This is a genomic window from Haloactinomyces albus (genome assembly GCF_031458135.1).
GTDB lineage: Bacteria > Actinomycetota > Actinomycetes > Mycobacteriales > Pseudonocardiaceae > Haloactinomyces > Haloactinomyces albus.
Window position 1 is genome coordinate 4405045 of sequence record NZ_JAVDXW010000001.1, and the last position, 57223, is coordinate 4462267.

At 66.0% G+C, this 57223-nt stretch carries 51 protein-coding genes and 2 pseudogenes (1 of these 53 cut by a window edge); 28 read left to right on the plus strand and 25 right to left on the minus strand.

Annotation, left to right across the window (positions count from 1 at the left end; genetic code table 11):
- A protein-coding gene (locus tag JOF55_RS20780; RefSeq protein ID WP_310277033.1) for an MFS transporter crosses the window boundary here: on the minus strand, positions 1-1133 show its 5' portion. The gene continues 214 nt to the left of window position 1, outside the view; 1133 of the gene's 1347 nt are visible here — the first part of the coding sequence; the start codon lies at positions 1131-1133; its stop codon lies beyond the left edge, outside the window.
- Between the two features lie 161 nt (positions 1134-1294).
- On the opposite strand from JOF55_RS20780, the gene JOF55_RS20785 reads away from it, so the two are divergent.
- Both JOF55_RS20785 and JOF55_RS20790 read left to right on the plus strand, forming a co-directional pair.
- The gene (locus JOF55_RS20785) at positions 1295-2167 is read left to right on the plus strand and encodes a PaaX family transcriptional regulator (RefSeq protein WP_374727570.1); all 873 of its coding nucleotides are present in this window, start codon (positions 1295-1297) and stop codon (positions 2165-2167) included.
- Between the two features lie 44 nt (positions 2168-2211).
- Positions 2212-3573, plus strand: a complete 1362-nt coding sequence (locus tag JOF55_RS20790) for an alpha/beta fold hydrolase (RefSeq protein ID WP_310277038.1) — start codon at positions 2212-2214, stop codon at positions 3571-3573.
- Positions 3574-3649: 76 nt separating this feature from the next.
- Here JOF55_RS20790 and JOF55_RS20795 read toward each other — a convergent pair whose 3' ends face one another.
- Positions 3650-3811 carry a hypothetical protein gene (locus tag JOF55_RS20795; RefSeq protein WP_310277041.1) on the minus strand — a complete coding sequence of 54 codons (162 nt, stop codon included), beginning with the start codon at positions 3809-3811 and terminating at the stop codon, positions 3650-3652.
- Between the two features lie 1045 nt (positions 3812-4856).
- Here JOF55_RS20795 and JOF55_RS24580 point away from each other — a divergent pair.
- Both JOF55_RS24580 and JOF55_RS20800 read left to right on the plus strand, forming a co-directional pair.
- Positions 4857-5033, plus strand: a pseudogene (locus JOF55_RS24580) (oxygenase MpaB family protein); the annotation flags it as partial.
- Between the two features lie 418 nt (positions 5034-5451).
- Positions 5452-6123, plus strand: coding sequence for a DUF1990 family protein (locus tag JOF55_RS20800; protein ID WP_310277043.1), 672 nt, complete (start codon positions 5452-5454; stop codon positions 6121-6123).
- A 201-nt stretch (positions 6124-6324) separates the two neighbouring features.
- Here the strand turns inward: JOF55_RS20800 and JOF55_RS20805 are convergent, their stop codons facing one another.
- From JOF55_RS20805 to JOF55_RS20815, 3 genes are all read right to left on the minus strand, one after another.
- Positions 6325-7107 (minus strand): DeoR/GlpR family DNA-binding transcription regulator, encoded by a 783-nt coding sequence (locus JOF55_RS20805; protein ID WP_310277045.1) that lies wholly within the window; start codon positions 7105-7107, stop codon positions 6325-6327.
- 181 nt (positions 7108-7288) lie between these two features.
- Positions 7289-8287, minus strand: a complete 999-nt coding sequence (gene pdxA, locus JOF55_RS20810) for a 4-hydroxythreonine-4-phosphate dehydrogenase PdxA (RefSeq protein ID WP_310277047.1) — start codon at positions 8285-8287, stop codon at positions 7289-7291.
- Positions 8284-9486: a four-carbon acid sugar kinase family protein gene (locus tag JOF55_RS20815; RefSeq protein ID WP_374727571.1), complete on the minus strand. Its 1203-nt coding sequence runs from the start codon at positions 9484-9486 to the stop codon at positions 8284-8286. Before JOF55_RS20815 ends, pdxA begins: the two co-directional genes overlap by 4 nt.
- A gap of 198 nt (positions 9487-9684) precedes the next feature.
- Between JOF55_RS20815 and JOF55_RS20820 the strand changes: the two genes are divergently transcribed.
- From JOF55_RS20820 to JOF55_RS20845, 6 genes are all read left to right on the plus strand, one after another.
- On the plus strand, positions 9685-10683 hold the full coding sequence (locus JOF55_RS20820; protein WP_310277051.1) for an aldo/keto reductase: 999 nt from the start codon (positions 9685-9687) through the stop codon (positions 10681-10683).
- Positions 10684-10708: 25 nt separating this feature from the next.
- Positions 10709-11488, plus strand: a complete 780-nt coding sequence (locus JOF55_RS20825; RefSeq protein ID WP_310277054.1) for an HpcH/HpaI aldolase family protein — start codon at positions 10709-10711, stop codon at positions 11486-11488.
- Positions 11485-12432 carry a phosphoglycerate dehydrogenase gene (locus JOF55_RS20830; RefSeq protein WP_310277057.1) on the plus strand — a complete coding sequence of 316 codons (948 nt, stop codon included), beginning with the start codon at positions 11485-11487 and terminating at the stop codon, positions 12430-12432. The genes JOF55_RS20825 and JOF55_RS20830 overlap by 4 nt, the downstream gene beginning before the upstream one ends.
- A 61-nt stretch (positions 12433-12493) precedes the next feature.
- A complete protein-coding gene (locus tag JOF55_RS20835; RefSeq protein ID WP_310277060.1) occupies positions 12494-13915 on the plus strand; it encodes an Nramp family divalent metal transporter in 1422 nt (473 codons plus the stop codon).
- Positions 13908-15098 carry a sialidase family protein gene (locus JOF55_RS20840; RefSeq protein ID WP_374727572.1) on the plus strand — a complete coding sequence of 397 codons (1191 nt, stop codon included), beginning with the start codon at positions 13908-13910 and terminating at the stop codon, positions 15096-15098. Before JOF55_RS20835 ends, JOF55_RS20840 begins: the two co-directional genes overlap by 8 nt.
- On the plus strand, positions 15080-16504 hold the full coding sequence (locus JOF55_RS20845; RefSeq protein ID WP_310277065.1) for an Nramp family divalent metal transporter: 1425 nt from the start codon (positions 15080-15082) through the stop codon (positions 16502-16504). Before JOF55_RS20840 ends, JOF55_RS20845 begins: the two co-directional genes overlap by 19 nt.
- 39 nt (positions 16505-16543) lie before the next feature.
- On the opposite strand, the pseudogene JOF55_RS24585 reads toward JOF55_RS20845, so the two are convergent.
- Positions 16544-17269, minus strand: a pseudogene (locus JOF55_RS24585) (SDR family NAD(P)-dependent oxidoreductase); the annotation flags it as partial.
- A gap of 336 nt (positions 17270-17605) precedes the next feature.
- Here JOF55_RS24585 and JOF55_RS20860 point away from each other — a divergent pair.
- Positions 17606-18826 carry an erythromycin esterase family protein gene (locus tag JOF55_RS20860; RefSeq protein ID WP_310277075.1) on the plus strand — a complete coding sequence of 407 codons (1221 nt, stop codon included), beginning with the start codon at positions 17606-17608 and terminating at the stop codon, positions 18824-18826.
- A gap of 56 nt (positions 18827-18882) precedes the next feature.
- Here the strand turns inward: JOF55_RS20860 and JOF55_RS20865 are convergent, their stop codons facing one another.
- The 6 genes from JOF55_RS20865 to JOF55_RS20890 form a co-directional block, all read right to left on the minus strand.
- Positions 18883-19284: an ACT domain-containing protein gene (locus tag JOF55_RS20865; protein WP_310277079.1), complete on the minus strand. Its 402-nt coding sequence runs from the start codon at positions 19282-19284 to the stop codon at positions 18883-18885.
- 293 nt (positions 19285-19577) lie between these two features.
- The gene (locus JOF55_RS20870) at positions 19578-19874 is read right to left on the minus strand and encodes a hypothetical protein (protein ID WP_310277082.1); all 297 of its coding nucleotides are present in this window, start codon (positions 19872-19874) and stop codon (positions 19578-19580) included.
- Entirely contained in the window at positions 19871-20110 is a 240-nt protein-coding gene (locus tag JOF55_RS20875; RefSeq protein ID WP_310277085.1) for a hypothetical protein, read from the minus strand. The genes JOF55_RS20870 and JOF55_RS20875 overlap by 4 nt, the downstream gene beginning before the upstream one ends.
- A 124-nt stretch (positions 20111-20234) precedes the next feature.
- Positions 20235-21050 carry an ABC transporter permease gene (locus JOF55_RS20880; RefSeq protein WP_310277087.1) on the minus strand — a complete coding sequence of 272 codons (816 nt, stop codon included), beginning with the start codon at positions 21048-21050 and terminating at the stop codon, positions 20235-20237.
- A complete protein-coding gene (locus JOF55_RS20885; protein WP_310277090.1) occupies positions 21047-22015 on the minus strand; it encodes an ATP-binding cassette domain-containing protein in 969 nt (322 codons plus the stop codon). The genes JOF55_RS20880 and JOF55_RS20885 overlap by 4 nt, the downstream gene beginning before the upstream one ends.
- Positions 22016-22261: 246 nt before the next feature.
- Positions 22262-22711 (minus strand): ArsI/CadI family heavy metal resistance metalloenzyme, encoded by a 450-nt coding sequence (locus tag JOF55_RS20890; protein ID WP_310277094.1) that lies wholly within the window; start codon positions 22709-22711, stop codon positions 22262-22264.
- Between the two features lie 84 nt (positions 22712-22795).
- Here JOF55_RS20890 and JOF55_RS20895 point away from each other — a divergent pair, with 84 nt between their 5' ends.
- The 4 genes from JOF55_RS20895 to JOF55_RS20910 all read left to right on the plus strand — a co-directional run bounded on the left by JOF55_RS20895 (position 22796) and on the right by JOF55_RS20910 (position 25943).
- Complete coding sequence (locus JOF55_RS20895; protein ID WP_310277096.1) at positions 22796-23164, plus strand: ArsR/SmtB family transcription factor; 369 nt, start codon at positions 22796-22798, stop codon at positions 23162-23164.
- Positions 23161-24273: an ACR3 family arsenite efflux transporter gene (arsB, locus tag JOF55_RS20900; protein ID WP_310277099.1), complete on the plus strand. Its 1113-nt coding sequence runs from the start codon at positions 23161-23163 to the stop codon at positions 24271-24273. The genes JOF55_RS20895 and arsB overlap by 4 nt, the downstream gene beginning before the upstream one ends.
- Positions 24274-24351: 78 nt before the next feature.
- A complete protein-coding gene (locus JOF55_RS20905; RefSeq protein WP_310277102.1) occupies positions 24352-24768 on the plus strand; it encodes an arsenate reductase ArsC in 417 nt (138 codons plus the stop codon).
- Positions 24769-24866: 98 nt separating this feature from the next.
- The gene (locus JOF55_RS20910; protein WP_310277105.1) at positions 24867-25943 is read left to right on the plus strand and encodes an ArsO family NAD(P)H-dependent flavin-containing monooxygenase; all 1077 of its coding nucleotides are present in this window, start codon (positions 24867-24869) and stop codon (positions 25941-25943) included.
- A 35-nt stretch (positions 25944-25978) separates the two neighbouring features.
- Here JOF55_RS20910 and JOF55_RS20915 read toward each other — a convergent pair whose 3' ends face one another.
- The 3 genes from JOF55_RS20915 to JOF55_RS20925 form a co-directional block, all read right to left on the minus strand.
- The gene (locus tag JOF55_RS20915) at positions 25979-27379 is read right to left on the minus strand and encodes an FAD-dependent oxidoreductase (protein ID WP_310277108.1); all 1401 of its coding nucleotides are present in this window, start codon (positions 27377-27379) and stop codon (positions 25979-25981) included.
- Between the two features lie 245 nt (positions 27380-27624).
- The gene (locus tag JOF55_RS20920) at positions 27625-29325 is read right to left on the minus strand and encodes an AMP-binding protein (RefSeq protein ID WP_310277111.1); all 1701 of its coding nucleotides are present in this window, start codon (positions 29323-29325) and stop codon (positions 27625-27627) included.
- Positions 29326-29369: 44 nt separating this feature from the next.
- Positions 29370-32657 carry a carboxyl transferase domain-containing protein gene (locus tag JOF55_RS20925; RefSeq protein ID WP_310277114.1) on the minus strand — a complete coding sequence of 1096 codons (3288 nt, stop codon included), beginning with the start codon at positions 32655-32657 and terminating at the stop codon, positions 29370-29372.
- Positions 32658-32684: 27 nt separating this feature from the next.
- Between JOF55_RS20925 and JOF55_RS20930 the strand changes: the two genes are divergently transcribed.
- The 4 genes from JOF55_RS20930 (at position 32685) to recD2 (ending at position 37397) form a co-directional block, all read left to right on the plus strand.
- Positions 32685-33317 (plus strand): TetR/AcrR family transcriptional regulator, encoded by a 633-nt coding sequence (locus JOF55_RS20930; protein ID WP_310277118.1) that lies wholly within the window; start codon positions 32685-32687, stop codon positions 33315-33317.
- 2 nt (positions 33318-33319) lie between these two features.
- Positions 33320-33517, plus strand: a complete 198-nt coding sequence (locus JOF55_RS20935; protein WP_310277121.1) for a hypothetical protein — start codon at positions 33320-33322, stop codon at positions 33515-33517.
- A 7-nt stretch (positions 33518-33524) separates the two neighbouring features.
- Positions 33525-34967 carry a sodium:solute symporter family protein gene (locus tag JOF55_RS20940; RefSeq protein WP_310277124.1) on the plus strand — a complete coding sequence of 481 codons (1443 nt, stop codon included), beginning with the start codon at positions 33525-33527 and terminating at the stop codon, positions 34965-34967.
- A 201-nt stretch (positions 34968-35168) separates the two neighbouring features.
- Positions 35169-37397 carry an SF1B family DNA helicase RecD2 gene (gene recD2, locus JOF55_RS20945; RefSeq protein ID WP_310277128.1) on the plus strand — a complete coding sequence of 743 codons (2229 nt, stop codon included), beginning with the start codon at positions 35169-35171 and terminating at the stop codon, positions 37395-37397.
- A gap of 45 nt (positions 37398-37442) precedes the next feature.
- On the opposite strand, the gene JOF55_RS20950 is transcribed toward recD2, so the two are convergent.
- Positions 37443-38948, minus strand: a complete 1506-nt coding sequence (locus tag JOF55_RS20950; RefSeq protein WP_310277131.1) for an MBL fold metallo-hydrolase — start codon at positions 38946-38948, stop codon at positions 37443-37445.
- 105 nt (positions 38949-39053) lie between these two features.
- On the opposite strand from JOF55_RS20950, the gene JOF55_RS20955 reads away from it, so the two are divergent.
- Complete coding sequence (locus JOF55_RS20955) at positions 39054-40037, plus strand: LLM class flavin-dependent oxidoreductase (RefSeq protein ID WP_310277134.1); 984 nt, start codon at positions 39054-39056, stop codon at positions 40035-40037.
- A 171-nt stretch (positions 40038-40208) separates the two neighbouring features.
- On the opposite strand, the gene JOF55_RS20960 is transcribed toward JOF55_RS20955, so the two are convergent.
- The 4 genes from JOF55_RS20960 to JOF55_RS20975 are packed head-to-tail and all read right to left on the minus strand — an operon-like array spanning position 40209 to position 45238.
- On the minus strand, positions 40209-41192 hold the full coding sequence (locus JOF55_RS20960) for an electron transfer flavoprotein subunit alpha/FixB family protein (RefSeq protein ID WP_310277136.1): 984 nt from the start codon (positions 41190-41192) through the stop codon (positions 40209-40211).
- Between the two features lie 3 nt (positions 41193-41195).
- On the minus strand, positions 41196-41960 hold the full coding sequence (locus JOF55_RS20965; protein ID WP_310277139.1) for an electron transfer flavoprotein subunit beta/FixA family protein: 765 nt from the start codon (positions 41958-41960) through the stop codon (positions 41196-41198).
- Between the two features lie 13 nt (positions 41961-41973).
- Positions 41974-44490 (minus strand): GcvT family protein, encoded by a 2517-nt coding sequence (locus JOF55_RS20970; RefSeq protein ID WP_310277143.1) that lies wholly within the window; start codon positions 44488-44490, stop codon positions 41974-41976.
- A gap of 37 nt (positions 44491-44527) precedes the next feature.
- Positions 44528-45238: a GntR family transcriptional regulator gene (locus JOF55_RS20975; protein ID WP_310278483.1), complete on the minus strand. Its 711-nt coding sequence runs from the start codon at positions 45236-45238 to the stop codon at positions 44528-44530.
- 194 nt (positions 45239-45432) lie between these two features.
- On the opposite strand from JOF55_RS20975, the gene JOF55_RS20980 reads away from it, so the two are divergent.
- The 8 genes from JOF55_RS20980 (at position 45433) to JOF55_RS21015 (ending at position 53496) form a co-directional block, all read left to right on the plus strand.
- On the plus strand, positions 45433-45849 hold the full coding sequence (locus tag JOF55_RS20980; protein WP_310277146.1) for a PPOX class F420-dependent oxidoreductase: 417 nt from the start codon (positions 45433-45435) through the stop codon (positions 45847-45849).
- A gap of 208 nt (positions 45850-46057) precedes the next feature.
- On the plus strand, positions 46058-46837 hold the full coding sequence (locus JOF55_RS20985) for an IclR family transcriptional regulator (RefSeq protein ID WP_310277149.1): 780 nt from the start codon (positions 46058-46060) through the stop codon (positions 46835-46837).
- A gap of 72 nt (positions 46838-46909) precedes the next feature.
- Positions 46910-47878 (plus strand): PDR/VanB family oxidoreductase, encoded by a 969-nt coding sequence (locus tag JOF55_RS20990; RefSeq protein ID WP_310277152.1) that lies wholly within the window; start codon positions 46910-46912, stop codon positions 47876-47878.
- A gap of 28 nt (positions 47879-47906) precedes the next feature.
- The gene (locus JOF55_RS20995; protein ID WP_310277155.1) at positions 47907-49112 is read left to right on the plus strand and encodes a cytochrome P450; all 1206 of its coding nucleotides are present in this window, start codon (positions 47907-47909) and stop codon (positions 49110-49112) included.
- 243 nt (positions 49113-49355) lie between these two features.
- Positions 49356-49793: a peptidase inhibitor family I36 protein gene (locus JOF55_RS21000; RefSeq protein ID WP_310277158.1), complete on the plus strand. Its 438-nt coding sequence runs from the start codon at positions 49356-49358 to the stop codon at positions 49791-49793.
- A 248-nt stretch (positions 49794-50041) separates the two neighbouring features.
- The gene (locus tag JOF55_RS21005; RefSeq protein ID WP_310277161.1) at positions 50042-50746 is read left to right on the plus strand and encodes a TetR/AcrR family transcriptional regulator; all 705 of its coding nucleotides are present in this window, start codon (positions 50042-50044) and stop codon (positions 50744-50746) included.
- A gap of 30 nt (positions 50747-50776) precedes the next feature.
- Positions 50777-51973 carry a cytochrome P450 gene (locus tag JOF55_RS21010; RefSeq protein ID WP_310277165.1) on the plus strand — a complete coding sequence of 399 codons (1197 nt, stop codon included), beginning with the start codon at positions 50777-50779 and terminating at the stop codon, positions 51971-51973.
- 320 nt (positions 51974-52293) lie between these two features.
- Positions 52294-53496 (plus strand): acyl-CoA dehydrogenase family protein, encoded by a 1203-nt coding sequence (locus JOF55_RS21015; RefSeq protein ID WP_310277168.1) that lies wholly within the window; start codon positions 52294-52296, stop codon positions 53494-53496.
- 206 nt (positions 53497-53702) lie between these two features.
- Here the strand turns inward: JOF55_RS21015 and JOF55_RS21020 are convergent, their stop codons facing one another.
- From JOF55_RS21020 to JOF55_RS21040, 5 genes are read right to left on the minus strand one after another with little or no spacing between them, the layout of a single operon-like run.
- Positions 53703-54284: a GAF domain-containing protein gene (locus JOF55_RS21020; protein WP_310277171.1), complete on the minus strand. Its 582-nt coding sequence runs from the start codon at positions 54282-54284 to the stop codon at positions 53703-53705.
- 34 nt (positions 54285-54318) lie between these two features.
- Positions 54319-54903, minus strand: coding sequence for a GTP-binding protein (locus JOF55_RS21025; protein ID WP_310277174.1), 585 nt, complete (start codon positions 54901-54903; stop codon positions 54319-54321).
- Positions 54881-55231 (minus strand): DUF742 domain-containing protein, encoded by a 351-nt coding sequence (locus tag JOF55_RS21030; RefSeq protein ID WP_310277176.1) that lies wholly within the window; start codon positions 55229-55231, stop codon positions 54881-54883. Before JOF55_RS21030 ends, JOF55_RS21025 begins: the two co-directional genes overlap by 23 nt.
- The gene (locus JOF55_RS21035) at positions 55228-55665 is read right to left on the minus strand and encodes a roadblock/LC7 domain-containing protein (RefSeq protein WP_310277179.1); all 438 of its coding nucleotides are present in this window, start codon (positions 55663-55665) and stop codon (positions 55228-55230) included. Before JOF55_RS21035 ends, JOF55_RS21030 begins: the two co-directional genes overlap by 4 nt.
- Before the next feature lie 59 nt (positions 55666-55724).
- Complete coding sequence (locus JOF55_RS21040; RefSeq protein WP_310277182.1) at positions 55725-57173, minus strand: sensor histidine kinase; 1449 nt, start codon at positions 57171-57173, stop codon at positions 55725-55727.
- Positions 57174-57223: the final 50 nt, after the last annotated feature.

Below are 57223 nucleotides of genomic sequence, written 5' to 3' on the forward strand. Positions count from 1 at the left end.
CCGGCGATCTGGTATCCTAGCGAGGCACCGGTGTAGCGGGTTCGGGTGCCGAACATCTCGGTGTAGAGCGCGGCGATCGGGCCGTACATCGCCGGGTGCACCACCGACTGGCCCAGCACGATGGCCAGGGTGAGCATGATGACCGAGCCGGTGTCGATCATCGGGAAGAGCAGGAAGCTCAGTACCGCCATCGCGACGGCGCCGCCGAGCACGACCGGGCGTCGCCCGACTCGGTCGGACAGTGCGGAGAACCCGATGATGCCGATGACCGCACCGACCGAGGACACGGTCAGCACATTGAGCACCGTCTGCCGCAGGAAGCCCGCTTCGGTTGCGTAGGCGATGACGAACGTGGTGAGGGTCGCCTGCGCGACGAACGCGCCGAACCCCACGCCGACGGCGAGCAGCAGGTTTTTCGGGTGGCGGCGGAAGACCTCGATCAGGGGCAGCGACTCGGACCGGTCCCGCTTGGTGTGTTCGAACACCGGTGTCTCCTCGACCTTCATCCGCACGAACAGGCCGAGCGCGAGCAGTACGGCGCTGAACAGGAACGGTATGCGCCATCCCCAGTCGAGGAATTGCTGCTCGCCGGTGATCGCGGCTGCGAGCGTGAGCATGACCGTGGAGACCACCATGCCGCTGGGCGCGCCGGCATTGGTGAAACTGGCCCACAGTCCCCGGCGGGAATTGGCGTGCTCTGCCGACATCAGCACCGCGCCGCCCCACTCGCCACCGACGGCAACACCCTGCAGGACACGCAGGAGGACCAGCAGGACCGGCGCCCACCCGCCGATGTGCGCGTAGGTGGGCAGCAGGCCGATGAGCATGCTCGCCGCGCCCATCGTGGTCATGGTGATGACCAGCATCTGCTTGCGTCCCAGCCGGTCGCCGAAGTGGCCGAAAACGACACCGCCGAGAGGTCGGGCCAGGTAGCCCGCGGCGAAAGTGCCGAGACTGGCGATGGTGCCGATGAGCGGATCGAGGTTGGAGAAGAACACTTTGCTGAACACGACCGCCGATGCGGTGGCGTAGAGCAGGAAGTCGTAGTACTCGATGACGCTGCCGAGATAGCTGGACAGCACGGCGCGGCGTAGCTGGGTGGTGGAGTGGCCGGGGGAGGCGGTGTTGGTCATCGCGGTGCCCTGTCTGTTCGGTGGCCGCAGTGGAGAGGGGAAGTGGTGTGCACCACATGTAGTGGTGAAAAAGTAAGCAAAAAAATGACTGTCGTCAATACGATGACCAATATCGGGTTTACTAAGCTTGTCGCGTGACCGAGGACCTCTTCGAGTTCGAGATGCCCCAGGGCAGTGACGACAGTGCGGCGGCATCCACCGGCGCGGCTCGTCCGCAGACATTGCTGCTGACCTTTTTCGGCGGCTACGTGCTCGGCCGTGGGGTGCACGTGGCCACGGCCAGCGTGCTGGACGTGCTGCACCGGGTGGGAGTCTCCGAACACGCGACCCGGTCGACGCTGAGCCGAATGGCCAGGCGCGGCCTGCTACATCGCATCCGGCGCGGCCGGAAGGTCTATGTGGGGCTCACCTGGCGTTCCCGGGAAATTCTGCATGACGGGGAAATCCGAATTTGGCGGCTCGGGGCGGTGAATACCCACTGGGACGGCACCTGGACGCTGCTCGGCTTCTCGCTTCCGGAATCGTGGCAGCGGCAGCGGCATGTGCTGCGCTCTCGGTTGCTGTGGGCGGGTTTCGGCAGCCTCCAAGGTGGTCTGTGGATCGCGCCGTCGACGGTGGAGGTCGGGCCGTTGCTCGAAAGCCTCGAGGCGGCGGAACGCGTGAAGGTGTTTCAAGCGCGAGCGCTGTCGCCCACGGACGTGGATGATCTCGTGCACGATGCCTGGGACCTGGAGGCCTTGGCCGATCGGTACCGACGCTTCCTCGCCAGGTGGGACACACACGTTCCACCTACCGGGCTGCCGGACAGCCTGGCGCGGCAGTTGATGCTGCAAACCGAGTGGCTACAGATCATCCGGCAGGATCCGCGTCTGCCCCAGCAGCACCTGCCCGAGGACTGGCCCGCCGAACGTGCCCAGCAGGTGTTCCGCGCCCTGAACGCCGAGCTCGAGCCTGCCGCACGGGCCATCGCGGCGGACGTGCTCGACACCATCCCCGATGAAGCAGTCGAGGCGGAAAACTCGCCGCCTTGTTAGTCAGGTAGTTGACGCCGATTTAATCAACTGCCTAACTTTTATTCATGATCCCCACCACGCGTCGGCTGCGTGTCGCTCTTGTTCTCGCCCTGGCCGCGATCACGCTGACCGGTTTCACACCCGCCGCCCTTGCCGACCCTCCGGTGCGCCGGTTATCCGGAACGCTGCCCAGTGGCGCGAGCTGGATCGCCGAGGCGCCCCAGGACTGGAACGGCGTGCTCGTGCTGTTCAGCCACGGATACAACCCGCCCGACACACCGAACCCGCCCGAGAACGCTCCCGGTCCGGAAAGCGCCGCAGCGCTGCTCGACCGCGGCTACGCGCTCGCCGGCTCCTCCTATGCGGAGCCGGGCTGGACCCTCGACACCGCCGTCGAGGATCAACTGGCCACACTCGCTGCGGTGAGCGACGAGCTCGGCACACCACGGCGGACGATCGCGCTCGGCCGGTCGATGGGCGGGTTGGTCACCGCGCAGCTCGCCGAGCGAGCGGATGAGCGCATCGACGGCGCGCTGGCCATGTGCGGGATCCTCGCAGGTGGTCTCGGCCTGCTCGATTCCCAGCTCGACGGCGCACATGCGCTCACCCAACTGCTTGGGGTCGAGCAGCTCCCGCTCGTCGACTTCACCGGTCGCGCGCAGGTACGGCAGGTTGCCGGGAAGCTGCGTGAGGCACTGAGCGCCGCGCAGAGTACGCCGGAAGGACGGGCACGGATCGCGCTGGCCGCGGCCCTGTTCCACGCGCCCACCTGGTACGGCGACGAGCCTCGGCCCACCCGACACGACTGGGCAGCCCGGCAGGCCGCGCAGTATCGCTGGCTGTACGACACGCTGCCGTTCGTCCTGGCCGCGCGCTACGACATCGAACAACGTGCGGGCGGTAATCCCTCCACCAGCACGGGGGTCGACTACCGCGCACTCCTGAAGCAGTCCGCGACCAGGCGACTCGTGGCCGAACTCCACCGAGACGCCGGCCTCGATCCACGCGCCGAGCTCTCCGAGTTGACGGCCACCGCCCGGGTGACCGCTGACCCGAGCGCCCGTGACTGGGTTCAGCGCACTTCGACGGTCACCGGCGAACTCGCCATGCCCATGCTCACCGTGCACACCACCGCCGATGGCGTGGTACCCGGCCAGTTCGAGGACGCCTACGCAGACCAGGTGCGCACAGCGGGAAACAAGCCGCTGCTGCGCGGCGCCTACGTGGCACGCACCGGCCACTGCACCTTCACCCCGGCCGAGACCGTCGCCGCGGTCGACGCCATCAACACGCGGGTGGCAACCGGACACTGGGCCGCCGTGGCCACGCCCGAATCACTCGACGCCGCCGCCGAAGCCGCCCAAGCGGGGGACAGCGATTACGTGCGCTACCGGCCAGGCGAATTCCTCGGTGACGAACAGCGCTGATGGTCTCGCGGCCCGGTGGTCGCCCAGGGGTTGGTCAATTTCTCGAGAAATTGACCAGCCTCACGGGGCAGAACACCTAGCGCTGGAGCCGTTGCCTGCGTGTGGTGTCGAGGTAATTCATGAGGGGAGTGGCGGTGATGCCGTACAACAGCACCGGCACGAGCACCACGAAGGCGATGACCGCCCACAGTCGTTCGGCGGGCACGCCGACGTCGGTGTTTCCCAGTGGCGTAAGCAAGGTCGAAGAACGAGCCGACACCGCGAATACCGAGGAAGGCGACTGCGCCTCGCTCCCGTGGACCGGATGTGGTGCCGACTTGGGCGAGCATGGCCGCGCCCGGTCGGATGAGCGGCAGCGTGATGAGGCCGACGGTGACGCCGGACCATGTCAGGGGTTCCAGGAAACCGGTGGCCACGGCGCCGCCGAGCAACAACAGCAGCCAGGCGACGAGCAGACGTTCGACCTGTTCGATGAACCCGTGCAGTACCTGGTGGTAGCCATGGCTTCGTTACGTGGCGCGAATCGTGACTGCGGTGACGAACACGGCCCTGCACATCGGAGGCCAGCACCGGATTCGATCCACGTGCCTTCGACGTTCTGGTCGGCACGTCGGTCGGCTCGATGCTCACGATGCTGCTGGCCGCGGGAGTGAGCACGCAAGACCTGGTCGACGACCAGTACGGCCTTCCCACGGACGGTCCGCTGGCCGAGTCCGGTTTCGAGCACGATACCGCACTACGGATGGATCTCCCACGGTTGTGGCCACCCATCGGATCTCCTCGCCTGGTGGCGCGCACGCTCCTACGTCCGCTGCACTATTCGCCTCTGAGCTGCTTGGCCGCACTGTGTCCGGCCGGACAGGGTTCGCCGGGCACCATCAGGAGCTTGATCGCACATGTGCTGTCCGGGCACCGCTGGTCACCGCAAGCACATGCCGTGGCAACCAACTACGACACGGGCAGCCGCACGGCAACCGTCATCACTCGACGTGTCGCGAATCGGACGCTTCCCGTACTGACACACCACCGAGCGGAGCCGAGACCGCACTCGGCGGTCTACTCGTTTCCCGCGTACGTGCAGGCGTCACCGGATGCGGCGCAGCAGGCGGTGCCCTACCGTGGAAGTCGGCGGAAGGCCGTCCGCTGGAAACCACACCCGCCCATCCCGGCGGGCACCGGACACCGCCGGTCCGAAATCCCGCCCGGCTCACACCGAGTGGGCCGAAGCTGCGCCGCAAGGCGACAGCTCGGTAGGCACTGTTACACAGTTCCCGGACAGTACGGTGATCACAACGGCACAGCGATCCCAACAGCAGTCGACCAGCGCGGATGTGGGCTTGTTCGGTCCCGGCTCGGTGACCTGGCACATTCACGGCGATGCCACGGTGATGTGGGTCGGCGGTCTGCGTGCCCTGCTCCTGCAGGCCCTGCACCCACTCGCCATGGCCGGTGTGGACCAGGCCTACTTTGGCAGTGTCCGCGACCAGCTGTGTTGCACCCGTGTCGCAGGTCTCGCGGCCGCGGCCCTGCCTGCCTGGGCACGCCGACTCCACGGCTTGTCCGGGGTACCGGCCACCGACCTCACCGCCACCGCAGCGACTCGAGCGGCGCGCCCGCTCACCCGGATGCTTCCCACCGAGTGGCGGAACACCCTTACCACCGCCAGGCACTCGCCCGATGTGCCGCACTCACGGCCTCCGAACAGACCAAGCGCTCACGCCACATCTGTCCGGACAGGCTGGGTGGGGCTCTGTGCATGCCGATCCTGCGGAGAAAACACGTTTCGAACGCGGAGGATCGGCAGCTTTGGCGGGACTCGCGAATCGATGATGGCCCGGTGAAGGTTTCCGGAGGGTCCGAGAGGGGGTGTGCATGACGGTGAGTTCCCGTGTACAGTGGAACTGGCTGTTTCGCTGGCCGCCCGGAATCGCACTGACCACCCTGCGCTACTTTCTGCGTCCGCTGCCGACCCACCGCGTCGACGAACATGAAATCGTTGTCGTACCCGAGCTGCCCGAGGGGTGCGGTTCCGGAATCCAGACGCCCGAGCGGGGATCAGGGCGGCTTTTCCACCGGCGCTACAGTGTGCGTATCGGATCGAGTCTGCTGGAGCCCGAACAGCTCATGTGCCGATTGATGGCGGATCCGAACGCGGCGGTTCCGTCCGAGGCGGCCTTGTTCGAGACAGACGTCGATCACGACAGCCTGCGGTTCGGTGAGGAGCTGGTCGTGCGGATGCCAGGGCCGTGGGATGGGCCGGTACGTGTCGTCCACACCAGTCCCACGTCGTTTCGGCTGGCCACGCTGTACGGTCACCTCGAAGCCGGCCAGATCGAGTTCCGTGCCGCTCGCCACCACGAGGAGCTCCTTTTCGCGATCGAGTCGTGGGCCCGCAGCAGCGACGGGACGGTCGACCTGTTCTATGACGGCATCAACTTGTTCAAGGAGCTGCAGACATACCTGTGGGCGCGCTACTGCGAGCGGGTCTGCGAGCTCTGTGGCGGGCAGCTGGTCCGGAATGTGGAGATATATACCGGATGTGAGCGGTAATGGCGAGGAGGAGTTCGTGCTCTCGTCGGCCGATCCGTTACGCACGGAGCCAAGGTCCTCGGCGAATGCTTCGACACCGATTTGTCGCGTGCAACTGCCTGCTCTGCCGGGTAGTCCCTGCCTACAAGCCGACCGCCGAGCAGGCGGGGAGGCAGTGCACAGGTCCGGAGCTCTGACCTTACCTGCACCGGTGGAAGTCTGTTACCGCGCGTGGCCTTCCGCGTCCACGGTGATGACGTCGACGTCCCGCTCCTGGAACGGAACGATGGCGGAACCGGCTTCGACATCCGTTACCAGGGTCCAGCTGTTGGGGAGTTGGGCCCAAGCGTGAAACGGACAGTGGCCGAGTTTGGCGGCGTGCACCAGGAGATAGACATGCTCGGCACGCTGGGCCATCAGCTCCTTGAGCCGGGTCTGGTGCAGATCTGCTTCGCAGATGCCGCGTTCGGCGGTGACGCCGTCGGCACCGAGGAATGCGCGGTCGAACGTCATCCGGTTCAGCGCCACTTCGGTCAGCGGTCCGACGAAACCCTGGCTGATATGGCGCAGGGTTCCGCCGAGGCATTCGACCTGCACGGTGTCGACATTCGCCAATTCCTGGAGCACGGTGAGCCCCGTCGTGACGACCGTCAGATTCTGCACGTGGGTGAGCTCGCGCGCGAGGGCACTCATCGTGGAGCCGGAATCGAGCAGCACCGTCTCGCCGGGACGGACTTGTCCGGCAGCCCAGAGCGCGATCGCACGTTTGGCCTCGAATGCCTCGCTGCTGCGCTGGCGCAACGTGGCCTCGTGATTGGTGTTGACGGCCATCGCGCCGCCGTAGGTCCGCGCGAGGTGTCCCGCCGATTCCAGCTGGGCGAGGTCTCGGCGGATGGTCGATGCGGTTACCCCGAAAGTCGCCGAGAGCTCATCGACGCTGGCCAGCCCTGACGTCGTTGCCAGCCGAACGATCGCGGCACGCCGTTCCCGTGCTCCGCGGGGCATCGCGCCTACCTCCCTCATCGCCTGCTTCGCTACGTGCGACCGTGCTCCCGTCGCCGGGGACCGGCTCGGGGCGTTGCTCCATTACCGCTGTCGGCCACTCTCCGCTGCGACCGCAGGCCATGTCGAGCACACACCGTCGGAACGGATTTCCCTGCCGGTGCGGTCGCAGAAGCAGTCTCTCTCAGATATCGGTGGAGAGCTCTGTGGCCTGCCGCATGGCCTCGATCATGCTACCGGCGTCGGCTACGCCGCTGCCCGCGATGTCGAACGCGGTGCCGTGGTCCACCGAGGTGCGGATGGTCGGTAGGCCAACCGTGACGTTCACTCCGGCCTCGATGCCGAGCATCTTGACCGGGCCGTGCCCTTGGTCGTGATACATCGCCACGATCAGATCGTACTCGCCGTTGCCTGCGAGGAAGAACGCCGTGTCGGCAGGCAACGGACCATGCGCCCGGATACCGTCGGTGCACAATTTCTCGATGGCGGGAGTGATCTTGTCTTCTTCCTCGCCGTAGCCGAACAGTCCGTTCTCGCCCGCATGCGGATTGATGCCGCACACCCCGATTCGCGGTTGCGCGACCCCCGAGGCGCGGATCGCACCGTGTCCGCGGCGGACAGTGCGTTCAACCAGTCCTGGTTCGATCTTGGCGACAGCATCGACCAGTCCGATGTGGGTGGTCACGTGAATGACCTTGACCATCCGTGTCGAGAGCATCATGGACACTTCCTCGGTGCTGGTCAGCCGTGCGAGTAGCTCGGTATGTCCCGGGTAGATGTGTCCTGCCGCATGCAGTGCCGCCTTGTTCAGCGGTGCAGTGCAGATCGCTTGTACATCGCCGCGCATGGCAAGTTCGCTTGCCACTCGCACGTACTGGTAGGCGGCCTCGCCCGCCGCTGCCGAAACCGCACCCCACGGCAGCTCGGTGGGCAGCAGGGCCAGGTCGATCACGTTGATCCGACCGGGCTCGAAGACCGCATCCGCAATCGACTCGATCGCCGCGATCCGTGCACGCCTGTCAAGTATCTCGGCGGCTTCGCGTAGCCGTTCGGCATCGCCGACGACGATGGGGCGGCAGCGCGCCACAGTTGCGTCGTCGAGTAGGGCACCGACGGTGACCTCGGGGCCGATACCGGCACCGTCGCCCATCGTGACGGCGATCAATGGAGTGGTCGTGCTCAATGTTCAGCCTTCCGTTTCCTGGCGGGGCGCAGATGTTCGACGATCCGGACGAGGCTGTCCGCGTCGCCGAAGCTTCCGGGGCGGGTGACTACGGAGGTGCCTGTTGGTGTGCGGCTGTGCACGGCACCGTGGTGCACTTGGGTAATCGGGGTCAGGGCATCGATGCCAAGTCCGTCCAGCACGCGCCGAGCGGTCTCGCCTCCGGTCAGCACGAGATCGGTCGGGCTGCTCACGTGCTCGACGGTTCGCTGAACGGTTGCCGCGAGCAGCCGCACAAGTTCGGCGGAGCAAGCGGGCTCGACACCGTCCGGTGCGTCGAGGGTGAGCATCGCCGGGCCTTGCTCGAGGGCCGTCAGCAACCGTGCGACCTCGTCCGGACGTGGCTCGACCTGCACCGGCGGCCGCGCGTCGATGCCGACTGTGCGCACTCCGGCATCGGTCAGCATGCGCATCTGGTGTGCGGCGCCGGGATCGGCGGTGCCGACGACGATGAGGAGCGCGTGCTCGGGGTTCATGGGCGGGGCGGGAAGTGCACCGGGCACGGCGAGTGCGCGGCCGAGCGCCGAGGCGAGGCCGCCGGAGCCGATGAGCCGGACATCGGGTATCTCGACGGTGGCAGTGAGGATGGTATCCAGGTCGGTATCGGTTGCACTGTCACACACCGGAATCCGGTCCGCGGCGATGGAGGCAACGAGCCTTGCGTGCAACTCGCCCGACCGAACGTCGTCCACTGTCATGATGCGGCAGGGCATTGGCGCCAGCACATCCGCGATCGTGACTGGAGGGGTGGCCCGTTCCGCTTGCCACGCGCGGGATTCGTGCAGCGGTACGCCGTCGCAGTGTAGGACGCCGTTGACCACGGTGCGCCCGCCGAGCGGCAACGCGGGCGCGAGTACCACCGGTTGGTCACTCGCGGCGCGCACCGTAGCGGCGATGTTTCCTCGCAGCAGTGAATCGATCTTGAAGAACACCAGTGGTTGGTGGGCGCTGTACTCGTTGAGTGCACTTCGCACGGCGCCCATGGCCTCAGCCGTGGAAGACGGGCGTGAGTCGAGGTCTTTGACGATCAGTGAATGCGTATTTCGCGCAATTCTTGTGTGAGTCTGTGGACCAAGCTCGATGCGTGCGGCGCGGCGGGGCGATAGCAGCGCCGCCGCGATTTCCGCGGCACCGGACAGGTCGTCTGCGAGAGCAAGGATGTGCTCAGGGGACGTGAATGCCCACTCGACCTCCTGCGCTTCCTCTGGACGTGCTGCGCTTCTCATGCTGCGGGAGCCCTACTGCCGATGCGATATTGCGCGAATCACGCTACTTGTATTGCGCGAAACGCGCAACTGTGCCAAGGTGACCCAGGTTACATAAGTTGGCGGCCGCTGCCGCCGAAGGAAGTGAGACGCATGACCGTTCCCTCTGGACGGAGCCGGGAAAGAACACTGCCGGGGGTGCACAGGCCGCTGTCCGGTCTCGTTCTCGGCACAATGACGTTCGGCGACACTGTGGACAGCGCGGATGCCCAACGGATGCTTGGTATGGCTCTGGACGCCGGGATTACCGGCATCGATACCGCCAACGGCTACGCGGGTGGGATGAGCGAGGAGATCCTCGGCAAGCTGTTGCCCGCCCACCGCGAGAAGATCGTGCTCGCGACCAAGGCGGGCATGCCACATCCGGATGCGGGGGAGCACTCGCCGCTGTCGGCAACGGGCCTGCGCAAGAGCGTCGAAGGTAGTCTGCGGCGGCTCGGCACCGAGAACATCGACGTGCTCTACCTGCACCAACCCGACCGCACTGCGCCGCTGACCGAGACGCTCACGACCGTCGCCGAACTCGTCTCCGAGGGCAAGATCGGCGCGCTCGGCGTATCGAACTTCGCGGCCTGGCAGATCGCCGAGATCAACCGCATCGCCGACGAGCTCGGAGCACCGCGACCGATCGTCGCGCAGCAGCTCTACAACCTGCTTGCACGGCGAATCGAGGAAGAGTATACCGAGTTCGCCGAGGTCACCGGCCTGCTCACGATGGTCTACAACCCGCTCTGCGGTGGGTTGTTGACCGGTAGGCACAGCTTCGAGCAGAATCCGGCGGCCGGGCGCTTCGGCGACTCACGGCTTGCCGAGATGTACCGGAAGCGGTATTGGGACGCGGCGCTGTTCGACGCGGTCAATCAGCTTGCCGCGGTCGCCGACGATGCCGGCATGTCCCTGATCGAGCTGTCCCTGCGCTGGCTGCTGTCCAAGCAGACCACGGGCGCGTTGCTGCTCGGTGGTTCCAAGGTTGAGCACCTGCAGGCCAACATCGACATTGCGGCAGCAGGTCCGCTACCCGCCGAGGTGGTCGAAACGTGTGACGCGGTCGGTGCCTCGTTGCGCGGACCGATGCCGGCCTACAACCGCTGAACTTTTCCGGACAGAGGAGGACCACATGGCCGCAGCAGAGTTCGCAAGCAAACTACGCAACCGCGAGAAAGTTCTCGGTTACTGGGCAGTGCTGGACGCGCCGGTTGCCGCGGAGCGCCTCGCACGGCTGGGCTATGACTACGTCGCCATCGACGGGCAGCATGGATTGGTCGGCTACTCCGGCATTCTCAATTCGATGATGGCCATCGATGCAGGCGGAACGGCCGCAGGAATGGTTCGCGTGGAAGCCAACGATGCGACCCCGATCGGACGTGCACTGGACGCGGGTGCGGCCGGGGTCATCGTGCCGATGATCGACACTGCGGAAGATGCCGCTGCGGCCGTTGCCGCGACTCGCTACCCGCCGCACGGACATCGTTCCTATGGCCCGATGCGTTCCGGGCTGCGTATCGGACCCAAACCGGCGGATGCGAATGCGAGCACGGTGGTCATCGCGATGATCGAGACTCGCCAGGCGCTGACCAATGTCCACGAGATTTGCGCCATCGAAGGACTTGACGGGGTCTATGTCGGGCCCTCGGACCTGTGCCTCGCCGTCGGTGGTGAATTCCCCGGGGATCCCGCCGTGTCCGAGGTGTTCGAGGATGCCGTTGCCGAAGTTCGGCAGACAGCGCAGGAGGCGGGGATCGCAGCGGGCATCCACACCCCGAGCGGGGAGATCGCGGCGCGGCGGCTGACAGAGGGATACACGTTTGCCAGTGTCGCCTCCGACCTCGTGCACCTCGAGCAAACCGCAGCCGGTCACTTGAAGGCGGCGCTTTCGGAGGGGCAGACGCCGGCATGAATACCGTACTGATCACCACCCCGACTTTCGCCCGTTTCTCCGACGAACCGTGGGACATTCTCAAGGCGGTGGGCGAGGCGGTCCGCCCGTACGACGCGCAGGCCATGCCTTCGGAAGAGTTGCTCGCACGAGTGCCCGCTGCCGATGCGCTGATCGTGGGGACGGACGTGGTCACCGCCGAGGTGCTGGATGCCGCACCGCGGTTGCGCGTTGTCGCGAAGCACGGCGTCGGAACCGACAACATCGACGTCGAATCCGCACACCGCCGCGGCATTCGCGTCGTGAACGCCCCCGGAAGCAACACACAGGCGGTCGCCGATCTCACCTTCGGACTCCTGCTTGCCGCTGCCAGAAGTATCATCCCGGCACATTCGGTCGTCATGCACGGCCGCTGGGATCGGTTATACGGCGCCGAGGTTTCGAACAAGACCCTGGGAATTATCGGGTTCGGCCAAATTGGCCGGGCGGTGGCGCGGCGCGCGCGTGGCTTCGACATGCGTGTGCTTGCCCATGATCCTTATACCGATCCGTCGGCGGTGGCGGACGCAGGTGCCGTGCAGGCTACATTCCGCGAATGTGTGAGGAATGCGGACTTTCTCAGCCTGCACCTACCGGCCGCGCCGGATTCCGGTTTCCTGCTGGATCGTGCGGCGATCCGTGCCATGCGGCCGGGCGCTTACCTGGTAAATGCCGCTCGCGGTGGCCTTGTCGACGAGGCCGCACTTGCGGAGGCGTTGCATGATGGGCATGTTGCCGCGGCAGCGTTGGATGTATTCGGAGAGGAGCCCCCGGAGGGCAGTCCGCTGCTGCACGCACCCAATGTTCTCTGCACACCGCATATCGGAGCCTGCAGTTACGAAGCAAACCGGAACATGGGTACAGCCGTGGCCAACGACATCGTACGAGTGCTCGGCGGGAACGAGCCGACGAACGCGGTTTACTGAACCGGACCGGTAAGCGAGCAATCAACTGGCGGAAATTCCTGTATCGAGATGTGAGGGAAACATGTCACAGACCAGTTCTTCGCTGGAGAGAGAAAGAGCATCGGAAGATCTTTATCGGCTCACTGCCGAGGACATCAAAGAGCCTCCATCCGGATGGCGGCAGAGTTTCCGCTACTTTGGTCCCGGACTCGTGCTGAGTGCTGCCGTCGTCGGATCCGGCGAATTGATCGCCACCACCGCACTGGGAGCGCAAGCCGGTTTCGTCCTGCTGTGGCTCGTGGTGTTCAGCACCGTGGTGAAGCTCGCTGTTCAAATAGAACTCGCACGATGGTGCATAGCCACGGGGGAGCCCGCTTTGACGGGGCTGAACAGACTACGGCCGAAGGTCGGCAGGATAGGTTGGGTGAACCTTGTCTGGGTGACCGCTGCGCTGGCCAAATTTATTCAACTTGGCGGAGTAGTCGGAGGCGTGGTCGCGGCCTGCAGTATTCTGGCTCCGATCAATGGGGATCCGCTGAGCTTCACCTCCACGCTCGTCTGGACGATCATTGTCGTCACCATTACCGTGAGCTTGCAGTACTCGACGCGATACAATCGCATTGAACGAGTGGCTGTCTTCCTGGTCGCGCTCTTCTCGCTTGCGATCGTGGTGGTGTCCTTCGGTCTTGTTCCGTTCACACCGTACGCCTACACCGGCGACGACATTCTGGGCGGACTCGGGTTCGAACTCCCGCTGGGCTCGGTGGGAGCGGCGATCGCGATGTTCGGCATCACCGGAATCGGCGGCGATGAGATGACGAACTACACCTACTGGTGCCTGGAAAAGGGATACGCACGGTGGGCGGGCCCGGATGACGGCAGTGAGGCATGGAGAAAGCGCGCCGACGGCTGGATCAAGGTCATGTACAAGGACGCTTGCGTGTCCTGGGTCGTCTACACATTCGGTACGATCGCGTTCTTCATGCTGGGGGCAGCCGTCCTCGCACCACAAGGCATTGTTCCCAAGGGGAACGATATGATCGTCGCCCTCAGTCGAGTCTTCACCGACACGCTGGGGGACTGGGCGAGTGTCGTCTTCCTCGTCGGTGCGGTCATCGTATTGGGATCGACGATGTGGGCCTCGACTGCGAGTAATCCGCGGCAGTACACCAACTTTCTCGGAGTCGTCGGTGCCATAGACTGGAATGATCCGAAGGCTCGACTGAGGTGGATCCGTGCTTTCACGGTGGGGCTTCCCATATTTTGGGGGATCTCCTACTTGCTTCTCGAATCGCCTGTGCTCATGGTGCAAATCGGTGGCATCGCGAGTGCGATTTTCCTGGTCGCTCTTGTCGTGGCGGTGTGGCATTTACACAACAAGGAGATCGATCGCCGCCTGCACGGGGGAAGAGCGTTCAACGCTGCCCTGGCGATCAGCAGCGCCGCGGTCATGCTGCTCGGGGTCTACGCCCTGCTGGAGGTATTCGGTGTTTCCCTTGGATAGTACGAGCGGTGGTCCGGCGACCGAGCTGCCAACGGATGGCATCATCCGGGTCAACGCGGGGGACTCGCGCAGGCACGATGCCTACCTTCCTGCACCAACCGTGCAGTCGCATGCTGCCAACCTGATGCCGCTGCCCGGTGGCGAACTCGGCTGCGCTTGGTTCGGCGGCACTCAGGAGGGCATGTCGGATATCGACATCCGGTTCTCCCGGCTCGGCAAGGAAGGGATGTGGTCGGAACCGGTGCGAGTATCGGCCGATCCGCACCGTTCGGAACAGAATCCGGTTCTGTTTCCCACGCCCACCGGCGAACTCTGGCTGCTCTACACGGCCCAGCGCGCGGGTAACCAGGACACGGCCGAAGTGCGCGTGCGGGTATCCGGCGATGGTGGTCGTTCGTGGGGACCGGCCCGAACCCTTTTCCCGGCGACCGATGTGGGCGGAGTGTTCGTCCGCCAGCCGATCGTGGTCCTGAGCTCCGGGCGTTGGCTGCTGCCGGTGTTCCACTGTGTGCGTCCCGGGGAAGGAAGGTGGGTTGGTGATCTCGACACCAGCGCTGTTCTCGTCTCGGACGACGAAGGGGCGAGCTGGGAACACCACGGCGTTCCGGGGAGTACGGGCTGTGTACACATGAACATCGTGGCGCTCGACGATGGCTCGTTACTCGCGCTCTACCGCAGACGTCAGGCGGACGCCATTTACCGGAGCCATTCGGTCGACGGCCTCACCTGGAGTGAACCTGCAGCGACCGAGCTTCCGAACAACAACTCGTCGATCCAGGCCACAACGTTGCAGGACGGCAAGGTTGCGCTGGTGTTCAACGCGAGCAGTGCGCGCGACGCCACGGCGCGGCGGGCGTCACTCTACGACGAGATCGACGGCGACGGCCTTGCCGAACCTGTCCAGCAGGCCGAAGCGGAAGGTGCTGCCTTCTGGGGTGCACCCCGCGCACCGTTGACGCTGGCGCTGTCGTCCGATAACGGGCATACCTGGCCAGTACGTCGTGACCTCGAAGTCGGCGATGGCTACTGCTTGACCAACAACTCGACCGACGGCCTGAACCGCGAATTCTCCTACCCATCGATCACCCAGACCGCGGATGGTGCACTGCACGTCGCTTTCACCTACTTCCGCCAGGCCATCAAACATGTGCGCATCGCGCCGGAATGGGCAGCATCAACCTAGCCACTCAGGAGCTGAACATGACCCAGGACCATGGCGAGAGAACACCAGAGAGCGCGGTGATCACCTCCGTACGGCCGCCAACCAGCATGAGCGGCTATGCCAAGAGTATGGGGCCGGGAATCGTCGTCGTTTTGTCCTGGCTCGGGACCGGCGATTTCATCAGCGCCTCCGTGTCGGGTTCGACCTTCGGCTATGCACTGCTCTGGACGCTCGTGGTAGCCGTTTTCTCGCGCTATTTCATCGTTTCGGCGATGTCGAAATACCAGCTGTGCAATGCCGTTGGCGATGAGACGATTCTGGACGGTTACGCGCGGGTGTGGAAAGGATTCCCGATGTATATCGGGTCCGCTACCTGCATCCTCGGGTTCGTCTACGTGTCGTTTCTGCTGCTCGCTGCGGGGACCGCGCTTGACCATCTGTTCGCAGGTGTTGTCCGGCTCGGTGTCTGGGGTGTTCCGTTCTGGGCTGCCGTGACGATGGGTGTGGCCGTATGGCTCGCCGTGCAGCGAAAGCGGCATTACCGGGGTCTCGAGATCCTGGCGCAGCTGACGATGTCGGCACTTGTGCTCAGCTTTCTGATCGCCGTGGTCGGCACCGGTGTGGACATCGGTGGCCTGTTCAAGGGACTGCTGTTCGAGTTGCCGCCGGGGCAGGCGGGGTACATTACCGCGATCACCACGGCGATCGGTCTCATCGGTGCCGTCGGCGGTTCGGCGGCCAACTTGCTCTATCCCTATCTGATGCACGAGAAGGGCTGGCGCGGCGAGAGCTTCCGCAAGGTACAGCGCTTCGACCTGCGGGCCGGGACGATCGTCATGTGCGGCCTCGTTCTCGCGGTGTGGGTCGTCGCCGCGGAGACACTGCACGGCACCGGAACATCTGTCACGTCGGCAGACGACCTCGCGCTCATGATGGGGAAGGCGATCGGCCCGGCCGGGCCACCCATCATGTGGTGCGCGATCTTTTTCGTGGTGTTCGACAACGTCGTCACGCAGCCGCGCGTATTCGTGCGGATGTTCATCGAATCCGTCTATAAATCGTGCCCGGCCCGGGAACAGCGCATCAGGGCGGCCAGGGGCGTGCCCGATTCGTCGGTGAAGGACACCTTCGCGTACGACCGGTTGTTTTGGGGACTGCTGATCTTCGTCATGACCGTGCCGGTGATCTTTTCGATGCCCGGAATGCCCGGTCTTGTCGTGATCACCTTGCTCGGCAATTCGTTCAACGTCCTGACGGTGCCTGTGATCATCATCGGCCTGATCGCCATGACGACCAGGCGAGATCTGATGCTGTCGCACTACGTGAACAAGTGGTGGGAGACTGCGGTTCTGGGCGTCATCGGTGCGATCGGCTTGTGGGCGACCTACGAACTGATCCTGACCGTGGTCGGCTCCATAGCGAGTTGACCGCGAACGCTCAAGTGCGTGGTACCTGTGGTGTACCGGGGAAAGTGGTTTGACGCCGCCGTGCGCGCTGAATCCACCGTCGACCGGGATTTCGGCTCCGGTGATGAACGACGCCCCGTCGGAGAGCAGGAACACCACCAGCGGTGCCACCTCGTCGACGGTTCCGGTGCGCTCCAGCGGGGTCTGTGCGATGTTGGCCTCCCGGAAGGTCTCCGGTGCGGAGGTGGTCATCGGAGTCTCGATATGGCCGGGGTGGATGGTATTGACCCGGATTCCACGTGCCCCGAGTTCCACGCAGGCCGCTTTGGACAGCCCACGCAGCGCCCACTTGCTGGCGGTGTAGGCCACCGGGTAGTGGCCGGTCAGTGCGGCCACCGAGCCCACGTTGACGATCGAGCCGCCGGGCGGCATCCGTGGAGCCAGATGCTGCACGCCCAGCAGCGGGCCTTCCGTGTTGATCCGGTGAATCCCCATGTCCTCGATGCCGACCTCGCTCAGCCGCGCTCGCCAGGTCGCACCGGCGTTGTTCACCAGTCCGTCCACATGAGTCAGATCGGTGGCCAGTGTCGCCCAGTCCGACGCACTCGCGACATCCAGTCGCCGATATGCGACACCATGCTCCTCGGCCAGTCGCTCACCTTCGTCGTCGAGAACATCGGTGGCGACAACGGTGGCTCCGGCACGCAGCAGCGCCACGACCTCGGCAGCGCCCTGCCCGCGTGCGGCACCGGTCACCACGACGGTCTTACCGGTCAGATCGGCCATCTTGCCTCCTGAGATCCGACGTCGTTACGCAGGTACCGGATCCGAGCACGTCGCCGGTTCGAACCACGGTGCTGCGCGAAGCGGTGCCCTGCTGTTCGGCCGTGGCGATCTCTGTGTTCAACGAGTCTCCTTCGAAGGACTTGCCTCACGATGCCGGGACCGAGCAGTATCAGGGAAGACGAAGCTGCTGATGGGCATATTGATGTTGTTCATATCCTCGTGGTGAGGAAAACGACGCGGCTCGCCGATCCGGATCTGAACCTGCTCGTGACACTGCAGGCCCTGTCATCCTGCATGAGGATCACAACGTTCGCAGAGGCGTCAGGAGAGCCGAGAATGCCGACGAATCCGATCCGCGACGTCGCGGTCCCACTGCACACCCTCGACCCCGCAGAGCCCGACGTTTCCGATCTCGCGGCCCTGCGAGACCTCGTCGGCAACGCTCGTGTCGTGTGCCTGGGGGAGAGCGCGCATGGTGTGTCCGAGTTCTGCCGGATCAAGGACCGTGTGTTGCGCTTCCTGGTGAGCGAACTCGGCTTTTCGGCGCTCGTCATGGAATCCGGATTTCCCGAGGGACTGGCGGTGAACGACTGGGTGTTGGGTGGAGCGGGCGATCTCGAACGGATCGCCGAGGCCGGGATCACCTACGGGTTCGGTGCGTGTGCGCAGATGCGTGCCGGGCTGCAGTGGATGCGCGACCGGAACGCGCAGCACGAGAGCAAGGTGCGCTTCTATGGCATGGACATACCCGGCTCGTGCGCAAATCCGGGGCCTGCCGTCGAAGCCTGCCTTGCGCGTCTGGCGCCAAGGCCACAGGACCAGGCTCTTCGGGCCTTGGCCGATCTCGGCGAGCGGTTCCAGGCGCACGCCCGCTATCGGGCGATGACGCCCGGCGATCGTGCACGACTGTCACACGGCATCGCCGAACTCGTCGAGCGCGCCGGGACCTCCGGGGATGACATCGCCTATCGGTGCGCACTCGGTGCCCAGCTTCTCGACGGGCACCTCGGCGAAGGCCACAATCCGCGCGAGGAGTTGATGGCCGACACCGTCCGCTGGATCCTCGATCGCGAGGAACGCATCGTCATCAGCGCGCACAACGGGCACGTCCAGCGCGGGTTGACGCCCATCGGCGCTCCGGCACTCGGTAGGATCCTTGCGCCCGTGCTGGGCGACGACATGGTCGTCATCGGCACGACCCGTGCCTGCGGCGAGATACCGGAGCTCCACTTCGAGGGTGAACCGCCCCGCCCGTCTTCGATTTCGCTCGAGGAGGTTCCGCCGCCACCGCCCCATACCATCGACGCGCTGATGGACGCGGTCGACTTCCCGCTGCACCTGGCGAACCTGCGCCGCGTACCGCCGGAACGGATCGCCGCGGCCACGGCGATATGCGCGCAAACCCTCATGCTCGATCTCGATCCGAGCCGGGCCTTCGATGCCCTGGTGCACGTCAGGCGTCTCACCCCGGCTCCGGAGATCTTCGAATCCTTGCAAGACTCCATCGCTCGCGCGACGGAGAACGCAGGAAATCAAGATCCATCATCGCCCTGCTGACCGCCACATCCGGCTGATACCGCCCGGTATGGAAATCAGCAGCGGCAGCCGCGACGTCAGCCGCCGAGCCGTTCTTGTCCAACGCTGGTCAGCAGCTCCACGGCTTCATGTCCTCGCTCGGCAGGCACGAAAAGATGATCGTGGTAGTACCCGGCGAGCACGTTGCAGCTCATACCCGCCCGCGCGAGTCGGGAGGTGACCGCGGCGGTCAGCCCGACGGCGTCAAGCGAGGAGTGGACGCGCAGCGTGATCATCGCGGCGACATGGTCGTATTCGAGCACGTGCCGATCGGCGATTTCCTGTGGCAGCACCAGCGTGATGCCTTCTTCCTCGCGCACCATGGCAGTCGGTTCGATTGCCGAGGGCAGCTCATCCGCCCGGGCGAAGACATACCGTTCTGCCTGCATTTCGGGGGCCATCGCCGCCAGTAGCTCGGACAGGTTGCTCTCGCCGCTCATGCCGTCAGGCTGCCACGGGCGATGGCGACGGCGTTGATCGCCTCCGCGAATTTGCTGAATCACAAGGGGACTCGAACGTGGGCGTAGAGTTCCGCCGCAATCCCCAGCCCAGCCTGCAGAGTGCCCTCCTCGACGTTCCCTGCCGAACGGGTACGCCAGTGGCGTGCATCGTGATCTTGTTGGGGGCACTCGGGGATTTCAGGCCTTGCTGGGTGCTTACCGTTGGCAGGCCCTCGTCGGCGAAGTCGCCCGAGCCAATGCCGCGCGGGGACAGCGCCGGGTATTGGGGCGTTTCAGTTCGTCGCGAGGATTTTGAACAGCAGGGTGTCGACTTCGGCCAACGCGCGCGCGTCGATCTGGCGTTGCCGCTGTCGAAAGTCCTCCTTGGGATAGGGGCGGATACGGTCGACCACCGCGTATTGCCCGTCGGCGAGGGGCACGGTCCATGCCTCGAGACTTTCGGCAGTGAGCACGGGCATTGCCAGCACCGAGTGGGGCTGTGGCTGGTCGTTGTACATTCCGCCCGAGACCACTACGACCGGTAGCGGGTAGCCGTGCAGCGTCCACACTTCGCCGCGCCGCAAGCTCATGCGGCACCCCGGGCACCCTCGGCGAGGCGTCGATCGGCGACCGCGTCCTGGTCATCGAGCTGGCCGGCCACGTCGGGATTGCCTGCCAGCCACTCGGCGTGTGCCTCGCAGCGGCGTCGGGTGTCCTCGCGTTCGATCAGTTCGGCTACCCACTGACTGAACGAGGCGCCGTCGCGCTCCGCCCACCGTTTCGCACGCCCATAGGTGCCTTCATCGAGATTCAACGTAGTGCGCATACTCGCATGCTAGCAGTGGAGGTCATCGCTCAGCGACATACCACTGTTCTCACGCACCGCGACAAGGCCTGCTTACAGCTCGATGCTGCCCTGCATCGGTGACAGGCGGCCGTGCGGGGCCGATCTACACCCGCCGTTTGAACACCCACGCCGACAGGGGAGCGAAGACGGCGGTGATCGCGGCTGCCCAGATCAGCGTCGCGATGATCGGTCCTGCCTGCACACCGGTGACCATCAGTCCTCGGGACGCGTCGGCGAGGATGGAGACCGGGTTGACGCTGACGAGTCCCTGCAGCCAGCCGGGCAGGGTCTGTACCGGCACGAAGATGTTGCTGACGAACGTCAGCGGAAACAGCGCGGTCATCCCGTAGATCTGCACTCGCTCGGGGTCCGGGGCGAGCAGTCCGACCACCACGGCCACCCAGGAGAACGCCAGCGCGAAGATCAGCAACAGCACGACAGCGCCGAGCAGGCCGGCCACGCCGGTGCCGAGCCGGAAGCCGAGGATCATCCCGACACCGAGGACGAGCACGATCGACCAGGCTTGTTTGACCTGGTCGGCCAGGATGCGACCGGCCAGTGGGGCCCATCGGGCCACCGGCAGGGAGCGCAGCCGGTCGAACACGCCCTTGGTCAGGTCGGTGTTGAGCCCTTGGCCCACGTAGAGGCTGACGAACAGCATGTTCATCACGATCATGCCGGGCAGCATGAAGGTCAGGTAGGTCTGCCAGTCGCCCATGATGGCGCCGCCGAACATGAATGTGAACAGCAGGACGAACATGATGGGCTGGATGCTGAAGTCGCCCAGTTCCCAGGGGTTGTGCCGGACCTGCACCACGGTGCGCCAGGCCAGGGTCAGGCTCTGGCGCATGCCTTCGAGTGGGCTCACCCGTGCAGGCAGCGTCGGGCCTGGTGCGGGGGTGTCGGTGCGGGTGGTCATGACAGGGTCCGTTCGGTGGATGCCTGCTCGGTCTCGTCAGCAGGGCGGCCGGTCAGGGACAAAAACACCTCGTCGAGGCTGGAGTTGCGCAGTGCCAGCTCGGTGACGACGACGCCGGCATCGTCGAGGCGGCGCACGACGGCAGGCAGCACGGCAGGGTCGGTGATCGGCGCGGTCACCCGCTGCCCGTCGAGGTCGGGAACGTGGTCGGCGAGTTCGCCGACCACGGAGGTAACCAGCGGCAGGTGGGTCTCGTCTGCGGGACGCACCACCAGCGTCTGCGAGCCGATCTTGGCCTTGAGCTCGTCCGGGGTGCCGGTGGCGATGACCCGGCCGTGGTCGATGACGACGATGTCGTCGGCCAGTGCGTCGGCCTCGTCCAGGTACTGGGTGGTCAGCAGAACCGTCACGCCGCCTGCCACCAGGCTGCGGATCAGCGTCCACAGTTCGGTGCGGGCGCGCGGGTCCAGACCTGTGGTGGGCTCGTCCAGATACAGCATCGAGGGGTGGGCGACCAGGCTGGCGGCGAGATCGAGGCGGCGGCGCATGCCGCCCGAGTAGGTCTTCACCGCCCGGTCGGCGGCGTCGGTCAGTCCGAACCGGTCGAGCAGTTCGTGGGCCCTGTGCTTGGCCCGAGCGCGGGAGGATCCGAGCAGGCGGCCGATGAGCAGGAGGTTTTCCCCGCCCGTGAGGCTCTCGTCGACGGCGGCGTACTGCCCGGTCAGTCCGATCAACTGGCGCACCCGGTGTGCGTCGCGGACCACGTCGTAGCCGCCGACGGTGGCATGCCCCGCATCGGGCCGCAGAAGCGTGCTCAGGACGCGGACGGCGGTGGTCTTTCCCGCCCCGTTGGGACCGAGCAGTCCGAGTACCGTGCCCGTGTCCACCGCGAAGTCGACACCGTCGAGGGCGGTGGTCGTGCCGAAGCGCTTGACCAGGCCTTCGGCCCGGATGGCGTGGGTCATGGCGCACTCCTGTTCGTCCTTCGACACTCCCGGGTCCGGCGGCTCGGTTCGGTAAGGGTAGTCCCGAAACAGTGGGTGTGCCCGCTTGTGTCGACCACCGGTGTACCCGGAACTCATCGCCGGTTTGCTCAGTATCGAACTTCGAGCGCAATCGAGGTCAAGACGACAGCCATGTGGACGGCTGCGGGTGCTGCACCGATGTGTGCGGTGTGGCCCCTCACCTGGAGAGGCCACACCGCAACGGGATCAGGCGGTGGCTGCTGCGGACTCGGCGTCACCGCTGCAGCACGAGACCGGCGCGGTGATCTCGGGATTGCTCCCGTAGGTGGGGGAGTCGTCGGTGACGACGTAGACCTCCCAGGGTTCGCGTCCGGGCCCGTGCACCCAAACCTTGTCCTGGGTGGCGTAGCAGCAGGTGGTGTCGTCTTCGACCTGGGTGAACAGGCCCAGATCGGACAGCCGCCGAGTAGCGGTGTGCACGGTGTCGGTGTCGGCGACCTCGACGCCGAGGTGATCCATCGCCGTGTCCTGGCCGGACTCGCCTTCCAGCAGGACGAGCTTCAGCGGTGGTTCGGCCACGGCGAAGTTGGCATAGCCGGGTCGTAGCTTGGCCGGTTCGACTCCGAGCAACTTGGTGTAGAAGTCGATCGAGCCCTGCAGGTCACCGACCCGGAGGGCGAGTTGCATGCGCGACATCCCCGTACTCCTGTCTAGATAAATATCGAATCAACTGACATCGCCGAGTTTGCTCCTTGGGTTGATGGATGTCAATATAGAGTTATGTCGAAACAACAGGAGCCCGGTGATGAGCAGGTCTTGTGCTGCTCGCCGCTGATGCGCGAACCGTTGGGTGCCGAGCAGGCCGGCGAGTTGGCACGGGTGTTCAAGGCCATCGGGGAGCCGGCGCGGCTGCGGCTGCTGTCGCTGATCGCCTCGCATGCCGGCGGCGAGGCCTGCGTGTGCGACCTGACCGGGGCGTTCGAGCTGTCCGGGCCGACGATCTCGCATCACCTCAAGGTGCTGCGCGAGGCCGGAGTCATCGACGGCGAGCGCCGGGGAACGTGGGTCTACTACCGGGTGCGTACCGAGATGCTGGCGGTGCTGTCCGGGGTGCTGCTGCCTGCCGACGACGGGGTGGTTCCGGCATGACCCGGACGGCGCAGTCGGCCGAGGCCACCGAGACGACCGACACGGCCGTGGCCGCGAAGCTGTCCACGCTGGACCGATTCCTGCCGGTGTGGATCGGTGTGGCCATGGCCGCAGGACTGCTGTTGGGGCGGTTCGTGCCGGGGCTGAACACGGTGCTGAACTCGCTGCACGTGACCTCCGGGGTCTCACTGCCGATCTTCGTCGGCTTGCTGGTGATGATGTATCCGGTGCTGGCCAAGGTGCGCTACGACCGGCTGGATACCGTTACCGGCGATAAGCGGCTGCTGGTGTCCTCACTGGTGATCAACTGGCTCGTCGGTCCGATGGTCATGTTCGCGCTGGCCTGGACCTTTCTGCCCGATCTGCCCGAGTACCGCACCGGGTTGATCATCGTCGGGTTGGCGCGCTGCATCGCCATGGTCATCATCTGGAACGACCTGGCCTGCGGCGACCGGGAGGCCGCCGCGGTGCTGGTGGCGCTGAACTCGGTGTTTCAGGTGTTGGCCTTCGCCGGGCTGGGCTGGTTCTATCTGAACGTGCTGCCCGGTTGGCTGGGTCTGGACACCACGGGTTTGGCTGTCTCGGCCTGGCAGATCGCCCAATCGGTGCTGATCTTTCTCGGTATTCCGTTGGTCGCGGGCTATCTTTCCCGTCGCCTCGGTGAGCGCAGTAAGGGTCGCGCCTGGTACGAGCAGCGATTCTTGCCCAAGGTCGGCCCGTTCACCCTGTACGGGCTGTTGTTCACCATCGTGGTGCTGTTTGCCCTGCAGGGCGAGGCCATCACCAGCCAACCCCTCGATGTTGTGCGCATCGCACTGCCGTTGTTGGTGTATTTCGCCGTGATGTGGGCGGGCTCGTTCGCTCTGGGCAAGGGCATCGGGTTGTCCTACGAGCGCGCGACGACGCTGTCCTTCACCGCTGCGGGAAACAACTTCGAGCTGGCCATCGCCGTGGCCATTGCCACTTTCGGCGTCACCAGCGGCCAGGCCTTGGCCGGGGTGGTCGGCCCACTGATCGAAGTGCCGGTGCTGGTGGCACTGGTCTACGTCTGTCTGGCTGCACGCCGATGGTTCACGCCATCGCCCCGGCAGTCGCAAACGCGCACTTGAGCGAGTGGTGTGGCCCTCGCACCGGCGACGGCCACACCTCGCCCTCGCCCGCAAGCCTGATTCCCCCGAGGAGAATGTGTGCCCACTCCGGAAGTACTGTTCGTCTGCGTGCACAACGCCGGACGCTCGCAAATGGCTGCCGCCCTGTTGGCCCACCATGCCCAAGGGCAGGTCCTCGTGCGCTCGGCCGGATCCGCGCCGGCCACCGAGATCAACCCCGCTGTCGTCGAGGTCATGACCGAGCTCGGCCTCGATGTGACGCAGGAGTTGCCCAAGAAACTGACCACGGAGGCCGTGCAGGCCTCCGACGTGGTGATCACCATGGGCTGCGGTGACGCCTGCCCGGTCTTTCCCGGCAAGCGCTACCTCGACTGGCAGCTCGACGACCCCGCCGGACAATCCATCGCCACCGTGCGCACCATCCGCGACGACATCGACCAGCGCGTCCGCGAGCTGCTGGCCGAGCTGGCGCCGGAGGCTGCGGCGGTGGACTGATCGAGAATTCGGCGAAAGCGTGCCGACGTGGCAGGACTGCACGTCGGCCGCATCCGGTGTGGTGCTGTCGAATCGTATGGTCCTCGGAAAGGAGAGCCATGGCGCAGGTGCGCGATGTTGTGGTGATCGGCGGTGGTCAGGCGGGACTGGCCGCCGGTTATTTCCTCCGGCGGGCCGGGTTGGATTTCGTGCTCCTCGATGCCGCAGCCGGGCCGGGCGGGGCTTGGCGGCACATGTGGCCGTCGCTGCGGCTGTTCTCCCCGGCTGAGCACAGCCCGCTGCCCGGTTGGCCGATGCCCCGCCAAACCGGGGCGGAGTATCCGACGGTCGACCACGTCGTGAACTACCTGACCCGCTACGAGCAGCGTTACGCGCTGCCGGTGCACCGGCCCGTGCGCGTGACCGGAGTACACGACGGCGGCGAGTATCTCGCGGTGCACACCGACCGGGGCACGTGGCAGGCCCGGGTGGTGATCAGCGCCACCGGCACCTGGCAGGCACCGTATGTTCCGTCCGACCCGGGGCAGGAGGAGTTCACCGGTCGCCTGCTGCACACTGCTTCCTACCGGGGCCCCGAGCAGTTTCGCGGACAACGGGTGGTGGTGGTCGGCGGCGGCAACTCGGCAGCCCAGATCCTCGCCGAGGTCTCCACCGTGGCCGAAACGACCTGGGTCACCCGGCGCCCGCCACGGTTCATGCCCGATGACGTCGACGGACGCGTCCTGTTCGACGTGGCCACCCGACGCCACCGCGCCCGGCAAAGCGGCAGCGACGACACCGACGGGGTGGCCGACCTCGGTGACATCGTGCTGGTTCCCAGTGTGCTCGACGCCCGTCGGCGCGGTGTGCTGCGGGCCGAGCCGATGTTCGACTGCCTCACCCGCAATGGCGTGACCTGGAGTGACGGCACCGAACATGCTGCGGAAGCCGTCATCTGGTGCACCGGCTTCCGCCCCGGCCTGCAGCATCTGCGCACCCTGGGACTGCGCCGCCAGGGCGGGATCATCCCCACCGACGGCACCCGTGCGATCGAGCAACCACGGCTGCACCTGCTGGGCTACGGAGACTGGACCGGCCCTGCCTCGGCCACCCTCATCGGCGCCGGACGCACCGCCAAGGCCGCCGTCTCCGACATCGCCGAATGGCTTGCCGCCCGCGGTGAGACGGCCGCCTGAAGCGCTCCCGTTCCGGCGGTAGCGAGGCGCCGTCTTTACCGAGGTGGTTCGGAGTCGCGGGAAGACTGCAGCATGGAAGGCAGGTCGGGTAGCTTTACCCTGGGGCGACTCTGCTGTTGGCCGAGCCTGGTCTCGTGTGTGTCCAGACGCAGCCAGCCTGCCCAGTCGATGTAGTCGACACCGCGTTGCTCGAGTAGCCGTATCACCCGCTTCCGGTCGTGTCTTCCGGTATCGAGGTCCCGCTCCACCAAGTCTTCGAGCAAGCTGCGTACGGTTTCCGCGGCGTCGTTCTTGTTCGTGCCGATTACCCCTGTAGGGCCCCGCTTTGCCCATCCCGCTACGTACTCGCCGGGTTCCGGCGAGCCGTCCTCGTTGAGCACGCGTCCGGCCTTGTGCGGAATGGTGGATGTGTTGTGGTCGAATGGCACGTCCGGCAGCGGTTGGGCCTGGTAGCCCACTGCCGCGAGCATCATGTGCACGTCGAGAGTCTCGAACTCGCCGGTTCCCCGTACCTTGCCGTCCTCGAGCAGTGTGTTCCGCTCGAGGACGACACCGTCGATCTCGCTCTCGCCGAGAATTCGCACCGGGCTGCGCCGGAACCTCATGTGCACGCGTCGCGGTTTTCCCTCGAGCGGGCGCTGTGCCCACTCTCGCAGGAGGCTGATGTTTTTGCGCTGCCGGCGGTCGGCGGCGACCTGTTTCTCCTCGTCCGGGGTGAGTTCGAGTTCGGCGGGATCGATGATGATGTCCGCATTGATCAGTTCACCCATCTCGCGCAGCTCGATCGGGGTGAACTTGGCCTGTGCGGGCCCGCGGCGGGACAGCATGTGGATGTCGGTGATGCGGTTGTTCCGGAATGTTTCCAGCACCCGATCGGGCACGTCGGTGGCCGCGATCTCATCCGTACTCTTGGCCAACAACCGGGCGACGTCCAGGGCGACGTTGCCCGCCCCGACGACCGCGACCTGTGGACCGTGCAGCAGGAAGTCCCGCTCGGCAGCGTCGGGATGCCCGCAGTACCAGCTCACGAACTCCTTGGCTCCGTAGCTACCGGGCAGCTCGTCGCCGGGGATACCGAGCCCTCGCTCGCCCTGGGTACCGGTGGCGTAGATGATGGCGTCGTAGCAGTCCTGCAGGTCCGCCCTGGTGAGGTCGTCACCGAAGGAGACGTTGCCCAGGAACCGTACGTCGTTGTGCTCGTCGAACGAATTGCGCAGCACTCGGATCACCGACTTCATCTTCTGGTTGTCCGGCGCCACGCCGTAGCGCACCAGCCCGTAGGGCGCCGGAAGCCGATCGAAGACGTCGACGCTGACCTCGACCTCGGCCTCCAGCAGCGACCGGACCGCATACAGGCCGGAGGGACCAGCGCCGACCACCGCCACGCGGGGCCGGTTTGCCTCGGGCGTGATCGCTACATCACCGCGCTGATTCATTACGTTCACTCTATGGCCACCGTCCCCCCATTCCAATACCAAATCGAGATCGTCCGCGATCGTGGGGTCCGTCCGATTTCTCGCCCGGGCCGACACCAGCAACACGCCGGCGTCCAGGGGCATCGCGGTCCGCTTGGAACCTGCTGCCCAAGACTGAGCAGCGATGCGTCCACGTGACCGGGGTGACCGTCAGGGGGTCCTGCTCTCGCGCTGCTCGTGCACGGGTCATCGGGTATGCCGGGACCTCAACGCCGGTCCGCGAGCTGCTGAGCGCGCTGGGCGAGGTCCACCTTCCTGATCTTGCCTGTCGCCGTCATCGGGAAATCCTGCATGATCTCCACCAGCGGGACCTTGTAGGCGGCCATGTTCTCCGTGGCCCACTCCCGCAGCTTCGCCGCGTCGACGGTGCTGTCCTGGTCGACGCCGACGAAGGCGACCGGCTGCTGCCCGGTGGCGGTGTCGTCCGCGGGAACCACGGCCACGACCTGCACATCGGGGTGTTGGCTCAGCAGCACTTCCAGTTCGGCCGGGAACACGCTCATGCCGTTGACCTTGATCATGTCCTTGTCCCGGCCGAGGTAGTGCACGCACCCGTCGGCGTCGATACGGCCGTTGTCGCCGGTGTGCAGCCAGCCGCCGCGCAACTGCTGCGCCGTCTCCTCGGGTTTGTTCCAGTAGCCGCGCATCACCGACGGACTGCGCACGATGATTTCCCCGGCTTCGCCGATCTCCAGGGGCTCGCCGGTGTCGAAGGAGACCACCGCGATGTCGGTGCCGGGGACGGGGATCCCGCAGAAGACGGGTTCCGAGCGGAGGTCGGCATCGTCCTCGGCGAGGCCGTACGGCGTCGCATCGAAGGTGTGCGTCTCGGTCATCCCGTAGGCGCCCTCGCGCAGCAGCGATTCGGGGCCGGCAGCCGCGGCCCACCGGTGCCGCACGTCGGGACTGAGCTTGCGTACGAACGAGACCGCCATCGGATCGGTCAGTGAGCTCAGGTCGTAGCGGGAGAAGTCCGGGCGCTGCAACAACTCGAGGTAGTTCTCCACCGTGCCGACCATCGTTGTCACCCCGTACCGGTCGATCGAGGCCAGTGCCTGATCGGGCTCCCACCGCGGCATCAATACGGACGTGCCCCCCAGCACCAGCGGGTTGAGGATCCCGAGGTCCTCGCCGGCGATCCAGAAGATCGGGAGGTAGCACAGCGCGACGTACCCGGTTTCGGTGCTCTTCCGGGTCGCGGCGGCGCTCGTCGCCGCCGTGTACAGCATGTGCCGCTGGGTGTGCTCGCATCCTTTCGGCAGGCCGGTCGTCCCGCCCGTGTAGTTCAGCGCGGCCAGCGCGTCGAGATCACCCGGTCGGTCGGCACCGGGTGGATGTGCCACGGCGTCGGCCCACCGGGTCACGTGAGCTTCCGGGGCATCGATCCTGGCGGGTGCGGCCCGCTCGGGATCTGCCATTTCGGCGGCGCCGGTGACCAGCACTTCGCGCACCGGCGAATCGGCACGCACCGATTCGAGCAGCGGCAGCAGGGTATCGGTGGTGACGGCGACCTCGGCGCCGCTGTCGCCGAGCTCGTGCGCGAGTTCGTGACCGTGAAACATCGGGTTGACGGGCACGTGCACGGCGCCGAGGCGCAACACCGCCATCATCGCGATGATGAACTGCGGCGCATTGGGCAGGTGCACGGCGACCCGGTCGCCGGGGCCGACACCGACGGACGCGAACCAGCCGGCCACGCGGCCGATCAGCTCGTCCAGCTCGGCGTAGGTCACGGTCCTGCCCTCGAAGACGATCGCCGCTCGCTGCGGGCAGTGCGCCGCCCAGTGCGCCACGTGTTCGGGAATCGTCAGCTCACCGAGCGGGTAGACCACCTCGGAGGGGGTTCCGGCGGGCCGGACCCCGGCCTGGCGCTGCCGCAGGTCCGCCACGTACTGCTCGAGATCCATCTGCGCTCCCTCTCGTCGCGCGTGCACTACTTCGTCGAATCCGGTCACCACGTGTCGAGGACGGATCGCGTCGGTGTTCCACCGCTCGTGGGCTTGTCGTGCTGTCCGAGCGTGGTGGTGATCCACCGCCTGGTTTCGGCCGGATCGATGACGTCGTCGAGCTCGAACACCGCCGCGGCGTTGGTGGCTTTGCCCTTGGCGTACTGCTCGGCGAGCAGCTCGTCGAAGGCGCGCTGCCGGGCGGCCGGGTCCTCGATGGCGTCGAGCTCACGCCGGTAACCCAGACGGACGGCCCCCTCGAGGCCCATACCGCCGATCTCACCGGTGGGCCAGGCGACGGTGGCCACCGGCTCCCGGAAACTTCCGCCGCACATCGCTTGCGCACCGAGGCCGTATCCCTTGCGCAGCACGACCGCGAACACCGGGACGGTGAGGTTCGCACCGGTGACGAACAGGCGGCTGAAATGGCGCACCGTCGCGGTTTGCTCCGCCTCCGGTCCCACCATGAACCCCGGGGTGTCGCACAGCGAGATCACCGGCAGGCCGTGCGCCTGACACAGCTGCAGGAACCGCGCCGTCTTGTCCGCGGCGTCGCTGTCGATCGCACCACCGAGATGCGCCGGGTTGTTCGCGATCAGACCCATCGGGCTGCCCTCCACCCGAACCAGCGCCGTGATGACCCCGGTACCGAACTCGCGCCGCAGCTCCAACACGGAGTCCGTGTCGGCAAGCAGCTCGACCGCCTGGCGCACGTCGTAGACCCGCACCCGGTTCTCCGGGATGACGTGGCGCAGCTCGCGCTGGTCGGCACAGTTCCAATCGGACACGCTGCCCTGAAAGTAGGAGAGGTACTTCTTGGTGACCTCGACCGCCTCCGCCTCGTCCTCGACGAGGAGGTCGATGACCCCGTTGGGCACCTGCATCGACGTCGGCCCGACGTCCTCGGCGGCGACCTGCCCGAGCCCGCCGCCCTCGATCATGGCGGGCCCGCCCATCCCGATCGTGGCGTCGCGGGTGGCGATGATCGTGTCGCAGCAACCGAGCAGGGCCGCGTTCCCGGCGAAGCAGCGACCGGAGGCGATGCCGACGGTCGGCACGAGCCCGCTCAGGCGTCCCATCGTCGCGAACGTGGGAACGTCGAGCCCGGAGGCCGCGGTGGTGTCGGTATCGCCGGGGCGTCCACCCCCGCCCTCGGCGAACAGGACCACGGGTAACTGCTTGCGGTGGGCCAGCTCCAGCATCCGGTCGGTCTTCTTGTGGTTGAGCAGGCCCTGGGTGCCCGCGAGCACGGTGTAGTCGTAGGACATCACCACGCATCGGCTGTCGCGCTGCCCGGCCTCGTCACCGTTGATGTGCCCGATACCGGTGATCATGCCGTCGGCCGGGGTGTTGGCGATGAGGTCGTCCAGGGAGCGGCGTTGCCGCTGTGCGGCGATCGCCAGTGCGCCGTACTCGGTGAAACCGTCCGGATCGCACAGGTCGGCGATGTTTTCCCGCGCGGTGCGCCTGCCTGCCCGGTGGCGGCGTTGGACGGCATGCGGGCGGGCCGCGTCGAGGCCGGTCTCGTGTCGCTCGATGACCTCGGCCAGGTCCGGCCTGATCTCTCCCGGCTCCCGTGTGGACTCGTGCCGCACTGCGGATCCGGCGACATCGCCGGGGGTGAGGTGGACGAGATCGGTGCCCTCACCGACGGTGTCGCCCACCGACACCAGGACGTCGTCGATCACGCCGCCGGCGGGGGCCGTCAGCACGTGTTCCATTTTCATCGCCTCGAGCACGACGGCGGGGGCGCCTGCGGCCACCTCGGTGCCCGCTTGCACCTCGACGGCCACCACGGTGCCGCCGAACGCGGCGGTGAGCACGGTCTCCGATGCATCGGCAGCGGCAGGTGAGTGCGATGTCCCTGCGGGCAGCAGGCTGTCGAGGTGGTCATCGACGAAGCCGGTCGTGAAGGTTCCGTCGCGGAATCCGGGATGGTGCAGGATCGCGCGGAGCAGGCCGATGTTCGTGCCGGCACCGGCGACCGCGAACTCGGCCAGCGCGCGCTCGGTTTTGGCGGCGGCGGTCGCGAAGTCACCCTGACCGGAGCGGGTGATGATCTTGGCAAGCAGCGAGTCGAACTGCCCGGATGCCCGGTAGCCGGTGTAGCCGGCGGTGTCGACGCGGACACCGGGACCTGCAGGCGGTTCGAAGGTCGCCAGCGTGCCCGCTGTGGCCCGTGCCGACCCGTCGGGTGCGAGCTCCTCCAGGTTGACCCTGGCCTGGATCGCGAAGCCGCGCGGCTCGGGGATTCCCTCCTGGGTGAGCCCCTGATCGCGCAGTGAGCGACCGCGGGCGAGCTCGAGCTGCGCCATCACGAGATCGATGCCGGTCAGCTCCTCGGTGATGGTGTGCTCGACCTGCAGGCGGGGATTCGTCTCGATGAAGTGGAACGAACTCGGCGAGTCGGCGTCCACGAGGAACTCGAAGGTCCCCAGTCCCGCATAGCTCGTGGCGGTGGCCATCGCAAGCGCTGACGAGATCAGCGCCCGGCGCGTCTCGGCCGGGAGCGTGGGGCTGGGGGAGACCTCGATCAGTTTTTGGTTGCGGCGCTGGATCGTGCACTCGCGATCCCACAGGTGGAGCACGTCGCCGGAGCCGTCGCCGAGCACCTGGACCTCCACGTGCTTGGCACGTGCGAGCAGCCGCTCGACATAGACGTCGCCGTTGCCGAAAGCGCGCTCGGCTTCCGAACGGGCGCGCTCGTAGGACCACGGCAGATCGGCCTGGTCACCGACCGCGCGCATCCCGCGCCCGCCACCTCCCGCGAGGGCCTTGACCATGACACCCGCGTCCGGCCCGAGGCCGGCGAGGAACTGTCGTGCTTCGTCGAGCGTGGTCGCACCGGAAGTGGCGGCCAGGACCGGTACGCCGTGCTGTTCCGCGAGCGCGCGTGATCGCGCCTTGTCCCCGAACAGTTCCAGCTGTTGCGGGGAGGGGCCGACGAACGCGAGCTCCGTCTTGGCGCACAGCTCGGCGAACCCGGCGTCCTCGCTGAGGAATCCATAGCCGGGATGGACAAGCGTGCAGCCGCTGCGCTGCGCGATGCCGGCGATCTGCTCGCCGTCCAGGTAAGCCGCGGTGCCCTCGCCCGCCAGCGCGTGCGCCTCGTCGGCCAGGCGCACGTGCAGGGCGTCGCGGTCCTCCGGGGAATGCACGGCAATGCAGCGCAACCCGAGGCAGGAGGCGGCTCGAATGATCCGGACGGCGATCTCACCGCGATTCGCGATCAATACGCTGGTCAACTGAAATGTCCCTTCCGGGGTGGTACTGCTCGGAGTATCTGTTGACATTGGCGTCAATGTCAACATACTGGGTGCATGGCAGTTGCGAAAAAACCCTGGGCAACTCGGTCCAAGTTGGACCGTGAAGACAGCGCGACCAGGGGTGAACTGCTCACGGCCGCGCGGATCGTGTTCGAGCGCAGCGGCTACGCCCGGACCACGATCGCCAACATCACCGAGCAGGCCAACGTCAGCCGGGCGACGTTCTACGTGTATTTCGCGTCCAAGCAGGACGTGTTCGGCGTGCTCGCCGAGCAGGTCCGCGACCGGTTCCTGCAGGCGCAGGACCTCAGCGGCATCGATGCCGACGACCCTCACGCCGTGGCCGAGGCGACGATCGCGGCATACCTGGACGCCTATACCGACAACCTGGCCCTGATCACCGTTCTCGAACATCAAGCGATTACCGATCCCGCCATGCACGCCCTGTGGGAGGAGATCCACAACCATCCCCGTCGCCGGACCGCGCGCTACATCAAGCGGCTCGTGCGGCAGAACCTGGCCGAACCGGCCGCGCCGCCGGAGGACGTCGCCATGGCCGCGGGCGGCATGGTCGCCCACTTCGCCTCGATCCTGGTCAGCGACCGCAGCACGCGGTCACAAGCCGTGCAGCACCTGACCGCCATGTACGTGCGACTGCTCGGACTCGGCCCCGCCCGAAAGGCATGAACATGCGTCAACGACAGATGCCCAAGACCGAAGTCGGCGTCCTGGCCGGGATCGCCGTCGTGGCCGTGGTCGCGTTCCTTCCCTGGACCGTTCGGAGCTCCTTCGCCGGAGTCAGCCTCACCGCCTGGGTGCTGTGGGTGTTGCTGGTCGGCGCTCCGGCAGCAGGACTGATCGTCACGTTGAGAAGCAAGGGTGAGTGATGCAGCCATGACACTCACGATCGTGCTCGGCTACTTCGCAGTGCTCGTGGTCATCGGCTGGTACGCCCACCGAAAGGTGCGCAACTCCACGGACCAGTACTTCGTCGCGGGCCGCAGCCTGGGTTCATTCGTGAACTCCTGGGCATTCCTCGCCTCGCTGGCCAGTGGTGGCTCCATCATGGCAGCCGTCGGCACGGCTCTCGCGTTGGGCTTTCCGTACGGTGCTTCGCTGGTCGCGGGTGCGCCCGTCGGGTTCGCCGTGGCCGCGATATTCGTAGCGGGTCCGTTACGCGAACTCGGCAAGTACACCGTGCCCGACTACTTTCGCTCCCGATACAACAGCACGATCATGCGGTGGGCGGTGCCGATCACGATCGTGGCCGCGAGCATGGCCTACATCGTCGCGCAGCTGAAAGGCGCCAGCCTCGTCGCCGCCAACCTGCTGGGCTGGGACTACAGCACCGGCATCTGGGTGACCGGCACCGTCTTCGTCCTGTACGTCTCGATCGGCGGGTTCCTGTCGGTGACCTGGAACGACGTGTTCCAGGGCATCCTCATGTTCGCGATGATGATCGGGGTGGCGGTCGCCGTCCTGGCATCTCTGGACAGCTTCGGCGCCACGTTCATCACCGCCACCGAGAACTATCCCGCACTGGGCCGGGTGTCCGAAGCACTTCCGATCTCGTCGTACATCGGTGGTTTCCTGACCTGGGTCACGGCGATCTCCGTTCTCCCGCACGTGATCATGCGGGTGTACTCGGCCAAGAACGTCCGATCGGCACGGATGTCGCTGAACGTCTCCATGCTGCTGTTCGCGGTGATGATGCTGATCGCGGCGCTCGTGCTGACGCCCGCGGCTGCCACACTCGTGCCCGACCTCGATCTGAGCGAGCCGGACGCGGCCTTCCTCGCGCTCACCGACCACGTTCTCGGGCCGATCGGGGAGGGGATCGTCGCGGGCGCGATCCTCGCCGCGATCATGTCGACCACGGCCGGGCTGCTCATGGCGTGCAATTCCGCGATCGGGCACGACATCTACTCCCGACTGCTGCGGCCGCGGGCTTCGGAGAAGCAGGTCGTTCGTGTTGCCTCCGCTGCGACGTGGGTGGTCGGCCTGATCTGCATGGTGCTCGCGCTCAATCCGCCGGAATTCCTGGTGGTGCTCTACACCGCGGCGGTCGCGCTGCTGGCCTCGTCGTTCTTCGCGCCGATGGTGCTGGGAATCTGGTGGCACCGCACCACCTCGCAGGGTGCCACCGCAGGCATGGTCACCGGCGGAATCCTGTTCAGCGGCGCCTTCCTGCTGTTCGAGATGCCTTCTTCGTCGGAGGTGCTCGTCGGTCTGCCCGCCTCGTTCCTCGTCACCATCGTGGCCAGCCTCTGCACCACGGAGCGCGAAACCGCCGGTTCGTCGCAACCGCACCGGGTATCGGTTCCGGAGGAGTCGTAGACCTTCGCCGGGCCGGGGTGGTGACTGTTGGCGGTTGGTGTCGGTGCCGGCGGGTGTCGATGTGCTCGCACGGCCTGTCCAGTGCGGTGACCGGATTGCTCGGACGGATCGGGATGCGAACGGGGTGCGGAAACGTACGGACGGGTTCCGTGTGCGAGGTGGCCTCCGCTTGCGGCAGGGGAGCGTGGTAGCTATTGCCGGATGGGTACGCAGGGGCACCGGTCGCAGGGCGGGGCGCATCGTGGTGGGGCTCTGGAAGGAACGCTGGAGCGGATCACCTTCGCCAATGAGGAGACCGGGTACACGGTTGCGCGGGTTGATGCCGGCCGCGGTGACCTGGTGACCGTGGTTGGCGCGCTGCTGGGTGCGCAGCCGGGGGAGGCGTTGCGGATGTGGGGGCGATGGGGATCGCACCCGCAATATGGGCGCCAGTTCCACGTCGAGGACTACCGCACGGTGCTGCCCGCGACGGTGCAGGGCATCCGCCGCTATCTGGGCTCGGGACTGATCAAGGGGATCGGGCCGAAGCTGGCGGAGAAGGTCGTGGATTACTTCGGCACCGATGCGCTGGAGGTGATCGAGCACGAGCCGGAGCGGTTGATCGAAGTGCCCAAGCTGGGGCCGAAACGTACCGGGTTGATCGCCGAGGCCTGGGAAGAGCAGAAGGCGATCAAGGAGGTGATGGTATTCCTGCAGGGCGTCGGGGTGTCGACGTCGCTGGCGGTGAAGATCTACAAGCAGTACCCCGGTGATGCGATCCGCGTGGTGCGCGAGGAGCCCTACCGATTGGCCACCGATGTGTGGGGTATCGGATTCAAGACCGCCGATACGATCGCTCAAGCCGTGGGGATCCCGCACGACTCGCCGCAGCGGGTCAAGGCGGGCCTGCAGTTCGTCTTGTCGGAGTCCACCGGTGACGGGCACTGCTATCTGCCCGAATCCGAGTTGGTCACCGAGGCCACGCGGATCCTCGCGGTGGATGAGCGGTTGATCGTCGAGTGCCTGGCGGAACTGGTCGCCGAAGAAGGCGTCGTCCGCGAGGAGATCCACACCGAGGACGGTGAACCGGTGCCTGCGATCTACCTGGTGCCGTTCCATCGTGCCGAGGTCGCTCTGTCCCAGCAGCTGCTGCGGTTGCTGCGGACCGGCGGCAACCGGCTGTCGGCGTTCGCCGCGGTGGACTGGGACAAGGCGTTCGAGTGGTTGCAGCGCAGCACCGATGCCGAGCTGGCCGACGCGCAGCGAACCGCGGTCCGCCTGGCATTGACCGAGAGGGTTGCGGTGCTGACCGGTGGACCGGGGTGCGGCAAGAGCTTCACGGTGCGCTCGATCGTCGCCCTGGCTCGGGCGAAGCGGGCCAAGGTCGTGCTGGCCGCGCCGACCGGACGCGCGGCCAAGCGACTGACCGAGCTGACCGGACATGAGGCTGCGACGGTGCATCGGCTGCTGCAGCTACAGCCCGGCGGAGACGCCAACTTCGACCGGGACAATCCGCTCGATGCCGACCTGGTGGTTGTCGACGAAGCCTCGATGCTGGACCTGCTGTTGGCGAACAAACTGGTCAAAGCGGTGGCCGAGGGGGCTCACCTGTTGCTGGTGGGCGATGTGGACCAGTTGCCGTCGGTGGGCGCGGGCGAGGTCCTGCGCGACCTGCTGGCCGAGAACACACCGATTCCGCACGTGCGGTTGAACGAGGTGTTCCGGCAAGCCGCCGAGTCCGGAGTGGTCGCCAACGCCCATCGCATCAACGCGGGAAACTATCCGCACACTCGGGGGCTGGCCGATTTCTTCCTGTTCTCCGTGGACGACGCCGAGCAGACCGCCGAGCTGATGGGAGATGTGGTGTGCCGCCGCATCCCACGCAAGTTCGGCCTCGATCCGCGTACCGACGTGCAGGTGCTGGCACCGATGCACCGCGGTCCGGCCGGAGCAGGCGTGTTGAACCAGCTGCTGCAGGAGGAACTGACCCCGGCGCGGGAGAGCACCCCGGAGCGGCGGGTCGGCGGCCGGGTGTTCCGGGTCGGTGACAAGGTCACCCAGATTCGCAACAACTACGACAAGGGCGTCAACGGCGTGTTCAACGGCACGCAGGGAGTCGTGACCGCACTCGACCTCGAAGGTCAGACACTGACCGTGCGCACCGACGAGGACGAGGACATCGGCTACGACTTCGCCGAACTCGACGAACTCGTGCACGCCTACGCGTTGACGATCCACCGCTCGCAGGGCAGTGAATACCCCTGTGTGGTCATTCCGCTGACCACCAGCGCCTGGATGATGCTGCAGCGCAACCTGCTCTACACCGCGGTCACCCGCGCCAAGCGGCTCGTGGTGCTCGTCGGTTCGAAAAAGGCTCTGGGGCGGGCTGTGCGCGCGGTGGGTTCCGGACGCCGCCACACCACACTGGCACACCGGCTGCATCGGACCTGAGCAGCACTGCGTGCGCATGGTTCGGTGGTGTCTGGAAAAGTCCCGTCAGACTTCGAGCGGGATGGGGCCGCCGGTTGTGCGCAGCATGGCGCCGAGTGTTGCCGTGAGGTCGAGGGGTTGTTGCCGTGCTTCGGCATGGGCGACGCGGAGGTTGACGGCGTGGCGTTCGGCGTCGTGCCAGTCGGGCCAGACGGCGCGGGCCCGTTCTTCCAGGGCCGGAAAGTCGGGCTGGTCGGTGTCGTTGACGGCCTCCAGGAGCCATTGCAGGTAGCCGCGTACGGCGGCGAAGGCGCCACCGGTGGTGTCCAGAGGACCGTGGCCGGGCACGAAGGTGGCGACCTCGAAGGTGGCCAGCCAGTCCAGAGCTGCCAGCCAGCCGGTGATCGATCCCTGCAGTGCCAGGGGAGTGACGCCGGAAAAGAGGAGATCACCGGTGAACAGGACTTTCTCCCGGGGGAGAAAGACCACGAGGTCGCCGTTGGTGTGCGCGTGGGTGGGCACCGGGTGGATCTCGGCGGTGCGTCCGCCGAGGTTGAGGTGGGTGACTTCGGTGACGGACTCGATGTGGTCCGGGGGCGGGATGTTGCCCCAGGTCGAGCAGGTGAACACCTCCGGGTAGGTGTGCGGTCCGGTGACGATCTCGGCCGCGGCTGTGGCCGAGGCCAGCACCGACCCGCCTGCGGCGGCCACGAGTCCGGCGCCGTGAGCGTGATCGCCGTGGGCGTGGGTGAGTGCGGCTGTGATGGGTGTGCCTGTGGAGCCTGCGGCTTGGGCGGCTTCGAGGAGGTGCCGGGAGCGGGCTTCGGTGGCGCAGGTGTCGATCAGCAGTGTGCGATCGTTTCCGGTGATCCAGCCCGCGTTGTTGAGGAACCATCCGCCGGGAAGTTGCAGCCACGCGGTGGCGGCCGTGCTCAGCGGTGTGGCGACGGGTTCTGCGGGCATGGCAGCATCCTCACTGAAGGTATCGGCGAGCGTGATCCGGCACAGGACATGGTGCGGCTCATCGCTACCGAAAAGCTTGACGCCCATGCCGAAGATCGTCAACGTCAGCCGTGTCCCCGCGTCACCTGTTCTCCGATCGGCAGGAGCTCCCCGGTGATGGCCGATCTGTTTCGTCGGTAAGCCGAATGCCGAAGACGTCGGCCAAGCCGCTCTTGCCTGCGTCGGTGACGTGGATGGCTCGATTGCCCGGTGCCCGGCGGATCCAGCCGAGATCGGTGAGGTGAGCCAGGAGACCGCAGCCGATCGCGCCTGCCAGGTGGTGGCGTTGTTCGATCCAGTCTGTGCAGTACCGGACCGTGGGACGTTGCTTGGGGAGTTCGGCCCCGAATTCGGTGAGAAAAGCATGTCCCCTGTCGGTGTGGCAGGAGCAAGCTGGGCGAGCATTTCGATGAGCCGCCCGACGTGCGGCCCGGTGAGCCGGTAGTAGCGGTGGCGGCCGTGCTGTTCGACCGTCAGGAGACCAGCGGCCAACAGCTTGCCGAGGTCGTCATCGATCCTGCCGTCGAATATTCCGGCGAGGCCGCCACGTCCGGGGCCATCCGACAGCACCGATCCAGTGCCGGGAATAGTCGTGGAGGCGGCGTACGTTGACTCGTTAGCCGAAGTAATAGTGAGGCGACGGCTGTCTCGCCTGTGACGAAGGGTTCGACGCTCATGGATGTGCCACTGTCCATTCTTGACCTTGCACACGTCGGTCGAGGAGAAACGGAGAGCGACAGCCTGCAGGCGAGTGTGGATCTGGCTCAGCGAGCCGAGCGGTGGGGGTATCGGCGGATCTGGTATGCCGAGCATCACAACATGCCGCGCATCGCGTCTTCGGCGACGAGCGTGCTCATCGGGCACGTCGCCGCACACACCCGATCGATCCGACTCGGGGCCGGCGGCGTGATGCTGCCGAATCATGCCCCGCTGACCATCGCCGAACAGTTCGGTACCTTGGAAACGCTGTTTCCGGGACGTATCGACCTCGGCCTCGGACGGGCACCCGGCAGCGACCAACAGACCACACGGGCCCTGCGCCGCGATGCGACGGCTGCGGACAGCTTTCCGCAGGACGTGCAGGAACTGCAGGGCTACCTGACGGGTGAGTCCCTGGTTTCGGGCGTTGAGGCCACGCCGGGCAAGGGCACCGACGTGCCGCTGTACATTCTCGGTTCCTCCCTGTTCGGGGCCAAGCTCGCCGCCGCACTCGGGCTCCCGTACTCCTTTGCCTCGCACTTCGCGCCGAACGCGCTGGAGGATGCCGTGGCGATCTACCGACGCCAGTTCACGCCGTCCAAGCAACTGCAGGAACCGCACGTCATCGCCGGTGCCAACATCATCGCGGCCGACACCGTGGAGCAGGCCCAGGAGCAGTTCCAGGCCGCCAAGCGCAGCAGGCTCCGGCAGTTGACCCGCCAGTCCTTGACGCGGGAGGAAGCCGACAGGGCCCTGGAATCCCCGGCTGGGCAGCAGGTCCAGCAGATGCTCACCTATTCCGCCGTGGGGACCCCGGAGGAGACGAAGGACTACCTGGACGGCTTCGCCAAGCATGCCCAGGCCGACGAACTGATGGTCACCTCGATGGCCCCCGACCGGGACGCCTGGCTGCGTTCCGTCGAGCTGCTGGCCGACGTCAGCGGGCTGACCTCCGCTTAGGCGGTGTCCGGTTGGCCTTGGTGAGGACTGAAGTTTGCCCTGAAACTTCAGTCCTCCGAGCCGCAGTTCGGCACGATCGCCGATCACGTGCTGCTCGCCGACGGCGGAGGCGCTGCTTGGCAGCGTGGTTCCACCGTCGGCACCGCTCCTGCCGGGGATGGCGGCCAGGACTTACGCAGCCCCTTGGACCTCCTGCTTACGCGCCCGAGCCCGCTCGAGTATCGCGGGCAGGATCTGGTGCACATCGCCGATGACCGCGTAGTCCGCGCGAGTCACCAGGGGAGCTTCGGGATCGGTGTTGATCGCGAGGATGGTCTTGGCTCCCATGCAGCCCACCCAGTGCTGGGTCGCGCCGCTGATGCCGCACGCGATGTAGAGGTCAGCGGCGATCTTCGTGCCCGTCAGACCGACCTGATCGCTGTGCGGTCGCCACCCGCTGTTCGTGGCCACCCGGGAACAGCCGACAGCGCCGCCGAGTAGCGTTGCCAGCTCCTCCAGGCTCTCGAAACCTTCGGCGCTGCCGACCCCGCGCCCACCGGAGACGATCACCCGTGCCGTGGACAGTGAGACGCCGGAACCACGGGTTGTGCGGTCGACGATCGTGCTGTGGGCGAGGTCGCCGACCTGCTCGGGCAGGAACGATTGCGTGGCGATCTGCTGAGGCACCGGTAGTTCGGCCGGTTCGACGGATCCGGTCGCGAGACTGACGAACTTGACCGCACCGGTCAGCTCGGCGTCTTCGAGCAGCATCCCGCCACCGCGAACCCGGGTCAGGCTCCACCGCTCGCCCGCGTGGACCGTGACACAGTTGCTGGCGAATGCCTCCCCGGTGCGTGCGGAGGCGTGGGCCAGGACCTCGTTGCCCCAATCGCTTGCGGCCGCGACGACACCGGTGGCTCCGGCGTGCTGGATCAGTTCGCCCAGGGCAGCGCCCCAGCATTCGGGTGAGTAGTCGTCCGTGAACGTCCCCTCGAGCAGGTGCAGCGTGGACACTCCATAGGCGGACAGCGTGGCCGCGAGCTCGCTGCGCTCACCGAACGCGGCGGCGTGCACGGGCAATCCCAGATCTGCCGCGAGCCCGCGGGCAAGCGTGAGTGCCTCGCGGGAACCGCTGGTGACGGTTCCCGATTCGTCTTCCACGAGTACGAGCAACATGGTTCACACCATTCCCTTCTCGGTAAGAAGGTCGACAACGGAGTCGGCGGCGTCGGCTCCGTATCCGAGCACGACGGTCTCGTGCTGTTTCTCCGGGGGCTGCCGCAGTTGCACCGTGCGCAGGCCACCCGGAGCCGTTTCCGGCTGCATGGTGCGCAGGGGTGCTTTCTTCGCCCGAAGCCTGCCTTGAATGCTGGGATAGCGCGGAAGATTGAGCCCCTCTTTGACGGCGGCGATCGCGGGCAGCGGTGCCTGGTACACCTCGATCCCGTCGGCGCTTTCCCGCTGCAGGGCTACGTGTGCGCCTTCGGAGGCGAGCTCGATACCCTTGATCCCACCGACGATGGGGCGTTCGAGTGCGCATGCGACCCGGATACCGACCTGGTAATTGCCCGCGTCCGCCGATTCGTTGCCGAACAGGATGAGATCGAAGTTCCCGTCTTCGGACTCCAGCGTTCTGATCGTTTCCGTCAGCGCTGTGGCCGTGGCCTGCGGGTCGTGCGCAGTGTGCTCGGTGAGCACGCCGGCATTGGCTCCCATGGACATCCCGTAGCGCAGCTGTTCCTCCGCCTCGGGCGGTCCCGCGGTGAGCACGGTGGCATGGCCGCCGTGCTCGGCGACGAGCCGCACGGCCTCTTCGACGGCGCACTCCTCGTGCGGCCCGATGGTGAATCCGAGGTGGCGGGTGTCGATGTCCAGGCCGTCCTCGGTGATCTGGATTTTCGCCCCGGGTGCGGGGACACGCTTGATGCAGACGAGTACTTTCATGGTCGTTCTCCTGTCAGGACTTCATACGTTCGTCGTCGGGATCGAACAGCGGAGTGCGCCCGGCTCGTGCGACGGTGACCGGGTAGCGCTCGCCCATGTACTCGACGAGCAGACCGGTGCCCTCCGTCGCGTACGGCGCGGGGAGGTAGCTCATGATCAGGTAGGTGCCGAGCGAGGGAGCCGATCCGGCGCTCGTGACGTACGCGCCTCTGCCCCTGCTGTCGACGATCCGGTCGCCGGTTGTGGTCAGGATCGGCGAGTGTGCCTGCGGGTACCTGCGCATCCCGGTGGAGTCGGTGTGGCTGTCCATGGTCAGCGTGCACAGCGTGGCCGCCGGGCCCTGGTCACGAGCCTCGAGGTAAGGCTGTTTGCCGATGAAATCGGGTGATTTCACCTTCGGCAGGGCAAGCCCCGCCTCCACCGGGTTGTATTCGAGTTCGAGCTCGGCTCCCATGAGCCGGTAGCTCTTCTCCAGCCGACCCGTTGTGCCGTACACGCCGATGCCCGCGGGCACGACGCCGTGTTCGCGGCCGGCTTCGAACAGCGTGTCCCACAGCTTCAGCCCCTGGTCGAACGGGGCGTGTAGCTCCCAGCCGAGGTCACCGACGTAGGAGATCTTGAGGGCGAGGGTGGGGACTCCGTCCACATCGATGTGCTGTGCCGTGCCGAAGGGGAACGCCTGGGCCGAGACGTCGTCCTCGGTGACCGCGGACAACACGTCGCGAGCGCGCGGTCCCCAGAGTCCGATGGTGCACACCGCCGAGGTCACATCGGAGAACACGACCGACCCGTCGTCGGGAAGGTGGTCGGTGAACCACTTCTTGTCGCGCGCGCCGTCCGCACCGCCGGTGATGATGCGGAAGGAGTCGGTGGCGAGCCGGATGATCGTCAGGTCGCTGCGGAAACCGCCGTAGTAGTCCAGGACCGGCGTGTAGATGGCTTTGCCGACGTCCTTGTCCACCTGGGCCAGGGCCATGCGTTGCAGGTAGTCGACGGCTCCCGGGCCGGACACGTCGAACTGCGCGAAGGCTGTCAGGTCGATCATGGCAACGCGCTCGCGCATGGCGAGATGCTCGGCGTTGATGATCGGCGACCACCAGCGCGCGTCCCACTCGTGTGGGCGGTCGTCGATGTAGTCGGCGTACTCGTCGAGCAGTGGCCTGTTCGACTCGTACCAGTGTGGCCGTTCCCAGCCGCCGACTTCGAAGAATTCGGCGCCCAGTTCGACTTCGCGGGAGTGGAACGGAGAGAGCCGTTGGTTGCGGTTGGACTCCCACTGCTCGTTCGGGTGCACGATCCCGTAGATCTTGTTGAACCCTTCATCGGCACGGGCCCGCACGTGTGCCGTGGTGCGCTGGTTCGGATAGAAGCGGGCGATGTCCGCGCTGTGCAGGTCGATCTCGGTGCTGCCGTAGGTCATCCAGTCGGCGAGCAACCTGCCGACTCCGGGGCCTTCCTTGATCCAGACGGACGCCGCCGACCACAGCCCCTTCACCTCGGGTGTCTCGCCCAGTAGCGGACCGCCGTCCGGGGCCAGCGACAGCAGGCCGTTGATGGCGTGCCGGACCCCCGCGCCGGGAGTGTTCAGGATCCCGGGGAACAGCTCGAGGGCATCCTCCATCTGCGGGTCGAAGTCCTCTTGGGTGAACGGCAGCTGGGTGGGTGAGAGTGCCGACGCCTCGAAAGACGGGATGTCGTCGGGCTCGTGCAGGATCGCCCGGTGTGCGTAGGAGCCGATTTCGAGGTCGGCACCGCTTTGCCGCTCGTACATGAGCGGGTCCATATCGCGAACGATCGGGTAGCCGATCTCGGAATGGGTCTGCTCCAGCTCCGGGATGGGACCGACGTCGATCAACTGGTGCACGACAGGGGCGAGCGGAATCCGTGCCCCGGCCATCTGCGCGATACGCGGGCTCCACACCCCGCTTGCGACGACGACCGTATCGGTGTCGATATCACCGCGGTTGGTGCGTACCTTCGAGATCCTGCCCCGCTGGGTCTCGATGTCGGTGACCTCGGTGTTGGCCGACGTGGTCAAAGCCCCGAGCGATTGAGCCTGCTCGCGCATGAGTGCCCCGCTCTGCAGCGGATCGACCACTGCGGCCGAGGGAGTCCAGAAACCGAGTTGGATGATGCTCGGGTCGATGAACGGAACGAGTTCTGCCACTTTCTCCGGGCTGATGAGCTCGGAGTGGATGCCCCACGCTGTCGCCGATGCCATGCGGCGCTTGAGCTCTTCGACGCGAGGTTGATCACGGGCGACTTCGACACCGCCTGATGTGGTCAGCATGCCCAGCTTCTCGTACTGGCGCATCGAGTCCAGGGTGATCGCGGTGATCTCCTTGGAATGGTCGACGGGGAAGATGAAGTTGGAGGCGTGCCCGGTCGACCCCCCCGGGTCGGGGAGGGGGCCTTTGTCCAGCAGCACGATGTTGTGCCAGCCGACTTGCGCGAGGTGATGGGCTACCGAGTTGCCCACGATTCCTGCGCCGATGACAACGACGTCGGCTCTGTCCGGCAGCGTGTTCATGGGGACTCCAATCGGGTTGTTGTGGATGTCGGATGCGTCAGAGCACTGCCCGTATCTCCTGTTCGAATTCGGCGACGTGGTCGCGCAGGATCTGCTGTGCCGTCGCGGAATCTCCTTCGTTGACGGCGGTGAGCAGTTCGCGATGACTGTCGATGGCATGCCCGAGTCGGTTGAGGCGATCGAGTACGAGAAACCACATCCGCAGGCTGTGCACGTAGTACTCGTCGAGCGTTGCGATGAGGTACGTGTTGTGCGTTGCCCGGTGCACGACGCGGTGGATACGCAGATCCAGCTGGATCAGTTCCCTGCGGCCGGAGGTGACTGTGCGTGCGTCGAGTTCTTCCAGTACGTCCGCGATGACGCTGTGGTCGTAGTCGGTGGCTCGTTGCGCCGCGAGGTAACCGGCATGGGCTTCGAGCTCGATGCGGACCTCGCTGATGGCGCTGAGCGCACCGAGGTCGAGGTGGCTGGCGAACGTCCCACGGCGCGGGACGACGTGCACGAGCTGGTCATCGGCGAGCTTGCGGAGTGCTTCCCGAATGGGCGTTCGGCCGACCTTGAACTCCTCCTGCAGGGCACGCTCGTCGATCGTCGCCCCCGGCTGGATCTGCAGGGTGATCAGCCGGTCCCGGAGCAGGTAGTACGCCTTCTCGCTGAGGCTGGCCACGTTGTTGCAGCCAGGCTCGAGCGTGACCAGATCGGGCAGTTGGTGCCTGCCCGACCGGGAACGTACGTCTGTGATCTCCATCACAGGTTGATGATAGATATATCACGCGCAATACGCAACGCGTTGCTTTATTTGAAACTGACTCCGATTTCGGTGTCCGGGCCGCGACGGCCATGGCCGGATACTCTGCGCTGATCACGAGCGTGCTTGTGTACCCGCACGTGAGAGTGTGCGCACTGCGGATCCCGTCTGGTAGAAGCACGGGCATGCAACCGATGTCCGAAGCGCAATGGCGGGAGTTCGCCCTGCACGGCACCCGCACCGGCAAGCTCGCGGTGACCAGATCCGACGGTGCTCCGCATGTCACGCCGGTCTGGTTCACCCTGGACGAAGATCACGTCGTGTTCACCACCGAGGCCACCTCGGTGAAGGGGAGGGCGCTGCGGCGCGAGCCGCGGTTCGCCCTGTGCATCGACGACGAGTCCCCGCCGTACTCGTTCGTACTGATCCGGGCCGAGGCGCAGCTGTCGGAGGACACCGATCAGCTGCTGCGGTGGGCCACCGTGCTCGGCGGACGCTACATGGGTGCCGAGCACGCCGAGGAGTTCGGCAGGCGCAATGCGATCGCAGGCGAGTACCTGGTCCGCGGGCGGATCACCGGAGTCACCGCGCTGGCCGGGATCGCGGACTGATCGGTCAGTGTGGAAGGAAGAGCACGAGACGTCTGTGGCGAAACGTGGCCTGTCTCGGTGGTGCGCGGATCCGGCCCGACGTTGTCGAGGAATGAGTCCAGCTCGGTGTCGGGAAGTCCGGTCAGCAGCACCCGGCCCATCGAGGTGGCATAGGTGACGTCCAGACCCGGGCTCGACAGGCGGAGAGGGTTGACCACACACTGTCGCCGTGGCTGGGTCGTCGGGAGAGTCCGTGTTGTCGCGGGTGGTTCGGATCATCGAATCCTTCGGCTCGGAGGCGCCCGCTCTGCGGGTCTCGGAGATCGCGCGGCGTGCGGATTTGCACATTGCCACCGCATCACGTCTGGTCGAGGAGCTCGTTGGGTACGGCTGGCTGCAGCGCGATGACGATCGGAGAGTTCGGATCGGTGTGCGCATGTGGGAGTTGGCTTCGCGAGCTTCTCCCACCTTGAGCCTGCGTGAGGCCGCGATGCCGTTCATGGAGGACCTGCACGCCGTCGTCGGGCACCATGTCCAGCTCGGTGTTCGGGAAAGCGACGAGGTCCTGTTCGTCGAGCGCCTGTCGGCGCCGGGGGCGGTCATCAACCTCACGCGCATCGCAGGCAGGCTTTCGCTGCACGTTTCCTCATCGGGGATCGTGCTGCTGGCGCACGCCCCCAGCAGTGTGCAGGAGAAGGTGCTCGCGGGTCCGTTACGGGCCTACACCGCGCATACGGTTGTCGATCCCAAGCAGCTCCGAGCGTTGCTGGCGGATGTGCGCAAAAGTGGTGTGGCCGTGTGCCGCGGGTTCGTCGATCCCCGTGCCACGGGTGTGGCGGTGCCGCTGCGGGGTCCGGACAACACGGTGGTCGCGGCGTTGTCGACGATCGTTCCCAACGACGACAACGCGCGGATGCACATCCCCGCCCTGCAGGCAGCTGCGCGTGGTGTCTCCCGCGCGATGGGTGTCCAGGACCTGTGCGGCAGGACGCAGTATTTCTCTCACTGAATGATAATGCCGTAGTGGCGTGGAACACGGCCGGTTCATCCTCGGTGCCCACCACGGACCCGAGGAGTCTCAATGAGCATGGAATCCGTCCTTGCGGAAGAGGCGACCGCGATCGAACTGCGTGTCGCCGACAAGACCGAGGTGGCCGACGGTGTCGTGACGCTGACCCTGGAGCACCCGCACGGCAGGCGACTGCCGGACTGGACGCCCGGGGCCCATGTGGATCTGACGTTGCCGTGCGGCCTGACCCGGCAGTACTCGCTGTGTGGCGATCGATGGGATGCCCACACCTACCGCGTCGGGGTGCTGCGCGAAGCGAACAGCCGCGGCGGTTCGGCTTTCATCCACGATGAGATCGCCGAGGGCGCGAAGGTCGCGCTCGGCGGGCCGCGCAACAACTTCGCGCTGGCGCCGTCCCAGCGGTACGTGTTCATCGCAGGCGGTATCGGAATCACTCCGCTGTTGCCCATGATTGCTCAGGCCGAGATGGTCGACGCCGACTGGCGGTTGCTGTACGGGGGGCGCTCGCGGGCCTCGATGGCGTTTCTGGACGAACTGGCGGTCTACGGCGACAAGGTCACCGTCGTGCCGCAGGACGAGTACGGCCTGCTTGACCTGTCGGCGTGGCTGCCCGAGCCACGGCAGGACACGAAGGTGTACTGCTGCGGGCCCGGCCCACTGCTGGATGCCGTGGACCGTTGCTGCGCCGACTGGCCGGCCGGGCTGCTGCGCACGGAACGCTTCGTCGCCAAGGACCGGACCCCGGTCCGCGATGAGCCGTTCGAGGTCGAACTGCGCCGTTCGGGAGTCTCGCTCACGGTTGCCCCGGAGCAATCCGTGCTGCAGGCGATGAACATGGCCGGAGTCAATGTGCTCTCCTCCTGCCGTCAGGGACTCTGCGGAACCTGTGAAACCACCGTGCTCGCCGGCGAACCGGACCACCGGGACTCGATCCTCGACGACGACGAGCGCGCACACGGCGATTGCTTGTTCCCCTGCGTGTCCCGTTCCTGCACCGACCGCCTCGTCCTGGACCTGTGACTCGACCCCGTCCCTCGAAGGGAAAATCATGACCTCCACGCTGTCGACACAGCAGCTTCCCGCTACCGACGTCGATCCCTTCTCCCACGAGGTGCTCGAAGACCCCTTGCCGATGCAGGCCGCGCTGCGCGATGCCGGTCCGGTGGTCCACTTGAGTCGCTACGGCATCTACGCCATGGCCCGGTACGAGGAGGTTCACGCCGCGCTGACCGACTGGCAGTCCTTCCAATCCGCAGCCGGGGTGGGATTGAGCAACTTCCGCTACGAACAGCCGTGGCGGCCACCGAGTCTGCTGCTGGAGGCCGATCCGCCGCACCACGATGCCCCGCGTGCGGTGCTGTCGAAAATCCTCGGCCCTCGCGCGCTGCGCAAGCTGCGGGAGGAGTGGTTCGCCGACGCCGGGGAACTCGTCGACCAGGTGCTGGCCGAGCACGAGTTCGACGCCGCCACGCAACTGGCCGAGGCCTTCCCGCTGCGGGTGTTTCCCGACGCGGTCGGCATTCCACGCCAGGGCCGAGAGAACCTGCTTCCCTACGGGGATTTCCTGTTCAACTCCTTCGGCCCTGTCAACGACCTCGTCCAGCAGGGCCGGCCGCAGCTGCCCGAGCTGTCGGCGTGGGTCGACGAGCAGTGCGGGCGCACGGTCTTGGACACCACCGGCTTCGGCGCCCAGATTTGGGCTGCTGCCGACCGCGGCGACATCACCCACGAGCAGGCACCGCTGGTCGTGCGATCGCTCTTGTCGGCAGGCGTGGACACCACCGTGCACGGCTTGGCCGCCGCCCTGTGTGCCGTTGCCACCCACCCGGAGCAGTGGCAGCGACTGCGTCGGGAACCCGGCTTGGCCCGCGTCGCCTTCGACGAGGCCGTGCGCTGGCAGTCACCGGTGCAAACCTTCTTCCGCACCGCCACCACCGACGTCGACATCGGCGGAACACGTATCCCCGAGGGGGAGAAGATCCTGATGTTTCTCGGCGGAGCCAACCGTGATCCGCGCAAGTGGGACACCCCCGACGTCTTCGACCTTTCCCGCGACCCCTCCGGTCACGTCGGTTTCGGCATGGGCATCCACCAGTGCGTCGGCCAGCACGTCGCCCGTCTCGAAGCCGAGGCACTCCTGACCGCGCTCGCCCAGCGTGTCGAGCACATCGAGATCGCAGGTCCGACACGGCGGCACCACAACAACACCCTCCGCGCCTGGGAGTCACTGCCCGTGCGTGTGCACCCTGCCTGACCACTCGCCACCGGGGAAGGCTTCGCCGCAGGAATCCGGGTAGCGCCGGAACCGGATAGCGCGAGCAACCTCGGAAGGTGCTCGCACGTCCACTGAATGTGTTTCGCCGGATCCCGGGGCAGGATCTCGGCAGCAGATCGGGCTCCGGCGGGCGAGGCAGTGCAACAGGTACACCGGTGCGCGGCCTGGCAGCGTCGCCGCGCACCGGTGAAACGGAGACAACACGATACAAAGGAGCAGGACATGGGTGCCTCACCCCACTGGAGAGCCCGAATCGGACGTGCTGTTGCGGTGTGTGCGACCACGATGGCGATGGCCGTGGTGGGCTTGTTCGGGAGCGCCTCGGCGGCAAGCACTCCTCGCCCCCAGGCACAACCCGGCGCCTCCTCGGAATTCGCGGCGATGGCCGAGCCCTGCCCGGAGGGCTATCTGTGTGTCTGGGAAGGACCGGCCGGGCAGGGTAGCCGCGTCGACTTCTACTACTGCCAATTCGTCAACGTGCACGACTACGGCCTCACGGGCGTGGGCTCCTACATCAACAACCAAACCACAGGCACCGTATCCACCTTCCAAGGTCCCCCGGCTCCCGGCGAACCGTGGGTCAATCAATACACCTCCACCGCTTTCGACTTCAGCGACAGCAGTCACGGATACCGGACCTACGGCATCCAGGTCTGCTGACCGCCGACCACGGTGTTCGGGAGCGGTTACGCCACCGTGCAAGACCCGGACACCGTGGCCCCACTCGCCGATATCGATCACCCACACATCCCCACCCCCACGGAGCGTCAGGCTGGCGCAGCCGGTCTGACGCTCCGCAGTCGGTGACGTTCCGGGGCTTGTGCCGATGAGGAGGAGGCGCTATCTTCGTTCGTGACCTGGTGACCAAATTAGAAATCTGGTCACCAGGTCACGAGGGGAGGAGTGCCGTGTCCGATCGGTCGCAGCCGCCCGGCAGTCGCGCCGAACGCATCCTCGATGCCGCCGGTGAGCTGCTGCTGCGCCTCGGCTACCACAAGGTCACCATCTCCGACATCGCCAGGCAGGCACGCATCGGCAAGGGCACGATCTACCTGCACTGGCGCACCAAGGACCTGCTGTTCCAGGCACTGATCGCGCGCGAGGCCATCGAGCTCACCGAGGAAGTCCTGACCGATCTGCGCCGTGACCACACGGTGGTACTGCCGCATCGCCTCATGCACACGATGTTTCTGTCCGTCGAGCGACGGCCGCTGATGAAAGCGCTGCTGACCCGGAACATGGAATTGCTCGGCAAGTTCGCCGACAGTCCGTTGGGCAAGCAGGATGCGATCGCCAACGCCGAGTTCTTCGCGATGATGACCCGGCACGGACTCTTGCGCACCGACGTCGCCCACCTCGACTACACCATGCAGGCGGCGATGACCGGCTTCTACATGCTCGACACCCTCACCCCCGAAGCCACCGCGCTCGACGCGCACGCCAAAGCGGACGGCCTGGCCCACACCATCCGGAGCGCTTTCGAACCGGACGTTGATCCGGACCCCGATCTCCTGGCCACGGCGGCAGCAGAACTCGTTGCCGTGTTCGAGGACGTGATCACGTCCTTCGGCCAGTGGCTCTACACGCACGATCCGGCACCGCGATCCGGTTGACCGGTATCCCACCACGAAAGGGGCGTCACCATGACCGCCGCCACCGAGCAGTGGAATCTCGACCAGCGCCAGTTCTGGCTGTACGGCGAACACCCCGACGAGCCGGTCGGCTTCGACCCGGATACCGGGATGTGGAACGTCTACGGATATCCGGAAGCACTGCACATCCTCGGCAATCCGAAGACCTTCTCCTCCTACACCGGCCGCCTGGTACCGGAGGAGGACCGGTTTTCCGAGGGCAACCTGGTGCAGATGGATCCGCCGGAGCACAGCAAGCTCCGCAAACTCGTCAGCCACGCCTTCACTCCGAAGGTCGTGGCGAACCTGGAACCCCGGATCAGCGAGCTGACCCACGAACTGCTCGATGCGGCAGGTGACTCCGGCCGCATGGAACTCGTCGGCGACCTGGCCTACCCGTTACCGGTGATCGTCATCGCCGAGCTGCTCGGCGTGCCCAGCAGCGATCGACACCTGTTCAAGCAGTGGGTGGACGCGATGATGCAGCAGTCCCAGGAATTCTCGCTCAACGAGCCCGCCGAACAACAACAGCGGGACACGCAGTACGCCATGGAGCAGATGCAGCACCTGGCCGACTACATCGGCGAACATGCCGCCGAACGCCGCAGGCAACCTCGTGAGGACCTGCTGACCAAGCTTGTCGAGGCCGAAGTGGATGGTGAGCGGCTCAGCGACGCCGAGGTCGTCAACTTCGCCAACGTCCTGCTCATTGCCGGGCATATCACCACGACGATGCTGCTCGGCAATACCGTGCTGTGCCTGGACGCGCACCCGGACACGCGTGAGGCCGTGCATGCGGACCGCTCGAAGGTGCCCGCCGCGATCGAGGAGTCACTGCGGTTCCTCAGCCCGTTCGCCGTGCTCGGTCGGGTCACCAACCACGAAACCGAGATCGGTGGCAGGACCGTACCGGTCGATCAGATGATGATGGTGTGGGTTGCAGCGGCCAATCGCGATACCAGGCAATTCACCGAACCGGACATCTTCGACATCACCAGGGACCCGAACTCGCACATCGCTTTCGGCCGTGGCATCCACTTCTGCATCGGTGCCCCGCTGGCGCGATTGGAAGGTCGCGTGGCGATGAACATCCTGCTCGACCGTTTCCCGCAGTTGCACACCGATCCCGACCATGCTCCGCAGTTCCAACCCAGCCCGTACATGACCGGCGTGAACACGCTGCCGCTGGTGATCGGCTCCGAGGGATGACCACACAGGCCCCCGAAGGGTTGTGAACGAACCGTTGAGCAACGAGCTGATCAGAACGCAGCTCTCCCGCGATTGTCCCCGTGGGCACCGCCTGTTGTCGCAGTGTTGAAGACGAGTTGGTTGCGCCGACCACGCTCGCCCAATCGGGTGTGAATGATTATCGCCCGATCAGACGAATAAGCACAGCCTGTAACGACAACCTTGATCAAGATCACCATATTGACGGTATCTTCTCGCCAATACGTGTGTAAGGCTGCTCGACGTTTGTGGCCGGACACGAGAGGTCACGACGAAGCGGTTCCGTGCGAATTGGAGCAGTCATGAGCCTCGCAGCCCAGGTGGATCCTTACTTGACGACCACGCATCTTGATCGCTTACGTGAAGAGGTTCGATACTTTGCGGAAACCGAGGTACGCCCGCTGATCCCCGATATGGAGGAGTCCCGCTCCGTCCAGCATGGACTGTCCCGCCGGATCGCGGAGCAAGGATGGCTCGGTGCGACAATCGGAACCGAGTACGGCGGGATGGGCATGGGACATCTGGCCAAGACCATCATCATCGAGGAACTCTCGCGGGTCAGCGGCGCCATGGGCGCCATGGTGCAGGCCTCTCAACTGGGTGTGGCGAAAATCGTCCACTTCGGCAACGAGAAGCAGAAACGGCAGTGGCTGCCCGCGATCAGCAACGGGCACTGCTTGCCGACCATCGCGGTGACCGAGGCCGAGTCCGGTGGCCATGTTCTCGGCATGGAGACATCAGCGAAGCGCGATGGGGATGATTACATCCTCAATGGCCGCAAGGTGTTCGTCGGCAACAGCCATGTCGGTGACTTGCACGGGGTCGTGGTCCGCACCGGGCCGGGGTCCAAGGGCTTGTCGGCGTTTCTCGTGGAGGCGGATCGCCCCGGGTTCTCCCTCGGAGAGCATCAACCCGCGATGGGGCTGCACGGATTCAGCTTCGGTGAGCTCATCTTCAGCGATTGCCGCGTGCCCGCGGAAAACCTGCTCGGTGCCGAGGGCGATGGTCTGCCCGTCGCATACTCCTCCAGCATCTTGTACGGAAGGCCGAACCTGACTGCGGTCGCTCTGGGCATCCATCGGGCACTGGTGGAGGAGACCGCCGAATTCGTCAGCAAGCAGCACCGCTACGGCGATCCCCTGTCCGAGCTTCCCACGGTGAAACAGAAACTGGGCCAGATGCAGTCCCAACTGATGACCGCTCGACTGGCCGCCCATCACGCGGCGCACATGCTGGACCAGGGCTTGCCGTGTGATGCGGAACTGATGAACGCCAAACTCGTCAATGTGGAATCCGCACTGGATTCGGCGCGCACCGCGATGGAGGTGCACGCCGCGTATGGGCTGGGTACCGACAGCCCGGTCGAACGATACCTCCGCGATGCGCACCATATCTTCGCTCCTGCAGGAACTTCCGATATCCAGCGATTGCGGTTGGCCGAGGAGGCACTGGGCACGTCGAAGGGACAATGGTCCGAACGACTTGCCACCGAGCTTCGAAGCTGAGTGCGTTCTCTTCGGACACACTGCTTGACGATGTCCCGAGCCTGCCGTGCCGCGTGGATCCATGCCGGACTCGCCGAGGCAAGTATCGAGCTTGCCGATGCGAGCAGCGCGCTTCCGTACTCGGTTTCGGCAGGCCTGGACCACCTACCGCCGGTATACCAGGCCTGCCGGACACTTGTACTCGACCACCGAACCACGTGGGGCGTTCAGGGCTGTGCGCGCACCTCGCGGCGGTGGATCAGATCCATCAGATCCGCTGCCATCTTCTTGATGGTCTCCAGGCCAGGACGGCCCCAGGGGCGTGTTTCGGTGGCGACGGCGCAGATCGTGCCCAGGGACGTCCCGGTGTGGTCGATCAGCGGGGCGCCCAGATAGGAGCGAATGCCGATTTCGTCGACCACCGGATTGCCCGCGAACCGCGGGTACTCGCAGACATCGTCCAGCACGAGCGGGAGGCGACGAGCCACCACGTGGGGGCAGAAGCCGTGGTCTCGAGGCATATTCCTGCCTGGTTCCGCGGACGTGGCGGCCTGGGCTGCTTCCAGATCCACGCCGCTGCGAGCTCCGGACGGGGTGTGCAGGCCGGCGAAGTACTGTTGGCTGTCGGTGAAGAAGTTGACCATCGCATAGGGGGCACCCGCGGTTTCCGCGAGCGTGCGTGCGAACTCGTCGAACTCCTGCTCCGGATGTGTTCCGATCCCGAGCGCACGCAGGCGCGCCATGCGCTGCGTGGCTTCGTGGTCGGCGGGGGCGGTCAAGAGACGCTGGTCGGCGTGATCGTAGGCCATGTTCGATTCCTATCTGGTCGGTGTGGTCGGCGCTCTAGGCGGGGGAGGATGCCGACGCGGCGAGGACATGCTCGATCAGGGTAATAAGAACGCCTGTTGCGGAGCTGGTGTCGCGGGCATCACACAGCACGATCGGCACGTTCACGTTGAGGTCGAGGGCATCCCGCACCTCGTCGGGCTCGTAGTGGAAGGCACCGTCGAATTCGTTGACCGCGACGAGAAAGGTGATGCCGCGCTGTTCGAAGAACTCGACCGCGTCGAAGCAGTCCTGCAGGCGACGGGTGTCGGCGACGACGACCGCGCCGAGTGCACCTCTGGACAGCTCGTCCCACATGAACCAGAAACGGTCCTGGCCGGGTGTGCCGAACAGGTACAGCACCAGGTTGTGGAGGCTGAAGGTGATGCGGCCGAAGTCCATGGCCACGGTGGTTGTGGCCTTGCTTTCCACACCTTCCAGGCTGTCCGTGCCGGAGCTGGCAGTGGTGAGGGACTCCTCGGTCGTCAGGGGCTCGATCTCACTCGTCGAACCGACGAACGTCGTTTTGCCTGCTCCGAAGCCGCCGGCGATGAGGAGCTTGAACTGAGTGGGGAATTCGTCAGAGCCGTTGGCGGAGACCATCGAGCACTTTCTCCAGGAGTTCTGTGGAATGGGCGGTCGCACTGGGAGCTCTGGTGGTCACCGCTCCGGAGTCGATGAGATCGGACAACAGGACCTTGGTTACGGTCACGGGCTGCCGTAGATGCGCCGCGACCTCGGCGACCGAGGTGGGCGAGTGGCATAGCTGAAGAGCGTGGGCGTGTTCGAATCCCAGTCGTTCGGGGGCCACCTGACCCGTGGTGCGCACCATGGAGATGAGCTGGAGTGCTGTGGTGGGGTGGGTACGCCCGTTGGTCACGGTATACGGGCGCATCCACGCTCCGCTGCCCTTGTCGTCGGAAGCAGTCATGCTCGGCCGCTCCCGGACCCGGGAGCGGCGATGTCGTGACGTGCGGGGGTGGCCAGGTAGGTGGGGACCTTCTTGCTGAGCTGGCCCATCTCGTAGCTCAGCACCCCTGCGTTGACATCGCGGTCGGCCAGGACGGCCAGGACGGTGCCTGCGCCTGCGGCCGTGACGAGCAGGATGACGTCGTCGAGTTCCGCATTGACCTGGCGGATGCCGTCTCCGCCACCGAAACTGCTTCCGACTCGTTGCGCGAGGGAGCACAGACTGCTGGCGAGGGCGGCCAGCCTGTCCGCGTCATCGGCGGTCAAGCCGTGGAAATACTTCGGCATCCCGTCCGAGGACAGCAGCAAGGCGCTGCGCGTGTGGGGAACCGTTTCAACCAGGCGGCTGAGCAGCCAGGTCAGGTCCGACGACTGGTTCGGCGGCAGATCGGCCATCGATGTACGCTCCTTGATGTTTGGTCCGGTAGTGTGATTCAGGCGGCTCGCTACCCGCCTTACTCATCACCTTCGTGGCCGAGTCCTTTCCGGAAAGTGGCCATCAATTGAGGATCGTGTCCGGGAATCGGGTTGGTGCCGGAGCGCTCGTGTAGCTCGGCTCGCATGTGTGAGGTCGTGCGGCGCCGTTTCGGCAGGGGTGGGCGGTCGTCCTCTCCTGCCGAAGGGGCGCTGATGGTGCCATTGAACGAGACCGACGGATCAGCCGGTGAAGCAGCCCGTGTGTGGGAATTGCGGGGGAGCTCTCCGGATATCGTTGTCTCCGGCGTCGGTTGCGGTCCCCGGCGGGGAGTGCTCTGTGGTGTACCAGGTCCCGCTGTTGTCTCGTGGGCCAGCCTGTCCGTACTTGCCTGTGGCTGCTGCGATGTCGGCTGACCATGTGGTTCCTGAGGTGCCGACTGGCTGGTTTGGTGTGGTTCGTCCTCGTCCGAGGCATCACCGAGCAGGTTGTGGGGAAGTACCATGATAGCGTCGATACCACCGAAAATATTGGTCTGCAGGCGCACGCTGACGCCGTGCCGGTGGGCGAGTTCGCGGACCACCGAGAGCCCGATCCGTCCGTCTTCGAACAGTTCGCCGAGGTCGATCCGACCGGACTCACCGAGCAGGTGGTTGATCCGGTCCAGGTCTTCGACCGGTATGCCGAGTCCGCGGTCCTGCACTTCGATGGCCAGGCCGGCGGTGACGTTCTGGGCGCGCAGCATGACCGGGGCGTCCGGTGCGGAGAAACTGGTGGCGTTCTCCAGGAGTTCGGCGAGCAGATGAATGAATTCGGCCACGGCGTGGCCGCGCAGGGTGCCCTCGACCGGGTGGACGACTTTGACCCGCGCATAATGCTCGATCTCGGCGACAGCCGAGCGCAGCACGGCATAGATACTCACCGGACTCGTCGACTGGCGCTGGGGCGGCTCGCCGCCCAGCACGGCGAGATTCTCCGCCTGTCGACGGACCCGAGTGGCGAGGTGGTCCACACTGAACAGACCCTTGAGCAGATCCGGGTCCTCCACTTCGTGCTCCAACTCGTCCACCTTCACGATCGCCCGCTGGATCAGGGACTGCAGACGACCGGCAAGGTTGGCGAACACTTCTCGCTGCCTGCCGTAGGCGTCTCCGAATGTCGAGCGGGAAGGCGGATCGGCTGGTGTGGTGTGCGCAGCTTCCTCGTGCTGCTCACGAAGAGCGCCTACAGCGGCCTTGGCTCGGCCGACTGCGGCGAGGAGGACCACCGCACACCCGAGCATCCAGCCCGCGAGCACGGTGGTGACCATCCACGGAGAGCTGTTCACGGCCACGAGCGCTGCCGCGGCCGCCCCCAGCAGCGCCATGGCGACCGTAGGAAGCACAGCGATCCGCAAGAGCCGGGATCGCAGAGCACCGACCACATCCGTGTTGTGCGGGGGGCTGCCGTTGCCTGCGGCTCCAGCGTGGGGTGAGAAGTGTTCAAACATCAGCGTCCTCGACGTGAGGTGATCTATAAAGAACAGGTGTCACGCTTCAC

Bases quoted from the DNA above. Each gene is read 5' to 3' on its own strand.
- JOF55_RS20785 (WP_374727570.1), top strand. From the start codon at position 1,295: ATGCCCCAGGGCAGTGACGACAGTGCGGCGGCATCCACCGGCGCGGCT.
- JOF55_RS20790 (WP_310277038.1), top strand. From the start codon at position 2,212: ATGATCCCCACCACGCGTCGGCTGCGTGTCGCTCTTGTTCTCGCCCTG.
- JOF55_RS20805 (WP_310277045.1), bottom strand. From the start codon at position 7,107: ATGCCCCGCGGAGCACGGGAACGGCGTGCCGCGATCGTTCGGCTGGCA.
- JOF55_RS20820 (WP_310277051.1), top strand. From the start codon at position 9,685: ATGACCGTTCCCTCTGGACGGAGCCGGGAAAGAACACTGCCGGGGGTG.
- JOF55_RS20825 (WP_310277054.1), top strand. From the start codon at position 10,709: ATGGCCGCAGCAGAGTTCGCAAGCAAACTACGCAACCGCGAGAAAGTT.
- JOF55_RS20830 (WP_310277057.1), top strand. From the start codon at position 11,485: ATGAATACCGTACTGATCACCACCCCGACTTTCGCCCGTTTCTCCGAC.
- JOF55_RS20835 (WP_310277060.1), top strand. From the start codon at position 12,494: ATGTCACAGACCAGTTCTTCGCTGGAGAGAGAAAGAGCATCGGAAGAT.
- JOF55_RS20845 (WP_310277065.1), top strand. From the start codon at position 15,080: ATGGGCAGCATCAACCTAGCCACTCAGGAGCTGAACATGACCCAGGAC.
- JOF55_RS20860 (WP_310277075.1), top strand. From the start codon at position 17,606: ATGCCGACGAATCCGATCCGCGACGTCGCGGTCCCACTGCACACCCTC.
- JOF55_RS20865 (WP_310277079.1), bottom strand. From the start codon at position 19,284: ATGAGCGGCGAGAGCAACCTGTCCGAGCTACTGGCGGCGATGGCCCCC.
- JOF55_RS20870 (WP_310277082.1), bottom strand. From the start codon at position 19,874: ATGAGCTTGCGGCGCGGCGAAGTGTGGACGCTGCACGGCTACCCGCTA.
- JOF55_RS20875 (WP_310277085.1), bottom strand. From the start codon at position 20,110: ATGCGCACTACGTTGAATCTCGATGAAGGCACCTATGGGCGTGCGAAA.
- JOF55_RS20880 (WP_310277087.1), bottom strand. From the start codon at position 21,050: ATGACCACCCGCACCGACACCCCCGCACCAGGCCCGACGCTGCCTGCA.
- JOF55_RS20885 (WP_310277090.1), bottom strand. From the start codon at position 22,015: ATGACCCACGCCATCCGGGCCGAAGGCCTGGTCAAGCGCTTCGGCACG.
- JOF55_RS20890 (WP_310277094.1), bottom strand. From the start codon at position 22,711: ATGTCGCGCATGCAACTCGCCCTCCGGGTCGGTGACCTGCAGGGCTCG.
- JOF55_RS20895 (WP_310277096.1), top strand. From the start codon at position 22,796: ATGTCGAAACAACAGGAGCCCGGTGATGAGCAGGTCTTGTGCTGCTCG.
- arsB (WP_310277099.1), top strand. From the start codon at position 23,161: ATGACCCGGACGGCGCAGTCGGCCGAGGCCACCGAGACGACCGACACG.
- JOF55_RS20910 (WP_310277105.1), top strand. From the start codon at position 24,867: ATGGCGCAGGTGCGCGATGTTGTGGTGATCGGCGGTGGTCAGGCGGGA.
- JOF55_RS20915 (WP_310277108.1), bottom strand. From the start codon at position 27,379: ATGAATCAGCGCGGTGATGTAGCGATCACGCCCGAGGCAAACCGGCCC.
- JOF55_RS20920 (WP_310277111.1), bottom strand. From the start codon at position 29,325: ATGGATCTCGAGCAGTACGTGGCGGACCTGCGGCAGCGCCAGGCCGGG.
- JOF55_RS20925 (WP_310277114.1), bottom strand. From the start codon at position 32,657: ATGTCAACAGATACTCCGAGCAGTACCACCCCGGAAGGGACATTTCAG.
- JOF55_RS20930 (WP_310277118.1), top strand. From the start codon at position 32,685: ATGGCAGTTGCGAAAAAACCCTGGGCAACTCGGTCCAAGTTGGACCGT.
- JOF55_RS20935 (WP_310277121.1), top strand. From the start codon at position 33,320: ATGCGTCAACGACAGATGCCCAAGACCGAAGTCGGCGTCCTGGCCGGG.
- JOF55_RS20940 (WP_310277124.1), top strand. From the start codon at position 33,525: ATGACACTCACGATCGTGCTCGGCTACTTCGCAGTGCTCGTGGTCATC.
- recD2 (WP_310277128.1), top strand. From the start codon at position 35,169: ATGGGTACGCAGGGGCACCGGTCGCAGGGCGGGGCGCATCGTGGTGGG.
- JOF55_RS20955 (WP_310277134.1), top strand. From the start codon at position 39,054: ATGGATGTGCCACTGTCCATTCTTGACCTTGCACACGTCGGTCGAGGA.
- JOF55_RS20960 (WP_310277136.1), bottom strand. From the start codon at position 41,192: ATGTTGCTCGTACTCGTGGAAGACGAATCGGGAACCGTCACCAGCGGT.
- JOF55_RS20965 (WP_310277139.1), bottom strand. From the start codon at position 41,960: ATGAAAGTACTCGTCTGCATCAAGCGTGTCCCCGCACCCGGGGCGAAA.
- JOF55_RS20970 (WP_310277143.1), bottom strand. From the start codon at position 44,490: ATGAACACGCTGCCGGACAGAGCCGACGTCGTTGTCATCGGCGCAGGA.
- JOF55_RS20975 (WP_310278483.1), bottom strand. From the start codon at position 45,238: ATGGAGATCACAGACGTACGTTCCCGGTCGGGCAGGCACCAACTGCCC.
- JOF55_RS20980 (WP_310277146.1), top strand. From the start codon at position 45,433: ATGTCCGAAGCGCAATGGCGGGAGTTCGCCCTGCACGGCACCCGCACC.
- JOF55_RS20990 (WP_310277152.1), top strand. From the start codon at position 46,910: ATGAGCATGGAATCCGTCCTTGCGGAAGAGGCGACCGCGATCGAACTG.
- JOF55_RS20995 (WP_310277155.1), top strand. From the start codon at position 47,907: ATGACCTCCACGCTGTCGACACAGCAGCTTCCCGCTACCGACGTCGAT.
- JOF55_RS21000 (WP_310277158.1), top strand. From the start codon at position 49,356: ATGGGTGCCTCACCCCACTGGAGAGCCCGAATCGGACGTGCTGTTGCG.
- JOF55_RS21010 (WP_310277165.1), top strand. From the start codon at position 50,777: ATGACCGCCGCCACCGAGCAGTGGAATCTCGACCAGCGCCAGTTCTGG.
- JOF55_RS21015 (WP_310277168.1), top strand. From the start codon at position 52,294: ATGAGCCTCGCAGCCCAGGTGGATCCTTACTTGACGACCACGCATCTT.
- JOF55_RS21020 (WP_310277171.1), bottom strand. From the start codon at position 54,284: ATGGCCTACGATCACGCCGACCAGCGTCTCTTGACCGCCCCCGCCGAC.
- JOF55_RS21025 (WP_310277174.1), bottom strand. From the start codon at position 54,903: ATGGTCTCCGCCAACGGCTCTGACGAATTCCCCACTCAGTTCAAGCTC.
- JOF55_RS21030 (WP_310277176.1), bottom strand. From the start codon at position 55,231: ATGACTGCTTCCGACGACAAGGGCAGCGGAGCGTGGATGCGCCCGTAT.
- JOF55_RS21035 (WP_310277179.1), bottom strand. From the start codon at position 55,665: ATGGCCGATCTGCCGCCGAACCAGTCGTCGGACCTGACCTGGCTGCTC.
- JOF55_RS21040 (WP_310277182.1), bottom strand. From the start codon at position 57,173: ATGTTTGAACACTTCTCACCCCACGCTGGAGCCGCAGGCAACGGCAGC.